At 55.0% G+C, this 57,671-nt stretch carries 49 protein-coding genes (1 of these 49 running past the window's edge); 22 read left to right on the forward strand and 27 right to left on the reverse strand.

Annotated features, from left to right (window positions below; all coding sequences use genetic code 11):
• The first annotated feature begins 198 nt into the window (after positions 1-198).
• Together BLT77_RS13920 and BLT77_RS13925 are read left to right on the forward strand one after the other, a co-directional pair.
• The gene (locus BLT77_RS13920; protein ID WP_090366408.1) at positions 199-690 is read left to right on the forward strand and encodes a VC2046/SO_2500 family protein; all 492 of its coding nucleotides are present in this window, start codon (positions 199-201) and stop codon (positions 688-690) included.
• Between the two features lie 91 nt (positions 691-781).
• Complete coding sequence (locus BLT77_RS13925) at positions 782-1,066, forward strand: DUF406 family protein (RefSeq protein WP_090366410.1); 285 nt, start codon at positions 782-784, stop codon at positions 1,064-1,066.
• A 72-nt stretch (positions 1,067-1,138) separates the two neighbouring features.
• Here BLT77_RS13925 and BLT77_RS13930 read toward each other — a convergent pair whose 3' ends face one another.
• Together BLT77_RS13930 and BLT77_RS13935 are read right to left on the reverse strand one after the other, a co-directional pair.
• Positions 1,139-1,597, reverse strand: a complete 459-nt coding sequence (locus BLT77_RS13930) for a YchJ family protein (protein ID WP_090366413.1) — start codon at positions 1,595-1,597, stop codon at positions 1,139-1,141.
• Positions 1,594-2,151: a YybH family protein gene (locus BLT77_RS13935; protein ID WP_090366416.1), complete on the reverse strand. Its 558-nt coding sequence runs from the start codon at positions 2,149-2,151 to the stop codon at positions 1,594-1,596. The genes BLT77_RS13930 and BLT77_RS13935 overlap by 4 nt, the downstream gene beginning before the upstream one ends.
• 199 nt (positions 2,152-2,350) lie before the next feature.
• Here BLT77_RS13935 and smrA point away from each other — a divergent pair, with 199 nt between their 5' ends.
• Positions 2,351-2,932 carry a DNA endonuclease SmrA gene (gene smrA, locus BLT77_RS13940; RefSeq protein ID WP_090366418.1) on the forward strand — a complete coding sequence of 194 codons (582 nt, stop codon included), beginning with the start codon at positions 2,351-2,353 and terminating at the stop codon, positions 2,930-2,932.
• A 33-nt stretch (positions 2,933-2,965) separates the two neighbouring features.
• On the opposite strand, the gene minE is transcribed toward smrA, so the two are convergent.
• From minE to minC, 3 genes are read right to left on the reverse strand one after another with little or no spacing between them, the layout of a single operon-like run.
• On the reverse strand, positions 2,966-3,223 hold the full coding sequence (gene minE / locus BLT77_RS13945) for a cell division topological specificity factor MinE (RefSeq protein ID WP_028112365.1): 258 nt from the start codon (positions 3,221-3,223) through the stop codon (positions 2,966-2,968).
• Positions 3,223-4,035, reverse strand: coding sequence for a septum site-determining protein MinD (gene minD / locus BLT77_RS13950; RefSeq protein ID WP_090366421.1), 813 nt, complete (start codon positions 4,033-4,035; stop codon positions 3,223-3,225). Before minD ends, minE begins: the two co-directional genes overlap by 1 nt.
• A 23-nt stretch (positions 4,036-4,058) precedes the next feature.
• Entirely contained in the window at positions 4,059-4,712 is a 654-nt protein-coding gene (gene minC, locus BLT77_RS13955; protein ID WP_090366424.1) for a septum site-determining protein MinC, read from the reverse strand.
• 123 nt (positions 4,713-4,835) lie between these two features.
• Here minC and BLT77_RS13960 point away from each other — a divergent pair, with 123 nt between their 5' ends.
• The 4 genes from BLT77_RS13960 (at position 4,836) to BLT77_RS13975 (ending at position 9,390) form a co-directional block, all read left to right on the forward strand.
• The gene (locus BLT77_RS13960; RefSeq protein ID WP_028112368.1) at positions 4,836-5,123 is read left to right on the forward strand and encodes a YcgL domain-containing protein; all 288 of its coding nucleotides are present in this window, start codon (positions 4,836-4,838) and stop codon (positions 5,121-5,123) included.
• Positions 5,124-5,141: 18 nt separating this feature from the next.
• Positions 5,142-6,110 carry a lytic murein transglycosylase gene (locus tag BLT77_RS13965; RefSeq protein WP_090366427.1) on the forward strand — a complete coding sequence of 323 codons (969 nt, stop codon included), beginning with the start codon at positions 5,142-5,144 and terminating at the stop codon, positions 6,108-6,110.
• A 152-nt stretch (positions 6,111-6,262) separates the two neighbouring features.
• The gene (locus tag BLT77_RS13970; RefSeq protein ID WP_090366429.1) at positions 6,263-6,721 is read left to right on the forward strand and encodes a YcgN family cysteine cluster protein; all 459 of its coding nucleotides are present in this window, start codon (positions 6,263-6,265) and stop codon (positions 6,719-6,721) included.
• A 749-nt stretch (positions 6,722-7,470) separates the two neighbouring features.
• Complete coding sequence (locus BLT77_RS13975) at positions 7,471-9,390, forward strand: methyl-accepting chemotaxis protein (protein WP_090366432.1); 1,920 nt, start codon at positions 7,471-7,473, stop codon at positions 9,388-9,390.
• 66 nt (positions 9,391-9,456) lie between these two features.
• On the opposite strand, the gene dsbB is transcribed toward BLT77_RS13975, so the two are convergent.
• Complete coding sequence (gene dsbB, locus BLT77_RS13980) at positions 9,457-10,008, reverse strand: disulfide bond formation protein DsbB (RefSeq protein WP_090366434.1); 552 nt, start codon at positions 10,006-10,008, stop codon at positions 9,457-9,459.
• A gap of 89 nt (positions 10,009-10,097) precedes the next feature.
• Entirely contained in the window at positions 10,098-11,690 is a 1,593-nt protein-coding gene (gene nhaB, locus BLT77_RS13985; RefSeq protein WP_090366437.1) for a sodium/proton antiporter NhaB, read from the reverse strand.
• Positions 11,691-11,997: 307 nt separating this feature from the next.
• On the opposite strand from nhaB, the gene fadR reads away from it, so the two are divergent.
• Positions 11,998-12,708 (forward strand): fatty acid metabolism transcriptional regulator FadR, encoded by a 711-nt coding sequence (gene fadR, locus BLT77_RS13990; RefSeq protein WP_090366439.1) that lies wholly within the window; start codon positions 11,998-12,000, stop codon positions 12,706-12,708.
• 56 nt (positions 12,709-12,764) lie between these two features.
• Here fadR and BLT77_RS13995 read toward each other — a convergent pair whose 3' ends face one another.
• The 4 genes from BLT77_RS13995 to sodB form a co-directional block, all read right to left on the reverse strand.
• Complete coding sequence (locus BLT77_RS13995; protein ID WP_090366442.1) at positions 12,765-14,270, reverse strand: SpoVR family protein; 1,506 nt, start codon at positions 14,268-14,270, stop codon at positions 12,765-12,767.
• A 23-nt stretch (positions 14,271-14,293) separates the two neighbouring features.
• Positions 14,294-15,562: a YeaH/YhbH family protein gene (locus tag BLT77_RS14000; RefSeq protein ID WP_090366445.1), complete on the reverse strand. Its 1,269-nt coding sequence runs from the start codon at positions 15,560-15,562 to the stop codon at positions 14,294-14,296.
• 18 nt (positions 15,563-15,580) lie between these two features.
• Positions 15,581-17,515 (reverse strand): PrkA family serine protein kinase, encoded by a 1,935-nt coding sequence (locus BLT77_RS14005; RefSeq protein WP_090366448.1) that lies wholly within the window; start codon positions 17,513-17,515, stop codon positions 15,581-15,583.
• A gap of 664 nt (positions 17,516-18,179) precedes the next feature.
• Complete coding sequence (sodB, locus tag BLT77_RS14010; protein ID WP_090366451.1) at positions 18,180-18,764, reverse strand: superoxide dismutase [Fe]; 585 nt, start codon at positions 18,762-18,764, stop codon at positions 18,180-18,182.
• Positions 18,765-18,953: 189 nt separating this feature from the next.
• Here sodB and BLT77_RS14015 point away from each other — a divergent pair, with 189 nt between their 5' ends.
• On the forward strand, positions 18,954-19,292 hold the full coding sequence (locus BLT77_RS14015; RefSeq protein ID WP_090366454.1) for a Grx4 family monothiol glutaredoxin: 339 nt from the start codon (positions 18,954-18,956) through the stop codon (positions 19,290-19,292).
• A 59-nt stretch (positions 19,293-19,351) separates the two neighbouring features.
• Here the strand turns inward: BLT77_RS14015 and BLT77_RS14020 are convergent, their stop codons facing one another.
• The 3 genes from BLT77_RS14020 to rnt all read right to left on the reverse strand — a co-directional run bounded on the left by BLT77_RS14020 (position 19,352) and on the right by rnt (position 23,022).
• Positions 19,352-20,677, reverse strand: a complete 1,326-nt coding sequence (locus BLT77_RS14020; RefSeq protein ID WP_090366456.1) for a Na+/H+ antiporter family protein — start codon at positions 20,675-20,677, stop codon at positions 19,352-19,354.
• A 503-nt stretch (positions 20,678-21,180) separates the two neighbouring features.
• Positions 21,181-22,107: a sensor domain-containing diguanylate cyclase gene (locus BLT77_RS14025; protein WP_176819317.1), complete on the reverse strand. Its 927-nt coding sequence runs from the start codon at positions 22,105-22,107 to the stop codon at positions 21,181-21,183.
• Between the two features lie 237 nt (positions 22,108-22,344).
• Complete coding sequence (rnt, locus tag BLT77_RS14030; protein ID WP_090366461.1) at positions 22,345-23,022, reverse strand: ribonuclease T; 678 nt, start codon at positions 23,020-23,022, stop codon at positions 22,345-22,347.
• A 144-nt stretch (positions 23,023-23,166) separates the two neighbouring features.
• On the opposite strand from rnt, the gene BLT77_RS14035 reads away from it, so the two are divergent.
• The gene (locus tag BLT77_RS14035; RefSeq protein WP_090366464.1) at positions 23,167-24,033 is read left to right on the forward strand and encodes a flagellar protein MotY; all 867 of its coding nucleotides are present in this window, start codon (positions 23,167-23,169) and stop codon (positions 24,031-24,033) included.
• 163 nt (positions 24,034-24,196) lie between these two features.
• On the opposite strand, the gene fadE is transcribed toward BLT77_RS14035, so the two are convergent.
• The gene (gene fadE / locus BLT77_RS14040) at positions 24,197-26,647 is read right to left on the reverse strand and encodes an acyl-CoA dehydrogenase FadE (RefSeq protein WP_090366467.1); all 2,451 of its coding nucleotides are present in this window, start codon (positions 26,645-26,647) and stop codon (positions 24,197-24,199) included.
• A 292-nt stretch (positions 26,648-26,939) separates the two neighbouring features.
• On the opposite strand from fadE, the gene BLT77_RS14045 reads away from it, so the two are divergent.
• On the forward strand, positions 26,940-27,725 hold the full coding sequence (locus BLT77_RS14045) for a class II glutamine amidotransferase (RefSeq protein WP_090366469.1): 786 nt from the start codon (positions 26,940-26,942) through the stop codon (positions 27,723-27,725).
• On the opposite strand, the gene BLT77_RS14050 is transcribed toward BLT77_RS14045, so the two are convergent.
• Together BLT77_RS14050 and BLT77_RS14055 are read right to left on the reverse strand one after the other, a co-directional pair.
• On the reverse strand, positions 27,685-28,410 hold the full coding sequence (locus tag BLT77_RS14050; protein WP_090366471.1) for a DUF3108 domain-containing protein: 726 nt from the start codon (positions 28,408-28,410) through the stop codon (positions 27,685-27,687). The genes BLT77_RS14045 and BLT77_RS14050 overlap by 41 nt on opposite strands.
• An 85-nt stretch (positions 28,411-28,495) precedes the next feature.
• Entirely contained in the window at positions 28,496-28,849 is a 354-nt protein-coding gene (locus BLT77_RS14055; protein ID WP_090366497.1) for an MGMT family protein, read from the reverse strand.
• Between the two features lie 174 nt (positions 28,850-29,023).
• Between BLT77_RS14055 and imuA the strand changes: the two genes are divergently transcribed.
• The 5 genes from imuA to BLT77_RS14080 all read left to right on the forward strand — a co-directional run bounded on the left by imuA (position 29,024) and on the right by BLT77_RS14080 (position 36,913).
• Positions 29,024-29,692, forward strand: a complete 669-nt coding sequence (gene imuA / locus BLT77_RS14060; RefSeq protein ID WP_143026641.1) for a translesion DNA synthesis-associated protein ImuA — start codon at positions 29,024-29,026, stop codon at positions 29,690-29,692.
• Complete coding sequence (locus BLT77_RS14065; RefSeq protein WP_090366504.1) at positions 29,692-31,092, forward strand: Y-family DNA polymerase; 1,401 nt, start codon at positions 29,692-29,694, stop codon at positions 31,090-31,092. The genes imuA and BLT77_RS14065 overlap by 1 nt, the downstream gene beginning before the upstream one ends.
• On the forward strand, positions 31,083-34,172 hold the full coding sequence (locus BLT77_RS14070; RefSeq protein WP_090366507.1) for an error-prone DNA polymerase: 3,090 nt from the start codon (positions 31,083-31,085) through the stop codon (positions 34,170-34,172). Before BLT77_RS14065 ends, BLT77_RS14070 begins: the two co-directional genes overlap by 10 nt.
• Before the next feature lie 144 nt (positions 34,173-34,316).
• Positions 34,317-34,526: a cold-shock protein gene (locus tag BLT77_RS14075; protein WP_028112390.1), complete on the forward strand. Its 210-nt coding sequence runs from the start codon at positions 34,317-34,319 to the stop codon at positions 34,524-34,526.
• Positions 34,527-34,729: 203 nt separating this feature from the next.
• The gene (locus BLT77_RS14080; protein WP_090366510.1) at positions 34,730-36,913 is read left to right on the forward strand and encodes a DUF6351 family protein; all 2,184 of its coding nucleotides are present in this window, start codon (positions 34,730-34,732) and stop codon (positions 36,911-36,913) included.
• Here the strand turns inward: BLT77_RS14080 and trhA are convergent.
• The 6 genes from trhA to BLT77_RS14110 all read right to left on the reverse strand — a co-directional run bounded on the left by trhA (position 36,910) and on the right by BLT77_RS14110 (position 43,713).
• Positions 36,910-37,560 carry a PAQR family membrane homeostasis protein TrhA gene (gene trhA, locus BLT77_RS14085; protein WP_245709956.1) on the reverse strand — a complete coding sequence of 217 codons (651 nt, stop codon included), beginning with the start codon at positions 37,558-37,560 and terminating at the stop codon, positions 36,910-36,912. The two genes, BLT77_RS14080 and trhA, sit on opposite strands and share 4 nt — an antisense overlap.
• A gap of 243 nt (positions 37,561-37,803) precedes the next feature.
• Positions 37,804-38,247: a protein-tyrosine phosphatase family protein gene (locus tag BLT77_RS14090; protein ID WP_090366515.1), complete on the reverse strand. Its 444-nt coding sequence runs from the start codon at positions 38,245-38,247 to the stop codon at positions 37,804-37,806.
• A 289-nt stretch (positions 38,248-38,536) separates the two neighbouring features.
• Positions 38,537-39,226 carry an aquaporin Z gene (gene aqpZ, locus BLT77_RS14095; RefSeq protein WP_090366517.1) on the reverse strand — a complete coding sequence of 230 codons (690 nt, stop codon included), beginning with the start codon at positions 39,224-39,226 and terminating at the stop codon, positions 38,537-38,539.
• A 176-nt stretch (positions 39,227-39,402) separates the two neighbouring features.
• Positions 39,403-40,299: a DUF808 domain-containing protein gene (locus tag BLT77_RS14100; RefSeq protein WP_090366654.1), complete on the reverse strand. Its 897-nt coding sequence runs from the start codon at positions 40,297-40,299 to the stop codon at positions 39,403-39,405.
• A 73-nt stretch (positions 40,300-40,372) separates the two neighbouring features.
• The gene (locus BLT77_RS14105; protein WP_342707547.1) at positions 40,373-41,995 is read right to left on the reverse strand and encodes a VRR-NUC domain-containing protein; all 1,623 of its coding nucleotides are present in this window, start codon (positions 41,993-41,995) and stop codon (positions 40,373-40,375) included.
• A gap of 95 nt (positions 41,996-42,090) precedes the next feature.
• Positions 42,091-43,713 (reverse strand): amidohydrolase, encoded by a 1,623-nt coding sequence (locus BLT77_RS14110; protein ID WP_090366523.1) that lies wholly within the window; start codon positions 43,711-43,713, stop codon positions 42,091-42,093.
• A 305-nt stretch (positions 43,714-44,018) separates the two neighbouring features.
• Between BLT77_RS14110 and BLT77_RS14115 the strand changes: the two genes are divergently transcribed.
• Positions 44,019-45,770, forward strand: coding sequence for a putative bifunctional diguanylate cyclase/phosphodiesterase (locus BLT77_RS14115; protein WP_176819318.1), 1,752 nt, complete (start codon positions 44,019-44,021; stop codon positions 45,768-45,770).
• A 27-nt stretch (positions 45,771-45,797) separates the two neighbouring features.
• Here the strand turns inward: BLT77_RS14115 and BLT77_RS14120 are convergent, their stop codons facing one another.
• The 4 genes from BLT77_RS14120 to cls form a co-directional block, all read right to left on the reverse strand.
• On the reverse strand, positions 45,798-46,694 hold the full coding sequence (locus tag BLT77_RS14120; protein WP_090366527.1) for a sulfite exporter TauE/SafE family protein: 897 nt from the start codon (positions 46,692-46,694) through the stop codon (positions 45,798-45,800).
• 99 nt (positions 46,695-46,793) lie between these two features.
• Positions 46,794-47,669: a LysR family transcriptional regulator gene (locus BLT77_RS14125; RefSeq protein ID WP_090366529.1), complete on the reverse strand. Its 876-nt coding sequence runs from the start codon at positions 47,667-47,669 to the stop codon at positions 46,794-46,796.
• Between the two features lie 409 nt (positions 47,670-48,078).
• The gene (gene gltS, locus BLT77_RS14130; RefSeq protein WP_090366531.1) at positions 48,079-49,302 is read right to left on the reverse strand and encodes a sodium/glutamate symporter; all 1,224 of its coding nucleotides are present in this window, start codon (positions 49,300-49,302) and stop codon (positions 48,079-48,081) included.
• A 92-nt stretch (positions 49,303-49,394) separates the two neighbouring features.
• Positions 49,395-50,858, reverse strand: a complete 1,464-nt coding sequence (gene cls / locus BLT77_RS14135; RefSeq protein WP_090366533.1) for a cardiolipin synthase — start codon at positions 50,856-50,858, stop codon at positions 49,395-49,397.
• Between the two features lie 547 nt (positions 50,859-51,405).
• Between cls and BLT77_RS14140 the strand changes: the two genes are divergently transcribed.
• The 5 genes from BLT77_RS14140 to BLT77_RS14160 form a co-directional block, all read left to right on the forward strand.
• Positions 51,406-52,083 carry a response regulator transcription factor gene (locus BLT77_RS14140; RefSeq protein ID WP_090366535.1) on the forward strand — a complete coding sequence of 226 codons (678 nt, stop codon included), beginning with the start codon at positions 51,406-51,408 and terminating at the stop codon, positions 52,081-52,083.
• Entirely contained in the window at positions 52,073-53,326 is a 1,254-nt protein-coding gene (locus BLT77_RS14145; protein WP_090366537.1) for a sensor histidine kinase, read from the forward strand. Before BLT77_RS14140 ends, BLT77_RS14145 begins: the two co-directional genes overlap by 11 nt.
• Positions 53,327-53,564: 238 nt before the next feature.
• Positions 53,565-55,031, forward strand: a complete 1,467-nt coding sequence (locus BLT77_RS14150) for a disulfide bond formation protein B (protein ID WP_090366540.1) — start codon at positions 53,565-53,567, stop codon at positions 55,029-55,031.
• Positions 55,032-55,164: 133 nt separating this feature from the next.
• A complete protein-coding gene (locus BLT77_RS14155; RefSeq protein ID WP_342707548.1) occupies positions 55,165-57,303 on the forward strand; it encodes a molybdopterin-containing oxidoreductase family protein in 2,139 nt (712 codons plus the stop codon).
• Positions 57,304-57,312: 9 nt separating this feature from the next.
• Positions 57,313-57,671, forward strand: the 5' portion of a protein-coding gene (locus BLT77_RS14160) for a 4Fe-4S dicluster domain-containing protein (RefSeq protein WP_090366544.1). It continues 187 nt past the right edge of the window; the window shows 359 of its 546 coding nt (coding positions 1-359); it begins with the start codon at positions 57,313-57,315; its stop codon lies beyond the right edge, outside the window.

The following is a 57,671-nucleotide window of genomic DNA, read 5'->3' on the forward strand; positions in this document are numbered from 1 at the left end:
TCTATCTAACACGGTGCTTGTGTGGCCAGGGAATCAGATAAGTCTGCTCACTGTTACCTTTTGGGGCCAATCTGGAGCCCCTCCACAAGTGCGGCGCTATAGTATCAGAGCATTGGCAGGTGTAAAGCCCTTGGTTCAACTTTTTCCTAAAGTTTTATGTTGTTAGGCCGATAAAGAGACTGAACTCAGGATTTTTGGATGTTTTCTATGCAGGTTGAGACCGTGCTGGTCAATGAATGGCAATTGGGGGATTCCCTCAGTCAGGCCATTCAAACAGAAAGGCGAAGCGACTTTGGCTTAATGTTAGCCATGTTGTCGCAAGACGTCTGCCTGCATGGCGAGTTTCAGCTGCCGAAACCGGCGTTGCCGGAACAACAGGATCTGCGCCAGCGATTTCAGTTGCCGGAAGAGGCCGTGCTGAAGCGGGAGTTTCTGGAGTCGGATGCCGGAGTGGAGATCGCATCGGCATTTCAAAACTCCGGTCTGAGCCAGTCCAGGTTGCAGCATTGTCTTGCTCCCGATGCCCTGACCTACCAGGGAAAACGTGATCACGGTCTACAGGTGGCCATCGACAACTGTGCGCCATCTGTCACTAAAGCCACCAAGGCCTATGCGGCCAAACAGCCCGCCCGCTGGCCACTGGATCAACTGCTGGCAGCTCAGCGACTTCAAGCCTCTGCAATTGCCTGAGGGGCGAGATGATTGTGATCTTGCTCACCCCCATTTAGGCTCAGCAGCGGCTATAATTTCAGTCGAATCCCTATCATTCTTGAGGTAATAGATGAGTGCAGAGAAACAAGACGTAGCGTGCGATGCATGTGGCGTGTATCTGGACATCGGTTCCATGATCGCTGAAGACGACAATGTATTGACTCTGCCTATTCAGGCAAAAGATGAAGCCGCTGCACTGGCGTTCTTTGGTGATTACCTGACTCGGGCTCAGGCGCGTTTCGGTGACAGTGTGACCAGTGAAACCGAGTGGGACGCAGACAAGGGCGAAATGAAAGGCCGACTGATTTTCAGTTGCGCCGCCGAGCGAATCATTTTTGAGATGGATCAGGCGTAACGGCCTGCTTCTCGCTCAACGAAAAAGGAGTGCCTAGGCACTCTTTTTTTTATGGTGGCTGAAATCAAGCATTCAGAGACAACATTTTTTGGCCTTTTTACCACTGCCGCAGGGGCAGGGATCATTGCGGCCCAGCTTTAAGGGGGGGCGAATATCGCCATCGCAGTAATGCCAGTGGTCGTCGAGCTTTTGAAAGCGGGAACGCTCCCACAGTGCCATAATCTCACTGCCCTGTCGGTACCAGGCTTTGAACTCCACTTCACCCTGCTCGGTGGTCGCCACAGGGGCGTCGACGATTTGCAGGGCGACAAAGTCGCTTTCGTGGCAACTGTCGGCCAGCTGTTTCACCGTCAGTGACCCGCGAAACTGCGGGTGGTGGGTGGCAAGCAGGTATTCGGCTTTCTCTTCGACAAAGGCACAGTAACGGGAACGCATTAGCTGTCCGGGGGAGGAGGCATGGTCATCGCCGCAATGAAGCGGCTGGCAGCAGAAACGATACGCCTGGCTGCTGCCACATTGACAGCGGCTCATTTGCTGTTGGCCTGTTGTGGCAAAGCAGAAGGTGAGTATTCTTTGTAATACAGCCCCTTTTGACGCTGGGCGCTGGTAAAGCGATCGACCCGGGTTCGGTTGGCGGAATCACTGATGATGCGCCACTGCTTATCCTGGTCCTGCTGGAAGCTCATAATGAACTTACCCACAAACTCGCTGGACGGTTGTTCGGTACTGTGATCCGGTGTGTATACCACCAGATAGTAGCCGGCGTCAGTGATGGTATCGCCACTGATCTGACGATTGACCACTCGGTAATGCACTTTCAGTTCGGCGCCGCGTTTTTCGATTTTTTTGAACCAGTGGGCTAGGCCATCGGCAATTTCCCCACGGCCATTAAGCAGCCCCTCCTCTTTGGAAGCGCTGATTAGGCAGGCGTTGTCACTGTAGTAACCAGTCAAGGTATCTGAGTCCAGGTTGTTGTACGCTGCGCTGATCTCATCATAGATACGGTTGATGGCCCCGTTGACGTCCTCTTGTGCGCTGACCGGGCCGGTCAGCAATAATGCCAATAACAGGGTAAAAACTCGCACTCAGGTGCTCCACATTTTCTACACAAATTCACTATCGCTGTCAGACTGAATTTCGTAAAGGTTGAAACCATTACAAAGTTTGACATAGCCCGGGGAAATTTCCCTTCTGAGCAAATGCTAGGCGGTTAACCACCGATGACCTGAAGCGTTAAAACGGATTCGGTATACTAACAAAGTCACGACAAAAGCGGAGGCTATTATGCAATCAAACGAGATGGATGAGTTTCTGAATGCGATGGCCGATGTGAAACCCATTGGGCAACAGGATAAACGTTGTGCTGTGAGTGGGAGCGGCAAGCCTTCAGAGGCCCAAATCGCCCGCCGCAAGGCGGCTGAGGCCTGTTTCGGTGGTGAGCAGGATGGGGTCAGTGATGCGGCGATGACGCTGGTGGATCCTGATGACCCGATTGGCTTTGCCCGCGATGGTGTCCAGCATGGGGTGTACAAGAATCTGCGTCTGGGAAAGTATCAGATCGATGCACGCCTGGATCTCCATGGACACAGTGTCGTCGAAGCGAAACAGACTTTGTTACAGTTTATTAAAGATTGTCAGCGCTGTGAGGTTCGTACGGCGCTGGTGTTGCACGGTAAGGGACGCCAATCGAGCCCGGTGAAAGGGATGCTGAAAAGCTGTGTTGCCCACTGGTTGCCACAGATCAGTGAGGTACTGGCGTTCCACTCGGCACTCAAAGTCCATGGCGGCACCGGCGCCGTTTATCTGCTGTTGAAGAAAGGCGAACGACAGAAAGCGGACAACCGCGAACGTCATCAGAAGCGTTAGAGAAATCAAAGCCGGCGGTTGCCGGCTTTGTGGTTACTGGTGGTCGGGGAGGGTGATATTGAGCTCCAGCACCGCCCATTGGTTGTCGGTTTTGTCCAGCTGTACCTTAACGTTATCAGCATCGACACTGACGTACTTAGCCAGTACCTGCAGAATGTCTCGCTCCAGATCCGGCAGGTAGTCCGGCCCCTGTCGCTGGGCCCGTTCATGGGCGACCACGATCTTGAGTCTGTCTTTGGCCAGGTTAGCGCTGGCCGGTTCCTGTTTGCGGAAGTAATCCAGAATCGACATCATTTCCCTCCAAACAGGCGTTTCAGCAGGCCTTTCTTTCCCACTTGGGTAAAGCGCATCGGCCGGACTTCGCCCAGCAGGCGGGCAACCGTATCCTGATAGGCCTGACCGGCATCGGATTGGTCGTCCATGATCACCGGGTTACCGGCGTTGGAGGCTTTTAATACCGCTTGAGATTCGGGAATGATTCCAAGCAGGGGAATGGCCAGAATCTCCTCAATATCGGCCACCGCCAACATCTCGCCGCTTTCCACCCGGGCCGGGTTGTAGCGGGTCAGCAGCAGGTGCTCCACCACCGGCTCCAGGTTCTGTTCGGCGCGCAGAGACTTGCTTTGCAGCATGCCAATGATGCGGTCTGAGTCTCGAACCGATGAGACTTCCGGGTTGGTGGTGATGATCGCCTCATCGGCAAAGTACAACGCCATCATGGCGCCATTTTCAATGCCGGCCGGACTGTCGCAGATAATAAACTCAAACTCCTGTTTGAGTTGCTCTAAAACTTTGGCCACGCCGTCCTGGGTCAGCACGTCCTTATTGCGGGTTTGCGAGGCTGGCAGAATGTGCAGCCGGTCGCATCGCTTGTCCTTAATCAGTGCCTGATTCAGATTGGCTTCACCTTGAATGACGTTGACAAAGTCATACACCACCCGGCGCTCGCAGCCCATGACCAGGTCCAGATTCCTCAGACCGATGTCAAAATCGATAATGACGGTTTTATGGCCCGCCTGGGCCAGTCCCATGCCAATGGCGGCGCAACTGGTGGTTTTACCAACGCCGCCTTTGCCGGAGGTGACAACAATGACCTTCGCCATTTCACTACATCCTCGTAATTGGGTTAGAAATTGATGGAGTCCAGCGTCAACTGGCCTTGCTGTTGGGTGGCCATCACGCCTTGCTGCCAATGGGCTTCATCTATCTGGTCGGTGAGCCAGAAGTAGCCGCCGATGGACAACAGCTCCGCCTGCTGATTGGCGCAGACGATGGAGGCATCGTGCTGGCCGTTGGCTCCGGCAATGGCACGGCCCCTCAGGGTTCCCAGGATCTGAATGCTGCCATCGGCAATCACCTCGGCGCCGTTGCTCACCGAACCGATGATCAGCAGGTCGCCGCCCTGGGCATAGATCTGCTGACCCGAGCGTACCGAGCGGCGAACCACCTTGGTGGCGGTACCGGTACCACCGCTTCCCCGGGACGGATTCAAAACGGCAATACCGTGGCATTTGGCCTGCACTTTATGGGCGTCGCGGGCGTTGCGAATGCCCAAGGGGGTAAGCCGGTGGTCCCGGATCAACTGCATCAGCTCGAGCAGGTCAATGCGTGGGTCAACGCGATCGAGGTCAGCCACCAATGCCATGTTTTCAAACAGAGACGGGGCGTGCTGAACGTGTTGCTTGAGTTGATGCGCGATGTCGGCCAGGGTGGTGCCGGACAGTTTTAATACAGGCAGGGTGAAACTTGAACTGGTGAAGTCGATGCCAGACTGCTGCATCTGTGGATTCCCCGTAAACCCCGGCACAGAGGCCGGTTGAACGCTATTTTTTAGTGGCGGTCATGGTATAGTGGCAAGCACCACGACGCAAGCAAGCCGCAGGCTTATTTTCTAAGTATTCAAATGATTTGTGCAATCTATAAAAGTAACCGTAAGGCAGAGACCTACCTCTACATCAATAAACGTGATGACTTTTCCGACGTGCCACAGGCATTGTTGGATACCTTTGGTCAGCCGCAGTTTGTGATGGTGGTGCCGCTGTCGAAGATCAAACAACTGGCTCAGGCGGATCTGGATAAGGTTAAGCAGGCGCTCAAGGATCAAGGCTTCTATCTGCAACTGCCTCCTCCGCAGGAGGATCTGCTCAAGACCCACAAGGCGTGGCTTGAAGAGAAACAGAATAACTCTTAACGAACTCTGGGGTACAGGATGAAACTTAAGTGTTTAACCATGGTAGCGCTGTTCGCGGCCTTGCAGGTTCAGGCAACAGAGAAGCCCGACTTCGAACAGTATGTAGAGCAACTTAAGCTGGAAGCGGCGCAAAAAGAGTTCAGCGCCGCTACCATCGAGGCGGCGTTTGACGGCATAAAGTTGCACAAACGGGCCATCAAGGCGGACAAGAATCAGCCAGAATTCAAAAAGACCCTGGATACCTATTTGCCTCAGGCCGTGCCGGACTGGAAAGTGGCTAAGGCCAAAAAGCTGTTACATGAAAATCGTGAATTGCTGCAACAAGTGGGCGACGCCTACGGCGTACAGCCACGATTTATTGTGGCGTTGTGGGGCATAGAAACCAATTTTGGCAACTACACCGGTAACTTCTCGGTGATTGGCGCTACCGCATCGCTGGCCTACGACGGCCGTCGGGAAACCTTCTTTAAAGAGCAGCTGTTTGCCGCTTTGACCATTCTGGAACAGGGGCACATTAGCGCCAGTGATATGAAGGGCTCCTGGGCTGGCGCCATGGGTCAATGCCAGTTTATGCCGACCTCATTTCTGGCTTATGCCCAGGACTTCGATGGTGATGGCAAGAAAGACATCTGGAACAATAAGGCCGATGTGTTCGCTTCGGCCGCCAACTACCTCAAGCAAGTCGGATGGAACGACGATTTGACCTGGGCCCGCCAGGTGTCGTTGACCGAGCCGGTGGCGGAGGTCGATAAAGGCCTGAAAGTAAAGAAAAGCCTGGCCCAGTGGCAGCAGATGGGCGTGCGCCGGTTCGATGGCAGCGACCTTCCCACCCGGGATATTAAGGCTTCTTTGGTTCAGCCTGACGACGCCCACGGGCGCAGCTACCTGGCCTACGCCAACTACGATGCCCTGATGCGTTGGAACCGAAGCCACTACTTCGTTGCCGCCGTGGGTCACCTTGCCGACCGTATTAAGTTCTCCGACTGACTCTTCTGATTCCGCCGCCGGTTCCGGCGGCGAACCACTGCCCGTACCGTCTGGCACCATTGTCTTTGTCTGCCTGTGGATGAAATTCTGCGCTGTTGCCGGTATAATCCCGCGCCTGACGTTCCAGTAGCAGTAGAAACAGAGGTAGTTTGGTGAGTGAACAACAGCCGTTTTGGCATAAGCCTTTACAGGATATGACCGAAAAAGAGTGGGAGTCGCTCTGCGATGGCTGCGGCAAATGCTGCCTGAATAAGCTGATCGATGATGATACCGAAGAGGTCCATTTTACCAATGTGGCCTGCAAGCTGCTTAACGACAAGACCTGCGATTGCCAGAAGTATGAACGCCGATTTGAATGGGTGCCCGACTGTTATAAGGTGACACCAGAAAACGTGGCCACCATTGAATGGCTGCCGCCGAGCTGCAGTTATCGGCGCCTGCAGGAGGGCAGGGGGCTGCCAAGCTGGCATCCGTTGCTGACCGGCAGTAAATCTGAGATGCACAAACAGGGGATGTCGGTACGCCGGAAGGTGCTAAGTGAACTGCATGTGGGTCCGGATCCGGATTTAATCGGCTACATCGTGCTGTGGCCGCTGGATGAGATAGATTAAGCAGGTATTAACAGTAGAAACGGCGTGCTCAGGCACGCCGTTTTTTTATGGGGGCAGATTTAGATTCTCAAGGAGTTACTGATGAGAACTACGGTATTCTTTCTCTTTTAAGTAGAGTAAATATTCATATTTAATCAATTAAATAGATCCAAATGATCATTCTGATCTATTTAATTGATCGTTCGTCACCGTAATTTTTCATCCTTGATATTTGTGGTGGTTTTGCGGTAGGGAAAATCCTGTCGAATAAGATTGTTGTGCAGCCATTAATATTTAACTTTTGCTGGGTGACTTTAATTATTGCTCTGTGCTATTAATGCAGCCGCTGTGCTAAGTCATGGCGATCTGTTTGCATGCTATGAGTTTCACCAGCAGCCTTTGCCATCGAAGTCTCAAGCCTAAGTTCTAGCTAAGCTTTTGATTTACTTCGGTGTGTTAGGTGTGTCGAGGGGCGGGACAGAAAGGGCGATCGATACGAAAGCGTCTGGAGACCGACTCGCTCACAAGTCTGGCGATGGAGTCTTTAGTATGAGAATAAACATTACAGCCTTAGTGTTTATAGGGCGTCAAAAAGAATATCAAAGACAAATTGCAGTCATTGCATAAATAGATATTCAATTACATGGTTCATTCATGAATCATGTTTTTGATGTTTGTTTGAAAATGTGTTTTTACAATAAGAGAGCATAGAGTGCTCCTTTTACCAATGGTCAGGTTCGGGTTCTTCTTTTTAGTTGGATGAGTTGTATATGAAAGGAATAGGTTTCAAGGCCAGTTTGATGTTGCTGTCACTGTCACTGCTGGTGATGGCGTTGCTGGTCACCAGTGTGATTTCGGCCCGTAACCTGCAGCAGGCGGTCAGCCATCAGGTGCGCACCGCGATGCAGGAGTCGGTAAACAGTGAGTCTGAGTCGATCAGTCGCTTTATCGAGCAGGGAGACCGGGCGGTGCAGGGGCTGGCGCAGATTTTTGACCAGGCGAAGGGGAAAACCGATGAATATTACCTTCGTACCTTGCAGGATGCTGAGAAGATCAGCGGCATTGATGGATTGATGATAGGAATGGAATCCGGCGCCGGTTATGCCAGTCAGGCGTTTCCGGGTTGGCCGGGAGGCATACTGGATCGGCTGGCCACCGATGTGACGGCTCGCAGTTGGTATCAGTTGGGGCGGCAGCGGGCCGACAGCCAGGTTACCGACGTCTATTTCATCAATGGTGCGTCAACGCCGTACCTTTCTATGGTTAAGCGAACCCGGGATGGGGTGGTGGCGGCCAGTCTGTCGATGTCGACACTGAGCAATATTGTTGAAGCGGTGGATATCGTTGACGGCACCATCGCCATTGTCACCGAAGCCAGCGGCAACATTATTGGTACTACCTCCCAGTTTGCTCCGCTACAGACCAATCTATCGGCGGTACCGGGTCTGGGGGAGCGGGCATCCCAAGTGCTGGCCAGTGAGCAACTGTTTTCGAATTACAGTTTAAATGGAATCGATAAGCTGGTGATCTCCAAGCGGATCGAGTTACCGGGGGGGAAGCAGTGGTTCTTCCTGATCGCCGTTGAGGAGGAGGTGGCGTTTGCGGCGGTATCCGACGCCAACCGAACTGCCATCATTACAGCCATTATCAGCATACTGGTATCGGCTCTTGTGCTGGTGGTGATGTTACAGCGCCAGTATCGTCCTATCATCGCCCTGAAAGAGCGGGTATTGGACTTGGCTGAAGGTGAGGGTGATTTGACCCAGCGAATGCAGGTCAACTCCCACGACGATCTCGGCCAGATAGCGCAGGGCATCAACACCATGGTCGGGTCACTGCAAACCATGATGCTGGAAGTTCGTCAAGCCAGTGGCCAGTTGGCCCATGGTGTGGAAGTGCTTAAGGCGCAAGCGGAAGAGAACGAATCTACCCTGGCCGGCCATATGTCGGAAACCGATCAGGTGGTGACGGCCATGGAGGAACTGAATACCACCGCGGAAACGGTGGCATCCAGCGCTGCCGAGGCGGCCCAGTTTACTGAGGAAGCCAATCGGGCCGGTGAAGAGTCCAAGTTGATCGTGACCCAGGCGCAAAGCAATGTCTCTGCCCTGGTGGGAGAGGTGGATGTTACCGCCGACAACATTCAGAACATGAGCGATGAAACTCAGAACATCAACGCCATTTTGACGGTGATTGGCGAGATTGCCGATCAGACTAACCTGCTGGCGCTCAATGCGGCCATTGAGGCTGCCCGGGCCGGTGAGCAAGGGCGGGGTTTTGCGGTGGTGGCCGATGAGGTACGAGCACTGGCGGGCCGGACTCAGCAGAGCACTGCAGAGATTGAATCCGCTCTGGCGGTGTTGTTGCAGGGATCCCAGACGGTGGTATCGGCCATGGCGGGGACCCGTAAAACCTGTGAAGAGACCGCCAATGGTGCCAAAGAGGTGTCCCATAGTCTGGAAACCATGAGTAACTTCGTTCGCGACATCAATGATCTCAGCTCTCAGATCGCGACGGCGGCGGAAGAGCAGAGTAGTGTGTCCCAGGAGATCAGCCGTAATATGGCTGCCATCAGGGAGATGGTACTGAGGCTGTCAGAGAGTGGTAATAAGACCCTGGATGAAACCAACAGTCTGGCCGCGATTAATACTCAGTTGATGGGCGTCGTTGGTCGATTTAAACTGGATTAGTCATTTTCGATAATGAATGAAAAAGACCACGCTTAGCGTGGTCTTTTTTTATTCTGCGTGCCTGAGTTAGTGGCAGCCGCCGCCACAGCATTCGCTGTTGGAAGCACTTTTTTTCAGACTGCTCAGCCAGAACAGCAGGCACAATAGCAGGTGTACACTGAAGACGGCAATCAGCCACTGGGCCATGGAAAAGCCGAGGAAGGACCAGGGGGAGTCACTGCAATCGCCGGTCGGCATAAACAACGATGGCAACCATTCATGCAGCGGCGCCCATGCGGGGAAGTTGGGAATGGCATCGCAGGTTGAACCAAACAGGGTTGGCGGTGCGGTCTGCTTGGCGTGAAGGGTCAGGTTCAGCGACAGGGCCCAGGCACTGGCGCCGGCCCAGCCGAGAAAGCCGAAGCGACGCATCCAGAGAGAGGTTGGCGCAATGGCGGTGATCAGCGAGACGGCCATCAACGCCAACACGGCGATGCGTACGTAGATGCAGTAAACACAGGGCTTAAGTTCAAGAATATGCTGGAAAAACAGGGCTATCAGCTCTAACAGCAACGCAGAGCCTGCCAGCAGCAACCAGCTGCGGCGTTGAGTGGTGAATTGTTGAGCCTGGGTCAGCATTGGTGGTCCTTACTACACATCAAAAAAACGCCTCCGATTGTGGAGGCGTTTATTTGATATCGCAACAACTATTTGAAAATAGTTATCGTTTAATGTCCTGAGACACCCATAGCGTTGGCTGCGGCTTCGGCGACGGTGTGATGGCCGATCCAGCCGATGTCGTAGAAGTAGGCAGTGAAGTGCTCCAGCAAACCAAACTCAATGGTCGCCAGGCCCACCACAGACATCACAATGGTGTAGGGCAGTGCCAGAATCACCATTCGTCCGTAAGACAGGCGAATCAGGGGCGCCAGTGCCGAGGTCAGCAGAAACAGGAAGGCTGCCTGGCCGTTCGGTGTTGCAACCGATGGCAGGTTGGTACCGGTGTTGATGGCAACCGCCAGCATGTCGAACTGGTCACGGGTAATCTTACCGTCCAGCAGTGCTGACTTCACTTCGTTGATGTACACGGTGCCGACGAACACGTTATCAGACACCATGGACAGCAAACCGTTGGCAATGAAGAACATCACCGCCTGAGTTTTGCCGCTGTAGGTCAGTACCCATTCGATAACCGGAGCAAACAGCCCCTGCTCGATGATTACGCCGACAATGGAGAAGAAAACCGCCAGCAGCGCGGTGAAAGGCAGAGCCTCTTCAAACGCTTTACCGATGGAGTGTTCGTCGATGATGCCATTGAACGAGGTGGTCAGGATGATGACCGACAGACCAATCAGGCCGACGGCCGCCAGGTGCAGCGCCAGGCCAACGATCAACCAGACACCTACCAGCGCTTGAATGATCATCTGGGCGCGTTCTTTGTTGGTGCGGCGGCTGTCTTCGTACTCGGCGTAATCTTCCAAAATTTTACGAACAGAATCCGGCAGTTGCTCGCCGTAACCGACAATTTTGAATCTCTCAACCAGGTAACAGGTCATCAGGCCGGCAATCAGTACCGGCATGGTAACCGGCATCATGCGCACGACAAACTCAGCAAACTGCCAGTTGGCCTGGGCGGCGATGATCAGGTTTTGAGGCTCACCCACCATGGTGCACACACCGCCAAGGGCAGTACCCACACCGGCGTGCATCATCAGGTTACGCAGGAAGCCACGGAACTGCTCCAGGTCGTCTTTGCAGAGGTTTTCCTCTTCATCGTTGTTGTGGTCGTGGCTCTGATTGAAGTCTTTGCCGGATGCCACTTTGTGGTAGATGGTGTAGAAACCCACCGCCACACTGATGATTACCGCAATTACTGTCAGTGCATCAAGGAAGGCAGACAGGAACGCGGAGAAGAAACAGAAAGCAAGTGACAGCAAGGCCTTGGAGCGAACTTTAGTCACCAGTTTGGTAAAGATAAACAGCAACAACTGTTTCATGAAGAAGATGCCGGCGACCATGAAGATCAACAGCAGAATCACTTCAAGGTTGGCTTCCAGTTCATGCAGAACCGTTGCCGGTGAAGCCATGCCTATGGCGACGGCTTCAATGGCCAGAAGGCCACCGGGTTGGAGCGGGTAGCACTTCAGTGCCATTGCAAGGGTAAAGATGAATTCAATGACCAGCACCCAGCCTGCAACAAACGGATCGATTGCGAACAGTATGGGGTTGATGATCAAAAACGCGATGATTGCTAGCTTATACCACTTAGGCGCCTGGCCTAGGAAGTTATGAAAAAAGGCTTGGCGTAAACTTAGTGCCATAGCTTTCCTCTCTTATTTGTATATTTTTCGATTTTGTCGCACTCAGACGGACGATCATACTCGTTATTGGAGATAAGGTTAACTGACATTTAATATCAAAATTGTTTATCGATTTCTGAGAATGCTAAGGTTCGACCAGTTTTTTACAGTTAATCTGGCTGCAGATCCAGCAAACAGGTCGTGAAAGCTGTGGACGAGGTCAATTTGGGTAAATATTTGGGGATTGGATCTCATTTTTGAATTCAGGCTTTATTTGCTAAGATGGTTGAATTAAAAATCGTTCAAAAGTCGTAAGGCACCAGTGACTATGATAATAAAAGCGCAGAGTCCAGCAGGTTTTGCCGAAGAATATATCGTAAAATCTATCTGGAACAACAAGTTCGCGCCGGGGACCATCCTCCCTGCTGAGCGTGAATTGTCCGAGTTAATTGGGGTAACCCGGACCACGCTGCGAGAGGTGTTGCAACGTCTGGCTCGTGATGGTTGGTTAACCATTCAGCACGGCAAGCCCACTCGAGTGAATAACTTCTGGGAAACCTCCGGACTGAATATTCTGGAAACCATCGCCCGTCTGGATCAGGACGGTGTACCGGATTTGATGGATCAACTGCTGTCGGCCCGGACCAACATCAGCGCCATCTACATTCGAGGGGCCATTCGCTACAACCCGGTGCGCGCCCAAGAGGTGCTGTCGCAGTTGGTGGATGTTGAAGACGAAGCCGGCGCTTTTGCCGACTACGATTACAACCTCAACCACTCGTTGGCGATGTCGTCTGACAACCCGATCTATGCTCTTATTCTGAATGGCTTCCGTAGCCTTTACAGTCGAGTTGGTCGTTACTACTTTAGCCATGAGCCGGCCCGGGTTCTGGCCAGAGAGTTCTATCAGGATCTGCTGACCTGTGCCGAAAATGGCGATGCCGATTCGGTGCCGGCACTGGTACGTAAGTACGGTATCGAGTCCGGTAAGCTGTGGTTGCACATTCGGGCAGACATGCCGAAAGACATTGCCGAATAGTGAGAGTCGATTAAAAAAGCCCGCAGAAGCGGGCTTTTTTTTTGGCCGGAACGACCTCAGTCGGTTTTGGTTTGGCAACGACCTATGATCTCGGTACTGCCGTTATCCCGCTCCTCCTCCAGGTACACGTCGAAGCCCCAGAGCCGGTGCAGGTGCTTCATCACCTCATCCTTGCTGTCTGCCAGGGGAGCCCGGCTTTGAGGCAGGTAGCGCAGAGTCAGGGAGCGGTCACCACGAATCTTGACATCCCACACCTGAATATTGGGCTCCAGGTTCGACAGGTTATACTGTGCCGATAGGTTTTGCCGCAGTTCGCGGTAGCCCTCATCATTATGAATGGCCCCCACTTCCAGATAGCTCTTGCGATCGTCATCCTGAACCGTAAACAGTTTAAACTGGCGCATTACTTTGGGTGACAGATACTGGGAGATGAAACTTTCATCCTTGAAGTTGTTCATGGCGAAGTGCAGGGTATCGAGCCAGTCGCTGCCGGCGATCTCCGGGAACCAGCGCTTGTCTTCTTCATCCGGGGATTCGCAGATGCGGCGAATGTCCTGAAACATGGCAAATCCCAGAGCATAGGGGTTGATGCCACTGTAGTAGGGGCTGTTGTACTCCGGTTGCATTATCACATTGGTGTGGCTGAGCAGAAACTCCATAATGAAGCGCTCGGTGACTAAGCCTTCGTCATACAGGTGATTCATGATGGTGTAGTGCCAGAACGTGGCCCAGCCTTCGTTCATCACCTGGGTCTGTTTTTGCGGATAGAAGTATTGTGCAATCTTTCGCACGATGCGAACCACTTCCCGTTGCCAGGGTTCCAGCAATGGTGCGTTCTTCTCGATGAAGTAGAGCAGGTTTTCCTGTGGCTCGGACGGAAAGCGGGACTCCTGCTGATCGGTCTGCTCCGTCGGTGAGGCGGGCAGGGTACGCCACAGGTCGTTGACCTGGGACTGCAGGTAGGCTTCGCGCTCTTTCTGGCGCTGACGCTCTTCGCGCAGCGAGATCTCCGCCGGCCGTTTGTAACGGTCGACACCGAAATTCATCAGGGCGTGGCAGGAGTCGAGGATCTCCTCTACCGCATCGATGCCGTGGTGCTCTTCGCAGTCGCTGATGTAGTTTTTGGCAAACACCAGATAATCGATGATGGAGTCGGCATCGGTCCAGGTTTGAAACAGGTAGTTGCCCTTGAAGAAGCTGTTATGACCGTAGCTGGCGTGTGCCATCACCAATGCCTGCATGGTGATGGTGTTCTCCTCCATCAGATAGGCGATGCAGGGGTTGGAGTTAATGACGATCTCATAGGCCAGCCCCATCTGCCCCCGCTTGTAGTTGCGTTCGGTATCGATGAATTTCTTACCGAAGGTCCAATGGGAGTAGCCGATGGGCATGCCGACGCTGGCATAGGCATCCATCATCTGCTCGGCAGAGATCACCTCAATCTGATTGGGGTAGGTGTCGAGCCGATACAGAGCGGCGATGCGCTCAATCTCCTGGTGATACTGGTCCAGAAGCTCAAAGGTCCAGTCTGGTCCGTCCGATAACACGGTCTTTTTGCTCATAGGCGATCCCCTTAATCCAGAACTCAGGCCGGCTGCTTTTTGAATAGCTCTTTGAAGACCGGGAAGATGTCTTCTACCGAGCGAATGTGTTGCAGGGCAAAGTGGGGGTGCGCACCGACCAGGGATTCATATTCCCGCCACAGGGTCTGGTGCGCCCTGTTGGTGATTTCGATGTAGGTAAAATAGCGGCATAGCGGCAGCAGGGCATCGTCGAGGATCTGCCGGCACAGCGGCGAGTCGTCGGCCCAGTTGTCACCATCCGAGGCCTGGGCGGCGTAGATGTTCCACTGATCGGCCGGGTAGCGCTCCTTCTGAATCTCCGCCATCAATTTCAGTGCGCTGGACACTATGGTGCCGCCTGTTTCCTGGCTGTAGAAGAATTCATGCTCATCCACCTCCTTGGCCTGGGTGTGGTGACGGATAAACACTACGTCCAGTTCTTTGTAGGTGCGGGTCAGAAACAGGTACAACAGAATGTAGAAGCGTTTGGCGATATCTTTGGTGGCCTGGTCCATCGAGCCGGACACATCCATCAGGCAGAACATTACTGCCTTGGAGGTGGGCACCGCGCGCTTGGTGTAGTTGTTGTACTTGAGATCGAAGGTGTCAATAAAGGGCACCTTGCCAATCTTCTGTTCCAGCAGTTCGATCTCCTCCTGCAGTGCACGAATCTCTTCGGTGCTGGACCCTGGTGTGTCGGTCAGTTGCTGCAATCTGGCTTGTGCCTGTTTCAGCGCCCGGCGTTTACCGGCGGTCATGGCGGTACGCCGTGCCAGCGATTCTCTGAGTGAGCGTACGATGTGAATGTTGGCCGGAATGCCTTCGGAGGTGATGCCGGCACGAACGGTTTTGAACTCCACCATCTTGTCGAAGTTGTTCTTCTTAAGGTTGGGCAGCGCCAGATCATCAAACAGGATGTCCAGATACTCATCCCGGGAGATTTCAAACACGAAATCGTCTGCCCCCTCGCCGCTGTTGGACGCCTGGCCCTGACCGGCACCGCCACCCCCGCCCTGGGGCGGACGTTCGATGCGATCGCCCCGTTGAAACTGATCGTTGCCGGGGTGAACCATGCGCCGGTCTCCCCCCTTGCCGATGTGGAACACCGGCTCGGAAATGTTTTTGGTGGGGATGCTGATGCGCTCCCCACTGTCGACATCGGTGACACTGCGGTTAGTGACGGCGTCGGATACGGCCTGCTTAATCTGCCGCTTATAGCGGCGCAGGAAGCGCTGCCGATTAACGGTGCTCTTTCCTTTATTGTTGAGGCGCTTATCGATGAAGTGCGTCATAGACTTCCTCCCGCCGCTCTAGGATGACTTGCGTACCCTCAGGTACCATTCGGACAGCAGCCGCACCTGTTTCCGGGTGTAGCCTTTCTCCATCATCCGGTCGACAAAATCGTCGTGTTTTTGCTGCTCATCGGCCGAGGTTTTGGTGTTGAATGAGATCACCGGTAGCAGATCTTCGGTGTTGGAGAACATCTTCTTCTCGATAACGGTGCGCAGCTTTTCGTAGCTGACCCAGGCCGGGTTCTTGCCTGAGTTGTTGGCTCGTGCGCGCAACACAAAGTTGACGATTTCGTTTCGGAAATCCTTCGGGTTGCTGATGCCTGCGGGTTTTTCAATCTTCTCCAGCTCGGCATTCAGGGCGCCGCGGTCAAACAACTGTCCGGTCTCCGGATCCCGGTACTCCTGATCCTGAATCCAGAAGTCGGCGTAGGTGACGTAGCGGTCAAAGATGTTCTGGCCATACTCGGAGTAGGACTCCAGATACGCGGTCTGTATCTCTTTGCCAATGAACTCGACGTATTTGGGAATCAGGTAGCCTTTCAGGTGCTCGAGGTACCTCTCGGCCTGATCCTGAGGGAACTGCTCCCGCTCGATCTGTTTTTCCAGTACATAAAACAGGTGCACCGGGTTGGCTGCCACTTCACTGTGGTCAAAGTTAAACACCCGGGAAAGAATCTTAAAGGCGAAGCGGGTCGACAGGCCGTTCATGCCCTCATCCACGCCAGCATAATCCTTGTACTCCTGATGGGACTTGGCCTTAGGGTCAGTGTCTTTCAGGGTTTCGCCATCGTAGACCCGCATCTTGGAGTAGATGGAGGAGTTTTCCGGGTCTTTAAGGCGGGACAACACGCTGAACTGAGACAGGATGTCCAGTACGCTCGGGGCACATTGAGCATCACTCAGGTCGGAATTATCCAGTAACTTTTCATAGATCTTTTTCTCTTCGGATACGCGTAGGCAGTAAGGCACCTTGACGATGTAGACCCGATCCAAGAAGGCTTCATTGTTCTTGTTGTTGCGGAAAGTCTGCCACTCCGATTCGTTGGAGTGCGCCAGGATGATGCCATTGAAAGGCAGTGCCGACAGGCCTTCGGTGCCGTTGTAGTTGCCTTCCTGGGTGGCAGTCAGAAGAGGGTGCAGCACCTTGATGGGCGCTTTAAACATCTCCACAAACTCCATCATCCCCTGGTTTGCCTTACACAGGGCGCCAGAGTAGGCGTAAGCATCGGCGTCGTCCTGGGCAAAGTGCTCCAGTTGCCGAATGTCGACTTTACCGACCAGAGACGAGATGTCTTGGTTATTTTCGTCCCCAGGCTCAGTTTTGGCGATGGCCAACTGATCCAGAATTGATGGGTAGACCTTGACCACTTTGAACTTACTGATGTCGCCGCCGAATTCGTGCAACCGTTTGGCTGCCCAGGGGGATATGATGGTACGCAGGTAACGTTTGTTGATGTTGTATTCGTCCTGCAGGATGCTGCCGTCCTCTTCGAGATCGAACAGACACAAAGGGGAGTCGTTAACCGGACTGCGCTGTCCGTTAGCGGCGAGGACGTAGATCGGAATCTTGGACATCAACTTCTTCAGTTTTTCGGCCAGTGAGGATTTACCACCCCCCACCGGGCCCAGCAGGTACAGAATCTGTTTGGACTCCTCCAGCCCCTGGGCGGCGTGTTTGAGGTAGGCAACGATCTGTTCGATGGCCTCCTCCATGCCGTAAAATTCAGAAAACGCCGGATAGCGCGGCACGACCCGGTTGGAAAAAATTCTCGATAACGCCGGATCCTGGGCGGTGTCGATCATCTGCGGCTCACCAATGGCCAGCAACAGCCGCTCTGACGCGCTGCTGTAGACGCTGGGGTCCTTTTTGCACAACTGGAGATAATCCTGAATGCTCATCTCTTCGTCGCGCGTCTGTTCGTAACGCTGTTGATAGTGCTGAAAAATAGTCATGTCTCTCCCCCTGAATCCAGATTAGCTGTCCCTGCGGAGTTGGATTTCATCCCGTTTCCCAGATTTAAGCGTAGACCCTATATTTCGAGAGTGAACAGCAAACCTTAGATTTTTAAGATGAAATATTTAATCGGTTTTCCCGTTGAATGTCCGGTGTCAACCAGCCTATACCTATAAGACCCTGGCTTTCGCACCGCGGTTTCATCTTTATACGCACACCAGCGTCGAGGGATTGGCTTTTTTTTATTCGACTGCAGCGTGATGACGGGGTAGGAGTAAGAAAAAAATGCCTGAATATTAGGCTCTTGTAGTTTTTATTGATTTACAATGTTGGTTTGTGTGAAATTCCAATTATTTCAAATAATTGCTTTGCTGGAGTCACACCGGTGGGGGCATAGGAAGTGCCGTGATGATCCAGCCGTTGTGGAACGCGCCTCGTTCGAGATGGTCTCTACTTGCGCCAAGTGGCGTGGCAACCATTCGCTGGAGCAGTGGCAGTGTGGCCAATCAGTATGATGCATGCCCGGTTGGGTATCGGGTGATCCTGACCTCTTCTTAAATCGGCTAGGCGAGTCGCAATGGACGTCGCTGGCGTCAACCATTAAGCCTCAGCAACGAAAAAAGGGAGCCATAAGGCTCCCTTTCGGTATCAGAGGTCTACGGCTTAGGCGCCGAAGTTCTGGTTCACAAAGTCCCAGTTTACCAGGGCCCAGAAGCCCTTCATGTAGTCTGGACGAACATTGCGGTAGTCGATGTAGTAGGCGTGTTCCCACAGGTCGACAGTCAACAGTGGTGTAACGCCATCTTCGGTCAAGGGCGTTGCCGCATTGCTGGTGTTGACGATGGCCAGGCTGCCGTCGGCGTTTTTCACCAACCAGGTCCAGCTGGAGCCGAAGTTATTGATGGCGGAATCGGTAAACTTGGCTTTGAACTCTTCGAAAGAGCCAAAGCTGGCGTTAATGGCGTCGGCGATGGCGCCGGTGGCCGCACCGCCAGCATTCGGAGCCAGACAGTGCCAGTAGAAGGTATGGTTCCAGATCTGGGCGGCGTTGTTGAACACCCCACCAGTGGAAGATTTTACAATATCTTCCAAAGACTTACCGGCAAACTCGGTACCTTCAATCAGGCCGTTCAGCTTGACCACATAGGTGTTGTGGTGCTTACCATGGTGAAAATCCAGGGTTTCGGCAGAAATGTGAGGTTCTAGCGCGTCCTTAGCATAAGGAAGGGCAGGTAGTTCGAATGCCATTTGCGTTCTCCATTTAGCTGTTTAGCTGTTGGTTTTTGTTCCGTATGCTAGCTATTGTACTCGCTTAACTTGTGACGTGCATCATGTTATCAATTGATTGAATTGGCCGGGGCCATCGAAAAAATACATTGGGGTTTCGTTGCACTTTTTATAGAATGAGGATCAAGATCACTACCAAACGTGGTAACCATGGAAACCCTAGACAAGATTAAATCCCAAATCGCCGAAAACCCAATCATCCTGTACATGAAAGGCTCTCCCAAGCTGCCGAGCTGTGGTTTTTCCGCTCAGGCTTCTCAGGTCCTGGTTAACTGCGGAGAGGCATTTGCCTATGTTGATATTCTGCAAAACCCTGACATTCGCACTGAACTGCCTAAGTTCGCCAACTGGCCAACCTTCCCTCAGCTATGGGTAGAGGGTGAGCTGATCGGTGGCTGTGACATCATCATGGAGATGGCTCAAAAAGGTGAACTTCAGTCTCTGGTCGCGGAAACTGCAGCAAAGTACAAGAAGGAAGACGCCGAGTAAGGTGTTTGACCGAATACTAAAAAGGGCGCCGAATGGCGCCCTTTTTACTGCGTGGGTGATTACAGCACCATGGCTGCAACCCAACCAGAGGCCAGCAACGGCAGGTTGTAGTGCAGGAAGGTAGGAACTACGGAGTCCCAAATATGGTCGTGCTGACCGTCGGCGTTGAGGCCGGCGGTTGGGCCCAGAGTGGAGTCTGAAGCCGGAGAGCCTGCATCTCCCAGGGCGGCGGCGGTGCCCACCAGGGCGATGGTGGCGGCCACCGAAAAGCCAAAGCCCATGGCCAGTGGCACATAGATGGCGGCGATGATCGGAATGGTGGAGAAGGAGGAGCCGATGCCCATGGTGATGAACAGCCCCACCAGCAGCATCAGGAAGGCGGCCATGGCTTTGTTGTTGCCAATGAGGTTGCGGACCGAGTCAACCAGTGCCGGTACCTCACCGGTGGCCTTAATCACCTCGGCAAAACCCGCGGCGGCAATCATAATAAAGCCTACGGTGGCCATCATGCGTACCCCTTGGGTGAATACGTCGTGGCTGCTGATCCCCTTGTCCATTCCGCCCAGGTTCAATACCACAAAGCCGGCCAGTGCGCCGAAGATCATTGAGTCGGTGTACAGCTGAATGCCCAGGGTCGAGGCGATGGCCAGCACTACGATGGCGATGCGTTGACCGCTGATGGGTTGGTGTTCGACATGAGCACTGCCGTCCAGCTCCTGATCGGCGTATTCACGCGGTTTGCGATAACTGAAGAATATGGCTGTTAATAGACCAAAGACCATGCCCAGTGCCGGAATGCTCATGGCACCCATCAAGTCGCTGGCCTGCATGTTGAGGCCGTTACTCACCAGGTTGGCCATCAGGATGTCTTTGAGGAAGATGCCACCAAAGCCTACCGGTAGCACCATGTAGGTGGTGACCAGGCCAAAGGTGATGACACAGGCAATCAGGCGTCGATCCAGTTTCAGCTTGTTGAAGACACCCAACAGCGGCGGGATCAGAATCGGAATAAAGGCGATATGGATAGGCACAGCGTTCTGCGAGGCTACCGCCATCAGCAGAATGGCTACCAGCAGAGAGTATTTGACGCCAGTGACGGCACCGGAGTCCGGATTACCGCCGAGGCGGCCGACGATGGCGCGGGACAGGCTGTCAGGGATGCCGGTATGGGACAAGGCGACCGCAAAGGCACCCAACAGGGCATAACCCAGAGCGATGGTGGCACCGCCGCCGAGGCCGGAGTTGAAGGCATCGATGGTCGAGGCCAGATCCATGTTACCCATGAGTCCGGCAACGAGAGCACTGACGGTCAGTGCGATGATCACGTTGACTCTGGCAAGGCTTAATGCCAATACCAGGAGTACCGCGATGACAACGGCATTCATTTTTATAATTACCTATTTTGTTGATTGCTAAATTTTGGGCGAGTGAACCATTTTCAGTGCCTGTGGGCAAGAGTCCAGACAAATGTTCTGGTCAACTGCGAATGTGTGATACACATCCGGAACGGCTGAGACGCAATTTGCTGGATGTCACTGCCAGGGTGTCTTGGCATACGTTAAGGTGACCGGGCGTATTAATCTCGGCATTTCCTTAACTCTATACCAGGGCAGGTTTAGCATACCTCACCGGCATGGAGAGTCACGCCGGTGTCTATTCGAGGGCCGTTGAGAATTTCAGGTTGAGCCAGGCTATTGTCAATCAACCGTCGACGGTGTTCTTTCACCCTCTTGGTTTGATTTTAGTGTGCCCGTCGGAGTTTGCTCGCCTGCCTCGATGAGTTCAAGCAGACGGGGTGTGGGGGATTGGTGTGTCCATCGACTCTTTGCTCGGTCATAACGCTCTGACGTAGCACTGCCATTGAAGATGGCAGCATTGGCGCCTGTTGTCATTTGAAGTTGAGCTTATTGCGGTACATGGCTTGATCGGCGTCGGCGATCAACTGCTCCGCCGGCAGCGGGTTGTCACTGAACCACAGGGCCCGGCCAATGCTGGCCACTACATCGATCTGCTCAATCTGCAGGTTTTGCTGCAAGGCAAACAGCAGCCGGGTGTGGATGGTATCGGCGTCGCTTTTGTGTTTCAGCGGGCACATCAGCACAAACTCATCGCCCCCCAGGCGGCCAACCACATCCATGTCACGGCAGAGTGATTTCAGCGCCGTGGCGACCTTAATCAGCACTTTATCCCCAAAACTGTGGCCAAAATTGTCGTTCAGTTTCTTAAAATTATTGATGTCGATGTAATACAGCGCCAGCGGGGTTTGGTGTCGCTTGGCCGCCGCCAGCAGGTTATCCAGTTGACAACAGAACTGGTGGCGATTGGCGACACCGGTGAGGGCGTCGTGGGTGGCGGCGTAGTAGAGCTCACGCTCGATCTCATCTTTTTCGATGGCCACCGACGCTACTGAGGAGACCAGTGTCATAAATTCAGTGTCGTACTCGGAGGCGGCTTTGGGTTGATCGTGATAAAACGCGAAGGTACCGAGCAGATTGCCGCGGCTGGATAGAATCGGCACCGACCAGCAGGCTTGAACCCGGGCCATCTGTGCCAGGGGCAGGAAGGTCTGCCAGTTGGGATCCTGTTCGACATTCTCGGTGAACACCGATTCTTTGTAGAAGGCGGCTTTGCCGCAACTGCCTACCGTGGGGCCAACGCGGACGCCGTCAATGGCCTGGTTGTACTCTTCCGGAAGGTTGGGGGCAGCAAGCGTATTCAGTGTCTGCTCGACGGGATCGTAGCTGAGGATAGAGACCCTGATCTGAGGCATGATGTTTTCAGCCAGTTCGATCAGGTTATACAGGGTCTTTTTCACTCCACAGCCTAAGGCGAGCTGACGGAGTGCTTCATTCAGGCCTCTGTGGGCTTCTAATAATAGTGTCGCACTCATTGATTAACTGCTGCTTTGACTTCCCTTACACGGTCATATTGTAACCGTATTTCATTCAAAAAGTTACAACTCTTGCTAACTTGAAGTCATGAGTGGTGCCATTGAGTGTGATCTTGATCGCGAATTTGGGATCCGGCGCCGTTCGGGTCGTCTTTATATTAGTTATTCTTGATTTGAATCAGTGCGTTCAGCCTGTTTGATATTTTCTTCAGGCACCTGCCATCCCCCCAAGGACTTCCACTTGTTCACGATGTGGCAAAACAGCTCTGCGGTGCGTTCGGTGTCGTACAAGGCCGAGTGGGCCTGTTTATTGTCGAACTCAACGCCGGCGGTGCGGCACGCTTTGGCCAGCACAGTCTGGCCTAACGCCAGGCCCGAGAGTGAGGCGGTATCAAAGGTGGCAAAGGGGTGGAAAGGCACGCGTTTGATGCCACAACGGCTAATGGCGGCATTCAGAAAACCGTTGTCGAAGGCGGCGTTATGGGCCACCACGATGGAGCGGTGGCAGCCGGCTTTTTTCTGGGCTTTGCGAACCGCTTTGAAAATCTCATGCAGGGCTTCTTTCTCGGAAACGGCACCACGCAGTGGATTGTGGGGATCGATGCCATTAAACTCCAGCGCCGCAGGCTCGAGATTTGCGCCTTCAAAGGGTTCGATGTTGAACTGCAGGCTCTGGGCCGGTTTCAGCCAGCCGTCGGCATCCATCTCCAGCATCACTGCCGCGATTTCGAGAACCGCATCGGTCTGAGCATTGAAGCCAGCGGTTTCAATATCAATGACCACTGGGAAATAGCCTCGGAAACGGTTTACAAGTAAGTTTTCTGGATTGGTTGTGGTCATGCCGCTAGCTTTGAATCATTTTGGGGGCGCAATTATCGCAAAGCTCAGCGATAATGCAAAAGCTTTAAGTGGTTACAGAATAGCCTAAAGCTTATTTTGGCTCGGCCGATACAGGGTGTAGACGAGACAGTTCAGGACATGTGGATGCAGTTAAAAAGAGGCGTTGCCATCATTTCAGCTTTGCTTTCTTGCTCCGCTTACGCGGGAGTGAGGAACTACGTTGCGTCCATTGAGCAATCTCACTGGAGCCTGGCAACTTCGACCCCTTTGCAGTGCACCTTGAAGCACACGATTCCCAACTTCGGTACCGCCGTTTTTAACAGTAAGGCTGGTCGCTCTACCGACCTGGGGTTTGTGTTGCAGATGAAACGTAAACCGGAGCGGGCAACCCGTGCCAGCCTGCGTTCGGTGGCTCCCTCCTGGCGGCCCGGCGTGCCCGCTCGAGACATCGTCTCGGTTACCTATCAGGCTCAGTACGATGCCGAGGTGCCCAAGCAGGCAGCCTGGGTGATGTTGACGGAGCTGGAGCAGGGGATGCAGCCGACGTTTTTTTATCAGGACTGGTACAACCCCTTTGATCAGGTGGCGGTGTCGCTGAACTCGGCTAATTTTCAAAACAGCTACTTTGAGTTTGTCTCCTGCATCGATAGCCTGCTGCCGTACAGCTTTGAGGACATCGCTTTCACGGTACTGAACTTCCGTGATAAAAATGGCAAACTCACCTCTGATTCCCGTCGTAAGCTGAGTCGTATCCGAGAGTTTTTGGCTTACGATCCAACCTTGGAGTTGGTGCTGATCGACGCCTATACCGACAGCTTCGGCTCCGAAGACACCAACATGGCCATCAGTAATGAGCAGGCCGATAAGTTGCGTCAGTTTTTTGTGGATGCCGGCATTGAGGACGATCGCATTGTCAGCCAGGGGCATGGGGAGAAGCGCCATATTGCGACTAACGTCAGCAGCCGCGGCCGGGCTCAGAACCGTCGGGTAGTGATTCGCATGGAGCGTTGATTGGGGTTCAGGCAAGAGAACAAAGGGCGACCTCAGGGTCGCCTTTTTTGTGCCCGGTCGGGATAACGAGCGCCGCGGGCGAGTAAGGCCGCTCCTGAGCCGGCCGAAGAGATAAAAAAACCCCGGCATCAGGCCGGGGTTAGGAGTCAGACAGCCGAGGGGGCTAGGCTGCCTGGACTGGACTGGCCGGTTCATGATCGACCTTCTGAGCCTTGAGCTCTTCAGAATCGAAGTCAGACACGTTGATGGTTTCCAGTCGACCCGTTTCGGCATCACGCAGCAACTGCGCTTCCTCTTCGGTCAGTACATTCAACTCCAGGCCCTTGTCGGCCACTTCATGCAGCTTCCAGAAGGGCAGGCGGCTGCCGGCGGCTTTGCAGACTTTGTCGAACAGCGGCTCGGCGGCCAGGATGTTGCGCAGGGTCTGCTCCTGACGGCCGATGGGGTTGTTCGGGTGCGCTTCCAGCCATTGACCAGCAATCAGGCGATCCCGGGCGGCACACGGCGTTTGCAGGATCTTGGCGATCTTATGGTCCAGCTTGTCAGACGGACGCTTTATCGGTTTGCCGAACGGGAACATGATGAACTTCAGCAGGCCGCCAAAGGCGGGGAAGTTGTCCAACAGTTCATCCAGGGACAGCTGCAGCTTGTGCAGGCTGTCTTCGACCGCCCACTGCATCAGCGGGATGTCGTCGGTTTGGCGACCATCATCTTCGAAGCGCTTCAGGGTGGCCGAGGCCAGATACAGCTGACTGAGTAGATCACCCAGGCGGGCAGAGACGCGCTCTTTACGCTTCAGATTACCGCCCAGCAGAGCCATGGCCAGATCCGACAGCAGGGCCAGGTTGGCACTGAAGCGGTTCATGTGCTGATAGTACCGCTTGGTTGCGTCGGAGTAAGGCGCGCTGGAGAAGCGACTGCCGGTCAGGCCCAGCCAGAAGCTGCGAACGAAGTTAGTGAACACAAAGCCGACGTGGCCCCAGACGGCGCCATCAAACTCATTGAGGCTGCGATTCGGATCTTTATCGAAAGCCGCTTCCATCTCTTTCAGTACATAGGGGTGGCAGCGAATGGCACCCTGGCCGTAGATCACCAGAGAGCGGGTCAGAATATTGGCCCCTTCCACGGTAATGGCAATGGGGGCGCCTTGGTAACCACGCCCCAGGTAGTTATCGGGACCCAGGCAGACCCCTTTACCACCGTGGATGTCCATGGCGTCGATGATGCATCTTTGCATGCGATCGGTCAGGTGCATCTTAACGATGGCGGAGATCACCGACGGCTTCTCGCCCAGACCCAAAGCGGTGGTGGTCATGGCGTTGACCGCATCCATCAAATAGGCGTTACCGCCGATGCGGGCCATTGGCTCTTCAATGCCTTCCATCTTACCGATGGGGGTCTTGAACTGACGACGGATACGGGAATAGGAACCGGTTGCCGCGGCAACGGTCTTGATGCCACCGGCGGAGTTGGAGGGCAGGGTGATGCCACGTCCGACCGACAGGCACTCCACCAGCATGCGCCAGCCTTTGCCAGCCATCTCGGTGCCACCGATGATGAAGTCCAGCGGCATAAACACGTCGTTGCCCAGGGTTGGACCATTCTGGAACATGGTGTTCAGCGGGAAGTGACGGCGGCCGATGATGACGCCGTCTATGTCGGTAGGTACCAGGGCACAGGTAATGCCAATCTCTTCTTCGTCACCGAGCAGGTGATCCGGGTCGCGCAGCTTAAATGCCAGTCCCAATACGGTGGCCACCGGCGCCAGGGTGATGTAGCGTTTGTTCCAGGTCACTTTCATGCCCAGAACCTCTTTGCCTTCCCACTCGCCTTTGCAGACCACACCGTAGTCCGGAATGGAGCCGGCATCGGAACCCGCTTCCGGGCTGGTCAGGGCGAAACAGGGCACTTCCTGACCAACGGCCAGGCGGGGCAGGTAGTAGTCTTTCTGCTCTTCGGTACCGTAATGCTGCAGCAGCTCACCGGGCCCCAGAGAGTTTGGTACACCTACGGTGGACGCCAGAACGGAATCGACGCCGGCCAGTTTTTGCAGAACCTGGGACTGGGCGTAGGGGCTGAATTCAAGACCGCCGTACTTCTTCTTAATGATCATTGCGAAGAACTTGTTGTCTTTCAGGTACTGCCATACCTCTTCCGGAAGATCCGCATCCTGGTGGGACACCTGGAAGGCGTTCACCATGCGAGAAACCTCCTCTACCGGGCCGTCGAGGAACGCCTGCTCCTCAGCGGTCAGGCGGGCCACCGGGATTTTGTGCATCTTTTTCCAGTCTGGAGCACCTGAGAACAGGTCCGCATCCCACCAAATGGTACCGGCTTCAATGGCATCCTTTTCCGTTTGCGACATCTCTGGCATTACTGAACGAAATGCTCTCAGGGCCGGCTGGGTCAGCAGGGATCGACGCAGCGAGGTGACGTTGAATGGAATGAACAGGATGGCAAAGATAATCCAAGCCAGGGTACCAACGATACCGAGCCCGGAACCGATAGCGAGGGCGGCTGCGGCCGCCAGGGTGAATAGGGTCAGCGAGGCACGTTTATAGATGAGCCCCCCTAAAACCACAATAGAGGCAATGCTCCAAACTAGGGTAGTCACGTTAATTCTCCTTGTGTCACCCGCCTGAGAAACCTTCAGGCGAGTTTGCTCTCTGTCACAGTATATGGCCTGGTCTGACCTCTGTCACATAAAAGTAAACGCTCGTTTAAATATCTTCAAGGTTTATTTATCCATAAATATTTCACTTTACTGTAAAACCGTGTTGGGGACTCTGTGCTAAGAGGCGTGGATTCTGGGGTGGCGACAGTTTGAGCGTTTGTAGCCGGTTTGGGTGCAGTGGCGTGAATTTGTGGTTATTCTTCTTCTATTAGAGAGTGATACGGACGATTCCATGTGTGAGCTGCTGGCCATGAGTGCCAACGTACCGACCGACATCGTGTTCAGCTTTACCGGATTGGTGGAGCGGGGCGGTGTGACCGGCCCCCATACCGATGGCTGGGGCATTACGTTTTATGATGGCCCGGGCAATCGCACCTTCCGGGATTGCCAGCCCAGTTGCCGGTCTGAGGTCGCCAGCCTGATCAAAGAATACCCCATCAAGAGCAAGGCGGTGATCAGCCACATTCGCCAGGCTAACCGTGGTCGGGTGTCGCTGGAGAATACCCACCCTTTTTGTCGTGAACTGTGGGGACGCTACTGGACCTTTGCCCATAACGGTCAGCTCAGTAACTACACCGACAAGTTGAAGCCCAAACGCTTCCATCCGGTGGGCAAGACCGACAGTGAGTTGGCGTTCTGCTACCTGATGGATCGACTGGCCCAGCGTTTTCCGGAGAAACCCAAGGACATGCGGCAGGCGTTTCGTTTTATGGCCAACGAGGCCACAGAGCTGGGAAAACTGGGGGTGTTCAACATGTTGCTGACCGATGGTCGCTACCTGTTGGCGGTATGCAGCAACAACTTGTGCTGGATTACCCGCAAGGCCCCATTTGGCGAGGCCAAGCTGATTGATACCGACATGGTGATCGATTTCACCAGTGAAACCAATGAAACCGACATCGTTTCGGTGATTGCCACCCGGCCACTGACCCACAATGAGCAGTGGCACACCATGGCGACCGGTGAATGGCAGCTGTTTAAGGACGGACTGCCGGTGGCGGCGTCGCGGCCTCGCTGAAGGTCAGCCGTTCCAGTCTCAGCTCGGCCTGAACATCGCCATCTTTATACTGGATCAGCTTGGCCAGTACATGATGGTGATCCAGCGCCAGCCACAGATAGGTCTGACGGCTGCTGCCTTCGCCCCGATCCCGGGCCACTTTGATGGTGTCCAGGGTGCCAAACGGCAGCCTCAGTGTCTCTTTCCCCACCACTTTATAGCGGTAGTCCCGCTCCTTGTTTTTGTAGACGATGGGATACAGCATGTCGGTGTCTCCCCGGGCGACGTCCAGCCGCAGTTGCAACTGGTAGCTGAGGGGGTCGAACCTGGGTTGGCTCCAGGGCAGTTGTTTGCGCTCATCCCGATACTGGGCATCGATGCGTTGTAGCTGCCAGTCAAAACTGATGCTGGCATGGAAATCCGGGCCGGTTCCTGAGCGCTTCATGCGGTACTTACTGGGCATCAGGGTGGTGCCATTGACTCTGAACTCGCTGATTTCGGTGCGGGTATCCGACAGAAACAGCCAACCCACTTTGCTTTGGTAGTCCAGGGAGTAGAGCCCGTCCTGCTGCTGTTGCAGTTGATAATAGCCGCTGCCCAGCTGGGAGTTGCCGCGCCAGACCTGATAATCCGCCCGGTAGGGCAACAGTGGGTTGGCGACGCCGCTGGCGGTCAGTAATAGCGCCATTAATGGCCAGATTCGCATCGGCCCTCCTTAGTGAAACGGAATAGACAGTGTTGAGTGTAGAGCAGTTATTTGGCCTCAATGAGTCAAGCATTCCGCCGTGTGGTTAAAACGGCAGTTGCCACAGCAACTCGGCCAGATCCGGTTGCCACTGATACTCCGACATTCTTACCCGGCCGTTACGAACCACAACGCCCTCTTCACGGAGCCGGTACTGCTGTTCCAGAAAGCCGGGGCTGCCCGGGGGCAGGGAAATTTTTCCGGCGGCATTGAGGACCCGGTGCCAGGGCAGGGTCAGGGTATCCGGTGCCAGTTTCAGGGCTCTGCCCGCCAATCTTGCCCGCCCGGGCAGCCCGGCCAGATCCGCCAACTGGCCATAGCTGACCACCTTACCCGTCGGCACCTGCCGGCAAACCTGCCAGATACGCTGCTCTTTACTCAGGGCTGGGGTGTTGTTCATGGTTGGGAGCTCGTGCTGATTGCCGGGGATGAACCAGCAGTGTACTGAATTTAGGATGGGTTTTCAGTGTTGCTTGTTCAGGGGCGGGGTTGGGGGAGCGCAATCGGGTCACGACGGTTGGATTTTAGCGTAAAATCGTTAATACTGTATGAATGTACAGTGGTGGCGATAATCATGCTAAAACCCGTTGATTCATTATTACAGCGAGACGATCTGTGGCTGGCCAGTCAGTGGCAGCAGCAGCAGGGGGGGATCGCGACCGGTTTTGAGGCGCTGGATCAGTGCCTGTGCCATGGAGGCTGGCCCGACAAGGGCGTTATCGAGGTACTGATGGCAGCGCCGGGTACCGGCGAGTCGCTGTTGTTGCAGCGTTTGTTGTGTCCGGGAGAGGATCAGTGGCTGTTGCTGGTGTGTCCTCCTTATCTGCCTTATGCCCCGGCCTGGATGCAGCAGGGGATCGAGTTGGCCAATGTGGTGTGCCTGACGGACCTGGATCGCAAAGAGCAGCTGTGGGCAGCGGAGCAGGGGCTGGCCAGCGGCAGTTGTCAGCGGGTATTGCTGTGGCTTGATACGTTGTCGGTCAGCGAATCCCGACGTTTGCAGCTGGCGGCCGAGCGAAGTGGCAGCGTGGCGGTGGTGTTTTTACCTCGGAAGATCGAGTGCGACAGCCATCCGGTCAGCCTGCGGGTGCACTGGACACCGGAGTCGGTCGGAGCGACGCTGCAGATCCTCAAGCAGCGCGGTGGCTGGCGTCAGCCCCAGCAGCGGCTCTGTGTGCAACCGCAAGGGTGGCATCTGCCGGAACGGCCGCCGGCAGCAACGCTGTTGCAAGGTCCCTGGTGATGCTGTGGCTGGGACTGCATTTTGTCGATCTGGCGCTGCACCATCAACTGCAGGTGCATTCGGAGCCGGTGGCGGCCGCCCTGATCGGTGGCCAGCCTCGACGGGTGTGCCAGTGTAACGAGATGGCGCAGGCTCTGGGGGTGGCCACCGATCAGAGTGTGGCCACGGCCACCGCACTGTGCCCCGAATTATGGCTGCTGGAGCCGCTGGCAGATGAGCAAGAGGTGTTACTGGAGCTGGCTCAGTGGGCTTACGGTTTCAGTGGCCGGGTGGTGCTGGTGGCGCCAGATTTACTGCTGCTCGAGGGCAGCAGCATGCTGCGCCTGTTCCAGGGGCTGGATGGTTGGCGCCAAGCGATCAACCGGGGGCTGGCGGCCCTGGGGCTGCCATGTCAGCAGGGGCTGGGGTTGACGCCGCTGGCGGCGACGGTGCTGGCCCGCCAGGGGCGGGACGGCAACAGCGGCGATCCTCACCGGCTCGATAGCCTGTTGCGGGCGTTGCCGGTGACGGCGCTGCAGCTACCGGGTGACTGTGCTGAGCGACTGATGCAGATGGGCATTGCTCAGACTGATCAGTTGCTGGCTCTGCCCCGGTCGGAGCTGGGTTCCCGTTTTGGTGCCGAGCTGCTGCTGCACCTGTCGCGATTGCAGGGAGAGTTGCCTGATCCCCGCCCTGAATATCAGCCGTCGCCTCAGTTTCTGCAGAAGCGGTTGCTGCTGGAAGAGGCGGAGCAGGCGCCGATGTTGCTGTTTCCTCTGCAAAGCATGGTGGCGGCACTGGCGGAATTTTTGCGCCAGCGGCAACTGGCGTGCAGTCAGTTTAGCCTGAGTTTGATTCACCGTCAGGGGCCGGCCACTCGAGTGGTGCTGCGTCCGGCGTTTGCCGAAAGTCAGCGCCAGGCCCTGTTTAAGCTGCTGCAGCTGAGGTTTGAACGCCTGACACTGTACCAGCCGGTGACGGAGTTGGTGCTGCAGAGTGAGCAGTTGAGCCCGCTGAGTCTGGCGTGCGAAGGGCTGAGCGAAAGCGGCCAGTCCTTGGTGGCCAGTCAGCAGCCGCGACGGGAGCTGATCTCGCAACTGACCGCCCGCCTGGGTGAGGAGCGGGTTCGGGGCATCGCCACCGTGGATGAGATTCGGCCGGAGCGGGCCTGGCGCTGGGCCGGTTTGGGGGAGGGCAGCGAGCCGGTGGCCTCGCGGCCGCGGCCGCCGTGGTTATTGCCCGAGCCTCAAGCGGTGAATCGGCAACAGCTTCAGTTGCACCAGGGGCCGGAGCGGTTGGAGTCCGGCTGGTGGGACGGGGAGCCGGTGTGCCGGGATTACTATCTTGCCCAGACGGGCGATCATCGTTGGTGCTGGGCATTTCGCCAGCACAACGGCTGGTTTATTCATGGATGGTTCTAGTGGTGGATTATGCTGAGCTGCACTGTCTGAGTAATTTCAGTTTTCTGCGCGGGGCCTCTCATCCACAGGAGCTGGTGGCGGAGGCGGCTTGCCAGGGCTACCGGGCCATCGCCTTGACCGATGAGTGTTCACTGGCGGGGATCGTCAAGGCCTGGGAGGCGGCCAAAATCCATGGGATTCGGCTGTTGGTGGGCAGTGAATTCCGGTTGCCACAGGCCACGGTGGTGGTGCTGGCCCAAAGCCGCCGAGGCTATGGCCAGCTGTCGGCACTGATCACCCGTAGCCGTCGCCGCAGCCCGAAAGGGCACTACCAGATCCATTGGGCCGATTTTGATGAGCGCCTGAGTGAGTGCCTGTTGTTGTTGCTGGTGGACGACGAGGCGCCGGAGTCGGCATTGGATCCCATTTGCCAGCAGCTGCAAGATGAATTTACCGATCGCTGCTGGCTGCTGCTGGAGCGCCACTTTTGCCCGCAGGATCACCGCCGGTTGCAACTGGTGGAGTCGTTGTCGTTGCGTTGGTCGTTACCGGTGGTCTGTGCCGGAGGGGTGCGTATGCACCGTGCTGAGCGACAGCAACTGCTGGATGTCCTCAGCTGTGTGCGCCATGGCTGTACCTTGTCGCAGGCGGGGTGGCGACTCAGTGGCAATGCCGAAGCGCACATCAAACCGTTGCCGGCTTTGGCCCGGCGGTTTCGTCCCCAATGGCTGGCGGCCACGGTGGCGATCGCCGAACGTTGTCAATTTGAGCTGGAGGAGCTGCGGTATCAGTACCCGGCGGAGGTGGTACCACAAGGGATGACGGCGTCGGCGTACCTGCGTCAGCAGGTGGCCGCCGGGGCTCAGCGGCGTTATCCGCAGGGGGTCCCGCCCCAGGTGCAGCAGCAGATTGAGACCGAGTTGGCGCTGATTGATGAGCTGAGCTATCACTATTTTTTCCTGACCATCTACGACATCGTTCGCTTTGCCAAAGCCCGGCGGATTCTGCACCAGGGGCGGGGATCGGCCGCCAACTCTGTGGTGTGTTACTGCCTGGGGATCACCGAGGTGGACCCGGTGCAGGTAAACCTGCTGTTTGAGCGATTTATCTCCCGTGAACGGAATGAGCCGCCGGACATCGATGTGGATTTCGAGCATCAGCGCCGGGAGGAGGTGATTCAATACATCTACGGGAAATATGGTCGGGAGCGGGCGGCGTTGGCGGCCACGGTGATCAGCTATCGCTTCAAGAGTGCCCTTAGGGATGTGGCCAAGGCACTGGGGCTGGATGACGGTTATCAGGATTATCTGATCAAGCAGGTGGATCGCCGGGACGGCAACAGCAGTTGGCAACAGCAAACCCGGGCACTGATGCAGGGCCGGGAGACTCCCGCCGGAGCCGCGGCTTTTCTGGTGCCTCTGGTGGAGACTTTGCTGGGGTTTCCTCGCCACCTGTCCCAGCATGTGGGCGGTTTCATTATCTCGTCGGGCCCGCTGTCTGAGCTGGTGCCGGTGGAGAATGCGGCCATGGCCGATCGCACCGTCATTCAGTGGGATAAAGATGATCTGGAAGCGCTGGGACTGCTGAAGGTGGACATACTGGCTCTGGGAATGCTCAGTGCCATTCGCCGCTGTTTTGATCTCATCGGTCAATGGCAGGGGCGGCCCTACGGCATGGATGATGTGGTACGCGAACAGCCCCAGGTGTATGACATGCTGTGTCGGGCCGACAGCATCGGCGTGTTCCAGATTGAATCGCGGGCGCAAACCAATATGTTGCCCAGGTTGCGCCCCCGCTGTTATTACGATCTGGTGGTGCAGATCGCCATTGTCCGGCCAGGGCCGATTCAGGGAGACATGGTTCACCCCTACCTGAGGCGGCGCCATGGGCAGGAGGCGGTATCCTACCCCAGCGAAGCGGTTCAGCAGGTACTGGAGCGTACCCTCGGAGTGCCGATTTTTCAGGAGCAGGTGATTAAGCTGGCGATGGTGGCCGCCGGATTTTCCGGCGGGGAGGCGGATCAGTTGCGGCGGGCCATGGCCAGTTGGAAGCGCCACGGTGAGCTGGATCGGTTTGAAAAAAAGTTGGTTGAGGGGATGGCAAGCCGGGGCTACAGCAATGAGTTTGCCCAGCAGGTGTTCAATCAGATTCGCGGCTTTGGTGAGTACGGTTTTCCTGAGTCCCACTCTGCCAGTTTTGCGTTGCTGGCGTACGTGTCGGCGTACCTGAAGTACCACTACCCGGTGGCGTTTTGCTGCGCCCTGCTCAACAGTCAGCCCATGGGGTTTTATACGCCGTCGCAATTGGTGCAGGATCTGCGTCGGCATGGCGGTGAAGTGTTGCCGGTGTCGGTAAATCACAGTGACTGGGATCACCGGCTGGAATCGGTTGCAGGGAAACCGGCGTTACGCCTGGGGTTGCGGTTGGTGAAAGGCCTGGGGGAGGAGGCCGGGCAGGCCGTGGTGGCACAGCGGCCGGAGTTGGGGTATCAGGACAGTCAGCAGTTGGTGGCACGGAGTCGGTTGGACAGAGGCAGCCTGGAGCGCCTGGCCAGTGCCGACGCCCTTAAGTGCATGAGTGGCCACCGCTATCAAGCCCGCTGGCAGCTGGCGGCGGTGACCGAACAGTTGCCGCTGTTCGGGGAGCAGCCGCTATCCTCTCGGGTAGCGTTGCCGCCGCCGGGAGCGGCTCAGGAGATGCTGGCGGACTTTCAGCAGTTGGGACTGACTCTGGGGCAACACCCGATGGCGATGCTGCGTCAGCGGGGTGATCTGACGGGGCAGCGAACGGCAGAGCAGCTGCAGCAGTGTCGTCATGGGCAACTGGTGACTTTGACTGGCGTGGTGGTTGGGCGTCAACGACCGGGTACCGCCAGCGGAGTGACGTTTATCACCCTCGAGGATGAGACAGGCAACGCCAATGTGGTGGTCTGGGCCGGTACCGCCCGGGTTCAGAGGCAGCCCTATTTGACTGCCCGGTTGTTGCAGGTGCGGGGTGTGGTGGAGAAGGCGGGCAGGGTGGTGCACCTGATGGCAGGCAAATTGACTGATAAGAGTGAGCTGATTGACAATTTCAAGGTGAAATCACGAAATTTTCGTTAAGAAATAGTGTTCATCATTCGATCACTGGCTGTAATTGATAAAAAAATCGCCAGATGGTTTGTAAACCCAAACATCCTGAGTATAATTGATATCGATAGCAGGTAATACGGATTGCCTGTGCGTTTGATTTAGAAAGAGTTAGATATGTCTGAACAAGTTACTGGTACAGTTAAGTGGTTTAACGACGAAAAAGGATTTGGCTTCATCTCCCGTGAAGATGGCAAGGATGTGTTCGTGCACTTCTCTGCTATCCAGGGTAATGGACGCCGTACTTTGGTTGAAGGTCAACAGGTTACTATGACCGTGACTCAGGGTCAGAAAGGCCCTCAAGCAGAGAACGTAAGCGTTATCTAACACTTACAAAAGATTCGAGGCCCTTGCCGTATGGCGAGGGCTTTTTTTTGTCCGTTTTTTGACTTCCGGTGCGTTTCCGACCCCCCCGACCAGATGGAGACCGGCGCCGATCTGGCAAATACTTACTGTCACGGCGTGCTGTTAAGTGGCCCCGATGGTGAGGCCAGGCGCACAGCATCGGGTCGCTGCACAAGGGGGCGGAGATGGTGAAGTGGTTGTTCTGGGCCGGAGTATTGCTGTTGTCAGGCTTACTGGTCACCGTGGGGTACTACCAGTACCGGGATTGGCATCACCCTTACCGTGCTATCCAGGTTCGACAGCTGCCGCCGCCGGAGAGCAGGCCGATGTTGAGTATCGAGACTCACCTGGCACTCACTCCGCGACCGCCAGAAACCTATGTCTTTCCCATTCCTCTGGGGCAGGTCGGCCCCGCGGAGCCTCTGTATGCGGGGGCCCGCCAATACCCGTTTTTCTGCATGACACTGGCTTCCGGATTGGGGCAGCCGCTTATCGATAACCAGAGAGGAGAGGGAGTGGCGGTGTATGATGAGCGGGGCAGCCAGCTGGGTGACACCATATTGGGCTACAGTCGCGATTGTGGCCTGCCCTCGGTGCTGAACTACTTTTACCTTGACCGGCACGGGGCTTTGCGGTCCTATCTGCCTGACAACCCGGTGCCACCGTCTCAAGTGGCGCAAACGGAGATTGGCGGTCGCTCTGTGGCCCAGATCTACCGGGTCGAGAGTGGCACCATCAACCGCTACATCTACCACATCGCCATGCTGGCGACGCCAGCCACGGCCAGAGAGCAGGCTCCTTGGTGGAACCGCAAACTGATCTATCAATTTCATGGTGGCAGTGGTATCGGTTTTCGACAGGGGCGGTTAAAGCCGTCGAAAATTGTTCGCAAGCGCTTACAGCAACTGCAGCAAGGCTACGCGGTGATCAGCTCTACCGGTAATAAAACCAGCTACACCTACGACATGGTTCGGGCCGAGGATACCGCCCGCAGGGTCAAGCACCAGTTTGTGTCACTGTACGGTCAGCCTCGTTACACCATCGGCATCGGTGGCTCCGGTGGCGGCCTGAGCCAATACCTGATGGCGCAAAATCGCAGCCAGGTCATCGATGGAGCCCTGGCGTTGTACGCCTATCCGGACATGGTGACTCAGGCTTTGTACGGTCTGGATTGCGATCTGTTCAACACCTATTACGCTTTTCGCAGCCCCAGACGACATCGGTGGCAGGACTTTGATAATCGCACCGAACTTGAGGGTCTCAATGCGGCGGCCGGTTTTAGTCAACGGGCGCCGTTTCTGGAGCCGTTGAATCAGCTGCTGCACGGGCGCTGGCCCAGTTGGCCTCAGGGTTCCAGTGAGTGCATCAACGGCTGGTTTGGCCTGTCGGCGCTGATTCATAACCCGAGGCAGGGCTACATTCGGCCGATGTTCAGTGATGCCATTAACCGACAGCAACACTGGAGTTATTGGGAAGATTTGGTGCAGATTTTCGGCCGGGATCAACATGGCTTTGCCCGCGCGGCCTGGGGTAACCGGGGAGTGCAGTATGGCTTACGGCCGTTGCGACAGGGGCGGATTTCGGTGCCGGAGTTCTTGCACCTGAATCGTCACATTGGCAGCTGGCAGGCTACCGAGGGGATGAGTCGTGAAGCCATCTGGATGCCATTGGGGATGCAGTTGCCGTTATGGTTGTCACTGTGGGGCAATCACAATATCACCGAAGGAGCTCCGGCCCCGCGCCGGCAACCGGATCCCCATGCGGTGGCTCGGGCTTATCGTACCGGTCAGGTGTTTGTGGGGGCCAACCCCATTCCGGTCATTGATCTGCGCCATTATCTGGAGGAGCGGCTGGATATGCATCATCTGTCGGCCTCCTTTGAAGCCCGTTCCCGTATTCTGGATTGGCACGGGCATACCGATAATCAGGTGATCTGGGTATCGGATTATCGCTACACGCCGCTGAAAGAAGCGTTTGAAGCCATGGAGTTGTGGTTGCAGGCCAGGTTGATGGGGCAGTCGCGACCGGCTCAGATAGAGGATCAGTGTTTCGATGCCAACGGGCGGGTGCTCCAGCGCGGCGCCGAGGTCTGGGACGGTCGATGGAATGGCCGCCAGCCGGGGGCGTGCAGCAAACGTTATCCTCACTTCAGCAATGCCCGGGTTCAGGCTGGTGGACCCTGGCGGGGCAGTGTGTTCCAGTGCCGGTTACTGCCTGTCGATGAAGCACTGGCTCAGGGGCAGTATGGTGAGGTGGCGGTGGCTCCCTATCTGGCTCAGCTCAGGCAGGTGTTTCCCGATGGCGTCTGCGACCTGACGGGGGTCGATGCCATGCGTCCGCCGGACTTGACTCCGGCGGCTGGATTCTAGGCGGAGGGGATGATGTAGGCGGCGATGGCGACGCAGTGGCAAACCGCTCCAGCCAGTACGCACAGGTGCCAGATGGCGTGGGTATAGGGGGTTTGTTTGGCTACATAGAACACCACACCACCGCTGTAGCACAGGCCGCCGATCCACAGCAGGTGGAAACCGGCGCTGGGCAGAACCTGATACAAAGGGTAGATCACTAACAAGCAGAGCCAGCCCATCACCAGATAGGTGGCCAATGCCAGTTTCTTGAAGCGATGAATAAAGAAGGTTTTAAAGATCACTCCGGCGATGGCCATGGACCAAATAGTGGCCAGAATCAGGTCGGCTTTCCAGCCTTCCAGGCTAATGGACATCATCGGTGTGTAGGTGCCGGCGATCAGCAGATAGATGGCACAATGATCCAGCCGCTTAAACACCTTCTTGGCGCTGGGGTTGGAGATGGAGTGGTACAGCGTCGAAAACAGAAACAGCAGAATCATACTGGCGCCGTAGATGCTTACGGCGGCAATCTCCCAGCCCGACAACACCGGGATACCCTTGGTGAGCATCAGGGTAAGGCCGACGATGGCGGCGGCAACCCCCAGTCCGTGGGTGATGGCGTTGGCGATCTCTTCCCCTTGAGAGTAGGGCATAGTGGCTGAGGCCATAGGGTTCCTTTGCGGTTGCTGCATAAAAAGTCCGACCAGTGTAGCAGGAGATTATTTAAGCGTACACATGTACGCCTAAAAAGTTTGGGGCGATGTTCAGTCCACCTTCAAACAACTGGGAAGGTCACCCAGGGCGTTAAGCGGCAGTGGGTCTGAATAGACCCATGATGAAGTGAATGAGCAGGATTTTCCAGTCGGGGTAAGTCTTAAGACGGGGGCAGCCTAGGCTGCCACGTTCGGCCGTTATTGAACCACTTTGGCAATCTGCAGCAGCGACAGCAACTGGGGTTCATCCAGCTCGATTGGAGGCTGGCCTTTGCTGGCCAGTTTCAGTGCCTGCTCAAAGTCGTGCTCTTTGCGGATCAGGTAGGCGGCGATGGCACTGACGGTGCGCTTTCGACCGTCATTGCAGTGAATGGCCACCGCACCGTCAAAGCGGTCGATGAACTGCTCCAGCTGCTGCAGCTGCTGAGGGCTGACGGTCTGACCGTCTTCGGTGGGTAGCCATAGGTAAGGCAGTTGCCAGTTGTGATACAGCTGATGATTGTCTTCGTTCTCCAACAGCGAAACCACGGCCTGGAATCGTGATTTTGCCAGAGTATCCAGTTCATGAGTCTGAGGCTTGCGCATGCCGGCAAGGCGACCCGGGATAATCCACCAGGGGGTCAGGGTGTCAGAATGTGTCATGGTGCTCTCCTGTAGTCGTCGGTGAGAGTAGTGTAGAAAGTTTGCGGTGCGTAGGTGAAAGGAAACCGGCGGATTTCGGCGTTTCGTTCAGACTCAATTAAGGCGGATGATTGTCGCTTTACTTGGGGTTAAGTGCGCCTAAGTTTGGCGAAAATGCTTCGATCACCGATAACGCAATGGATACGATTGGCAACCTGAGTGTAACTATTGCGGGGCAAATGATGCACAATTGCACCGTTTGGGCCCATCGCCTGCCATCGGCGGCAATGGGCCCTGAATGAGCCGGGATTCAGCTTGGATCAGAACCCAGGTAACGGTAGATGAAGGCACCCAGTACGGCACCGGCAATGGGCGCGAGCCAGAACAGCCACAGCTGAGACAGGGCCCAGTCGCCCACGTAGAGGGCCACACCGGTACTGCGGGCAGGGTTGACCGAGGTGTTGGTGACCGGGATGCTGATCAGGTGGATCAGAGTCAGGCACAGGCCGATGGCCACCGGCGCAAGTCCAGCCGGTGCCCGGGGATCGGTGGCGCCAAGAATGACCACCAGAAATACCATGGTCATCACCACTTCGGTGAGCAGCGCCGCACCCAGGCCGTAGCCGCCGGGAGAGTGATTGCCGTAGCCATTGGCGGCAAACCCGGCGCTGACATCAAACCCCGGGGCGCCGCTGGCGATCAAAAACAGCACTCCCCCAGCCACCAGGCCGCCCGCGACCTGGGCCAGAATGTAGGGCAGCAGGGCGCTGGCCTCAAAGCGGCCGCCGGCCCACAGGCCAATGGAGACCGCCGGGTTCAGATGACAGCCGGAGATGTGGCCCAGGGCAAATGCCATGGTCAGCACGGTTAAGCCAAATGCCAGTGCCACGCCCAGCAGGCCGATGCCCACGTCGGGAAAGCCCGCGGCTAATACGGCACTGCCGCAGCCGCCAAGAACCAGCCAGAAGGTACCGATGAATTCTGCACAATAGCGTTTCATGCCTTGCTCCATGTCTGCCACAGGGGGGGCCACGCCATAGACTGAGTAACTGTCTGGTTCACAGGCAGTTACTTGATAATCAGCGGGCGTTCACAGTGTAGACCAGAGTGGACAGGCCTGCCTTTTAGGCGCCGGGGCAGGGAGCGGGGCCGAAGTCAGGCTTCGGCCCACAGTGATCAATGACGGAGTCTGGCGATGAGGTGAGCGATGGCCACCAATACAAAGCCTGCAATCATGCCGATGAGGCCGTTCAGTAGGGCGGGCACCAGCGCCGACGCGATATGGCCGATGGCTGGAATCAGGGCGGTTTCGGCGGCGGCCTCGGAGATCCATTCGCTGAACAGGTGTACGCCGTGACTCAAGATGCCACCGCCGACCAGGAACATGGCAATGGTGCCAATCAGCGACAGAGACTTCATCAGTTTCGGAGCGGCGGCCAGCAGCAGTCGGCCAAAAGACTGGGTCAGGGGAGTGGAACGCTGGCTCAGGTACAGTCCGGCATCGTCGATCTTCACTATGACCGCCACCAGTCCGTAGACACCAATGGTCATCAGGATTGCTATGGTCGACATGGTCGCCACCTGGGTCATAAAGGGGGCGGCGGCCACCACCCCCAGAGTCAGGACGATGATCTCGGCCGATAGAATAAAGTCGGTGCGGATGGCGCCTTTGATCTTGGTGTGTTCATACAACTGCTGATCGTCACCGCTGAGGTTCGGCGTCTGGTGGTGACTCTTTTTTGAGGTCATCTCCAGTACTTTTTCTGCTCCTTCAAAACAGAGGAACAGGCCGCCAAGCATCAGCAGTGGCGTAATCAGCCAGGGAATAAAGGCACTGATGGCCAGTGCGGCGGGCACCAGAAAGCACTTATTCAGAAATGAGCCCTTAGCCACCGCCCAGATCACCGGCAGTTCCCGGTCGGCTTTAACTCCGGAGACCTGTTCGGCATTCACGGCCAGATCGTCACCAAGCACGCCTGCAGTCTTACGGGCCGCCACTTTGCTCATAACGGCAACATCATCGAGCAGAGAGGCGATGTCATCCAGAAGGGTTAATAAACTGGCTCCGGCCATTTCGGTATCATCCAATACAAAATCAGTAAGTTAGCCACACAGGATAGGCCTGACACCAGCGGACTTCAACCGCCTAATCGTCGGAGGATGCGTCGATGGTCACATAACAGACAGCGGCTTGGATGTCGTGATCGTCAAAGAAGGTCAGCCAGCGAATCTGGTTGTCTCTCAAGCTGTCGCCCGGACCTTTGACTTCCAGCCACAGACAGCGGTTATTCCGGGTCAGAAACAGATCCGGGTGGCCACTGCGGTTGGCCTTGAGATCAAACAGTAATCGTCGAAAGCAGGCGGTCAGCTGGGCATGGCTTAAGCTGGATAACGCCGATTCGATCAGCGGCCGGCTGATCCCGTCCCAGTTGACCCAGTAGTTGGCGATGCCCTGTTTTTGGTCAAAGGTGTCCAGCAGCTGGGCAGGCTGCCAGCGAGACAGGATTCGGTCGATGGCGTCGCGCCGTGTTTGAGTGAACTGAGGGCTGAACATGTCTGTGGGACCAAGCTGATAAGGGTTGAGGAAGGCGCCTTGAACCGGTGCGAAGATCGCCGGCCAGAATGCCAGGCCAAACAACGCGTTGAGCAGAGCGTTTTCGCAGTAATGCGCCTGCCATCCCTGTGCTTGGTAGTGTTCGGCGACCAGCAACTCTATCGGTGCGTCTTTGCCATTCAGGGTCAATGTGCACTGCTGAATCTGGGGCGGAGCTAGCTGAGGATACTCAAAAGGCGCAATCCGGTTCAGTTTTTTCCCCAGACGGCGGGCAACGGTGAGCTCCTGTTCGTTCTCCGGTTGGTCGAGCATGGCCCGAACCAGCGGGCGGGCCCGGTGGGGCGCATCGGCGTTCAGATGCAGCCTGGCCTGGCGCTCGCGACTGGGCGCGAGCTGGCTGTGCTGATACAAAGCCAAAGCCTGTTGTGGCTGCTTATCGCGCTCATACTCACGGGCAATCTCCAGCAGCAGTCGCTGTCGTCGCCGTTCCCATCTGGGCCAGGGCAGGGGCAAAGGCAGCTCGTCGGCCAGTGCCAGAATCGCCAAGCGATCTTTCTGTTCTGAGGCAAGCTGACGGCGCTTATCGAGTTGACTCAGCTGTCGGGCGGCCTCCAACTGCGATCGCTGCTCGAAGGCGTTCAGGCTGGGATCCAGCGAGTAGTTTTCAAATACCTGAATGCCAAGATCACTGACCACAAACTGGGCCAAATCCTGACGGGCGTTGCCGAAATAGAGCAGCAGCAGGGTCTCGAGCAGCTCGGTCTGGCTGAGGACAATCAAGGCCAATTCGGGTAACGGGTGTGCCTGCAGTTCAAGCTGCGCCACCAACTCAGGTTTTCTCAGCTTTCCCAGCCCGGCGGGGACGTAACGGAGTATCTCGGCTTTGGTCACCCAGGGGGCCAGTTGTGACCAGCTGCCGGGTTGAAACGGCTGAATCATGCCTGCGTCCAGCAGGGCGGTTATGGCGCCGGCCAGATCGTCGATCTCGGGGTAACGGAGTTTATCGGTGCGAAACACCGGACCTTTTCTGGACAGCAGGCGTACGCACAGGCAGCGTCCCGAATGGGGCAGGGTGTCAAACTCCCGAATCCACCGCAGTTCGTCGTCGTTCAGTAGCGATCGGTAACGGCCCACGACATCGTTTACCATCCGGGTGAAATTGCTGAGGTAGTAGTCTTGAGGTAATTCGGGTCGTGGGGACGAACTCACGTGCACTGCTCATGTTGACCTGGGATGCCCTAACCATACCGAAGCGGGGGCCCGGTGCAACCGTTCAGTGCCGATCGCCGGGCCGCGTTTTCGCCGCGCTGTCAGAGGCCGGGTTTCTGGTAGACCGGTTGGCCGTCGATGTAGGTCGCCAGGACCTGAGTCTGCCAGATCTGCTCTACCGGTACGGTGAAGTAGTCGCGATCAATCAGGATAAAATCGGCCCTCTTGCCTGGCTCCAGCGAGCCCTGCTGTTGCTCTTGAAAGCTGGCGTAGGCGGCCCCCAGGGTAAAGCCATGCAGTGCCTCTTCGCGGCTCAGACTTTGCTTCGGGTACCAGCCCCCCTCGGGGTGACCTTGATGATTCTGGCGTGACACCGCCGAGTACAGCCCCCAGAAGGGGTTAGGTGATTCGATGGGAAAGTCGGATCCGGCAGCAAAAGGGATGCCCTGATTGATTACGGTTTTCCAGGCGTAGGCGCCATGGATTCGCAAAGGCCCAAGCCGGTCTTCGGCCATATTCATGTCGGAGGTGGCGTGGGTCGGCTGCATGGAGGCAACTATGCCGGCGGCTTTGATGCGGACAAAGTCGTTAGGCTCGACCACCTGCAAGTGCTCGATGCGGTTGCGCTGCTCTGGTTTACCATAGCTGATCATCGCTTCCAGCACCTCGCGGTTGCCTCGGTCGCCAATGGCATGGACGTTGGCCTGGAAGCCACGGTTAATGACTCCTTTGATGCGCCTTTTGAGTTCTTTTATGGGGTGAATCAACAGGCCCCTGTGCCCTTTCATATCGCTGTAGTCGTCCAGCAGGGCGGCACCGCGACTGCCCAGGGCACCATCGGCATAGAGCTTCACCGAGCGGGCGATAAGCCGATCGCCGTAGTAGGGGCCCGGCATGCGGCTGAGGGTATCCAGATCCGACACCATGGCGTAGATTCGAATTGGCAACTGTTGCTGCTGATCCCACGCCTGGTACATCTGTAATGTTCGATAGTCGACGCCGGCATCGTGGACTCCGGTGAGGCCCAGTGAGGCCAACTTGCGAGTGGCGGAGCGGAAGGCCGCTTCGGTTTCGTGGGGCTCGCGAGATGGAAGGCGCCCCTCCACCAGCCCCATGGCGTTGTCGATCAGAATGCCGGTCGGCGAGCCGTCGGCATTGCGCAGCAGTTGGCCGCCCTCCGGATCGGCGGTGGCCGGAGTGATACGGGCCAGGGTCAGTGCCCGGCTGTTACCCCAGCCGGCGTGCCCGTCTACCCGGCGTAGCCAGACCGGACGCTCCGGCACGACGGCATCCAGATCACTGGCGGTGGGAAAAGCGGTATCGGGCCACAGCTCCTGATTCCAGCCCCGGCCGCGAATCCAGGTCAGATGGGGGTGGGCGTCGGCGAACTGACGTAAACGTTCCAGCGCGGCCTGCTTGCTGGTGACGCCGCTGAGGTCAAGATCCGATTGCAGATAGCCCAGCCCCATAATATGGCCATGGGCGTCAGTCAGACCGGGCAGCAGAGTGTGGCCTTTGCCATCGATAAGCCGGTTCGGGGAAAGCCCTCTGAAGCCGTCTCGTGGCGCGGTCGCCACCACTTTTCCGTCGTCGATGTGCAGGGCTCCAAAGCGCTGTACTCCTTGATCGGTAAGGGTGTAGCCATTGACGTTGTTGATCACCAATGAGTCGGCAAGCGACCCGGTAGACAGAGCCAGACACAGGGCTCCCAGCAGAGCGCGCATTTCAATTCCTTTTGAATAGAGTGAGTTAGATTGATCCTCTTAGGGCGAGGACTACGGTATCAGCATGGGGCCTGACGAGGCAATGACCGATGTCATGGCATTGGGGAGGTAAGCGGTGGAGCGACATTCTACGGGCTGGATTCAAACGGCTATATTCGTAGCCGGAGACCCTTTTTAGTCTAACGTGAATTAGTTAAAGGCACTGACAAATAGAGATAATTCCCCATCTTGTTGTTACTTTAATGTTGCAGTGACCCATGTTACTGTGTGGGTACCTACCTGTTGGGGAGAGGGTAATATTGGCCATGAGCAGTGATCAGTCGGCCCCCGAAACCGCGGCAACATCGCCATTGACGGAACAGGGGTTGTTGGCTTATCTGGATGTGATTCGGCAGTTGTTTGCCGGCACATCAGACATGATGTGGGTGGTTCATAAGGGGCGGTTTTTCTGGTGTAACCCGGTGGCAGTTCGGCAACTCGGGTTTGATGATGCATCTGACTTGCTGGGTTTGAGCCCGGCGGAGATCTCCCCCGCCGTACAGCCCAACCGGTCCTCCTCCGAAGAGTTGGCCCAGTCGATGATCGACTCGGCAATCAAATATGGCTATCACCGGTTCGAGTGGGTTCATCAGACCCGCAGCGGTGAGCCGCTGATGTGTGAGATTACCCTAAATTCAGTACCGGTGGGTACGGGGGTGGCGCTGTTGGCCATTGGCCGCGACATCAGCCTGATCAAAGAGGTGGAAAACAAGCTTCGAGTTTCTGAATTTACCGACACCCTGACCGGCCTGCCAAACCGCGCTGCCCTGGTGCAGCACATTGGCCAGCAGTTGGCGATCCATACGCCGCAGCTGAGCCTGCTGTGTATCGGGGTGAACAATTTTAAGCGGGTCAACGAAGAGTTTGGGTTTCGTATTGGTGACAAAGTGCTAAAGGCACTGGCATCGGTGCTGACTGCGTCGCTCAGTGGCAGAGGTTATCTGGGACGATTTGATGGCGATACCTTTCTGGTGGTCCTGACCGATGACGATCCGCAACAGGCCCGGGCATGGGCCGAGCAGGCGCTGCGTCGGCTCGATACCCTCATCGAGGTGGATGGGGTCGAGGTGCGCACTCAGTCCAGCATTGGCATCAGCCATCTGTGCCCTGAGGTGTGCACCACCAAGGCCATATTGCACCGGGCCGAAATGGCGATGTTCCAGTCTAAGCGGCTCGGGACTCAACAGGTGCACAGTTACAGCGAGTCTCTGGCGGATGAGATGGCTCAGGAGAAGCAGCTACTCAAAGAGATCCGCCGGGCCATTGAGAAGCAGGAGTTCTTTCTGCTGTTTCAGCCGGTGTTTCATCTAGGTAGCGGCATGGTGACAGGCGCCGAGGCGCTGATCCGATGGCGCCACCCCGACCGTGGCGTGCTGACGCCCGATGCCTTTATTGCCCAGGCAGAAACCAGCGGCCTGATCGTCGAGATTGGCCAACAGGTGATTGAGATGGCTTGCCTGCAGATGGCACGCTGGCTGGAGCAGGGTTTGCCGTTGCAGCAGGTGAGCATCAATATCTCGGTGAAGCAGATTGAAACCGGTGAACTGGTGGAGAGTCTGCTGATGGCGCTGAATCAGTATGGGATTCCGCCGGAGTGCATGGAGATCGAGGTCACCGAAACCATGTTGCTGCAGCAGGGCAAGACCATCGCCTCGCAACTGTGGCGGTTGCGCCAGGCCGGAGTGGCCATCGCCATCGATGATTTTGGTACCGGTTACTCCTCCTTTGGTCGTTTAAAGACTCTGCCGGTGGACAGAGTAAAGATTGATCGCAGCTTCATTTGCGAGCTGGAAACCGACGAGCGTAATGGCGCCATTGTCCAGTCGATTATCGCCCTGGCGCATAATCTGGAGATGGTGGTAACCGCAGAAGGGATCGAGACCGATTTCCAGTATGAGTTTTTGCGCAGTCATCAATGTGAGTCAGGGCAGGGGTATCTGGTGAGCCCGCCGGTGGCGGCAGTGCGGTTTGAACACCTGGTGCGACAGCGCTGGCAGGCCTTGAAGGGCAGACATTAAAAAAGAGACCCGAGGGTCTCTTTTTGTTTATTGCGAGGCATGGGCTGCCGCCGGTGGTCGCGATTGCTGCCAGGAGCGGTACATCGATGCCGAGGTATAGAGCACCACAAATGCCACCAGCCATTTGAGCATCTCCACATCCATCGATTTCACCAGCGTGGCGGCCAGCACCACGGCCACGGGGCCGGCTATCGCGACGGCGAGCACCGCCTTGGCATCGAAGGCACCGTTGCGGATAAAAGTGCCGGCCGAGAAAAAGCTCAACACCGCACAGGATCCCATCATGATGGGGAACGCGGCGATGGGGTTCATTCCCAACAGGTACACCAGCGTCATGCAGGGTGCATAGAGGCCAACGCCAACACTCATCAGGGCACCGAAGATAAAGTTGCCTGCGAGTGCAATGGCCAGTTTGGTGCCCCCCAGGCCCATGGCATCGCCCCCAACCGGGAACCAGCCCAGCAGACCGGCGAAAATCAGCGCTGCCACGATCAGCAGGGCGATGCACATGATCAACCGCACTAGCTGTCGATCCAGCCCTGACACCCATTTGGCCCCAATGCAGGCTCCCAGAGCCGCAGCGGCCATCATGCCTATCAGGGTGACCGGATCGACGTCCACAGCACCGATGAACAGCAGTGCCTGAGCCACCGTGGGCAGTACGCACTGGCCGTTGAGGGTGCCGGGCAGCAGCCGATCATCGACCAGTTTAAACTGTTTGTAGAACGCCGTCTTGATGGCAAAACTGCCCACGCCCAGAGTGTCCAGGAAGTTTGCCAGCGCCCCGACGGCGCCGACTTTTGCCACCGACGTTGAGGGCACGAGTTGTCCGTCGCGACGCTGTTTGCTAAAGGCATGGAACAGCATCCAGCAGTAGATGAGGCCGCCTGCCACGAAGACGACCTGAAGCGCAAAGGCCAGCATAAGAATTTCCAAAGAACTGTCAGGCCGGCGATGCTAACAGTTGAGCAAGGCCCCGGCCAGACTGGGATAGCGGCTTTTACCCTATTTTTTGAGTTTCGTTCATTCGCTTAACATCGGCGTAATGGCTTCGATCAGAAATCGAATACGAGTTGGTAACGGCTGGTGTCGTCGCTGCACCAGATAGATAGATTCAGACACCGGCTGGGGCAGGGTGTGGACCGCGATCTCATCCGGCCGGGGAAAGGCGGCGACGGCGTAGCGGGGCAGGACGGTAAAGCCCAATCCCCGGCTGACCGGTTCGAGAATCATGCTGATGTGGTTGCAAAAGCCGCGTTTGGGGAGCTGGGACAGCTGCTGGTATTGCTCAAAATTGCTGCCCAGCAGCATGCCGGCATGGTGGGCGCCATCGGGGTGATCGATGTAGCCCAGTGCCATCAGGGTGGCCCAGTCAGGGGCGTCGATGTGGGCCGGGGTTACCAAAAACAGTGGTTCTTCGGCAAAGGGGCGGTAGGCCAGATCCGACTTGTCGCCGGGACGGGTGATCAGGCCAATATCGAGCTTGCGGGCCACCAGATCCCGTTCCACCCCTTCATTGGGGGCAAAGGTATAGTCGATGCTCAGCGACGGGTGTTGCTGTTGCAGAGCCAGCAGTTCGGGGTAGAGTTTCAACCCCAGGCTGCCTGGTGAGGCAAAACGCACCGGGCCGTTGAAGGGGTCATCCGTCGACAGTTGCTGCTCCAGACCGGACAGCTCCGCCAGCGTGCGCTGGGCTTGCTGATAGACGTCGCGGCCGGACTGGGTCAGATCAAAGCGTTTGCCTTCGCGAATCAGCAGCGGCTGACCAAAGTGCTGCTCCAGTTTTTTGATGTGTTGGCTGACCCCTGGCTGGGTCATGGCCAACTTGTCGGCGGTGTGGGTGAAATGGCCGGTTTCCACCAGGGTAACGTAGGTCTGCAGCCAGTTAAGGTTAAGCATAGGGCTCGGTTTCAGGTGTTTGTAATTGCATTGTATTATCAAAAGAGGAATTTTTCATAATTCCTAGCTTTGGTTGAGCATGGGTACTCTGTTGCCACTTTCTTAAGACAGAACCCGTAGTGCGTTATGACTCAGAGCTACCCTGGTACGTTTTCCCACATTGGTCTTTCGTTACCGAATCTCGATGCCGAGATAAATTTCTACACTGAATTTCGGCCCAGGCTCCCGACTTGCAAGGTCTGATTGAGAAGAGATTGGCCGCCGGAGGTAAGCATCGGATGCCGATTCATTACTCCTCCTCAGGCGTCTACTGAGGCCCGGAACCGCCGAGCTTAACTGTGAAAAAAACGCCCCGTTTGGGGCGTTTTTTTACCGAAGGGTGTGGCTGTTTGCCACTGCCGGAAATCGACTAGCCATAAACGAAATAGTTGATGACCAGAGCATTGATGATGTCGATAAAGAAGCCGCAGACCAAAGGCACAATAATAAAGGCCCGGTGAGCGGCGCCATATTGCTGGGTGACCGCCGTCATGTTGACAATGGCGGTGGCGGTTGAGCCAAGGGTGACACCGCCAAACCCTGAACAGATCACCGCGGCTTCGTAGTTTCGGCCCATCAGGCGGAACACGATAAATACCGTAAAGGCCACCGACAGGGTAACTTGCAGGCCGATCACTGCGCTCAGGTAAGCCAGGTTGCCCTGAAGCTCCCAGATTTTCAGACTCATCAGTGCCATGGTCAGGAACATTCCCAGGCAGATATCCTGAATCAGAGACAGTCCCTTGGTGGCATCCTCGACGTAGCCATGACGGACTGGGTTGTTGCTTCTGAAGAGCAGCGCACGCCCCAGGTTACCCAGCAAAATTCCCGCCATCAGGCAGGAGACGAACAGGGGCAGACGCACGCCCGCGCTCTCCAGGGCGGCGTTGAGCAGGTAGCCGATGATCAGCGAGATATTCAGCCACAACCAGGCACGCAGTACCCCGAAGTAGTCGACGGTAACCCGGTTGTCGCTGGCGTGGGCGGTACCGATGTCCAGCTCATCCTGGCTGCCGGTGGTCAGCTTATGACGACCGATGAGGTAGCTGGCAATGGGGCCACCGATGACACAGGCCGAGATCAACCCCAGGGTATTGGAGGCTACCCCCAGCTCCAGGGCGTTGGCGATGCCAAATTCCTCCACAAAGGTGGGGGCCCAGGCCATGGTGGTGCCAACGCCGCCGGTCAGTGACACCGAGCCCGAGAGCAGGCCCGCCAGAGGATTTAGCCCAAAAGCGCTGGCAACACTGACGCCAACCAGGTTTTGCAATATGATAAATCCTGCCGCCAGACCAATGAGAATCGCCAGAGGGCGGCCTCCCTGAAGCAGGGTTTTAAAGTCTGCTTTTAGGCCGATGCCGGCAAAGAAGTACAGCAGCAGTGCGTCCCGAACCTCCATCTCAAAGCTCACTTCAACCTGAAAGAGGGCAAACAGCAGCCCGGTAATGGCGGCACAGACAAAGCCGCCAACCACAGGCTCCGGAATGCTGTAACGCTGCAGGGTGGGCGAAGAGGCAATCACCGACTTGCCGATAAACAGTGCCACAATGGCAAGAGTAAAAGTGATAAATTGCGGTATTAGAACAGCTTGCATTGACCAGGCTCCGAAATGGCAGACCCTATGACTATAGTCTGTGCAGAACGGAACGGCCGTTTAACGGCACGCTTAAGTGGATGGAGCCCGAGTTACAGCAGTGGCGCAAAGGTATAGAAGAACTGCTCCACTAATTTTTTCCACATCGGGCGCAGTTGCCACTGGTGGGCGTCGATGCGGTTGGATTGTTTCAGGTAGCGATCCAGCAGTTGGCCCAGCTCTCGACAGAAGTCCGGATCGTCGATGGCAAGAGACACTTCGGAATTGAGAAGCAGGCTGCGAATGTCCAGGTTGACAGTGCCGATGATGCAGTGGTCATCGTCGATGAGCATTGATTTGGTGTGCAGCAGGCCACCACTAAAGCGATAGATCACCACTCCGGCATTGAGCAGTTCAGTGAAAAAGGCGCGGCTGGCCCATTCCACCATGAAGGAGTCGTTTTTGTCGGGAATGATCAGGTTGACCTCGACGCCACTCTGGGCTGCGGTGCGCAGGGCGTCCAGTAACTGCTCGCTGGGTACGAAATAGGGTGAGGTCAGAGTGATACTGTGCTTGGCGTGATAGATGCTCAGCAGCAGTACCTGCTGAATGATGGACTCGGGCAACCCCTGTCCTGAGGGAATCACCTGGACCGAATCTTCGGCATGACGATGTTCCCGGGAGCTCTCGGCTTGAGGCAGGGCGATCTCATCCAGCAGCCTTTCATCGGTTTCAAACTCCCAGTCCCAGCTCTGCAGAGCGGCCAGGGAGCACACCGATGGGCCGGTGAGTCGAACCATAATGTCAATCCATTCGCCGACGCCGGCACTCTGTTTGAAGTAGCGACTGTCCACCAGGTTCATTGAGCCGGTGTAGGCGATGCGCTGATCGATGACCACAATTTTGCGATGCTGGCGAAGATCCATACGCCTTAAGAACATCCGCAGAGGGTTGACGCCCAGGGCTTTGACGATGCTGACCCCCTGTTGTTCGAGTTTCTTTGGCCAGCGGCTATTGAAAAATTCGCGGCTGCCGGCTCCGTCCAGCAGCAGGCGTACTGTAACCCCGCGCTGACGGGCCTCGATCAGGGCATCGGCCACTTCATCGACCAGGCCGCCGGGGTGCCAGATATAGAACTCCATGTGAATGGTGTCACTGGCCTGATGAATGTCGTTGATGATGCGTTCAAGAATGGTCTGGCTGTTTTCAATCAGTTCCAAATCGTTGCCCAGCAGGGCAGGAATCCCTAGGCGACGCAGGCTCAGCTCGTGCAGGGGGCGGACGTGCTGGCCCAGGCGCCGATCGGACTGTGCCTGACGGTGCAGTCGTTCATTCCAGTATTTGAACGGCGCGGTCATCTCCTTGACCCGCTGCTTGCGCTTACGGCCAATGTTGAGCTCACCGAACAGCAGATACACCACCACCCCAAACAGAGGAATGATGTAGATCAGCAGCAACCAGGCCAGCGATACGCCAAAGGGGCGGCGCTTGAGCACAATGCGCAGCGACACACCGGCGATCACAATCCAGTAGGCGGCGACCAGAGTCAGGGGCAACAGTTGGTAAAATTGGCTCACATTGGTTCTAAAATGAGGGTAAGTGCTTCAAATATACACCCTAATTGCTCAGCTGGCAGCGGTTTCAGGTCAACTGACTCGCGATCAGCTGCTACTGGGCTGATAATCGAACTGCACCGACAACGGAGTGTGATCCGAGTTGGTGTAGTAGGGGGGATCATCATTGCTGTTTTACTGTGCGAACGCGCTATAACAGTAGCCAATGTTGGGTGAGGACAAACTGCCACTGCTTGGTGTTGTTAAGTTAAAACGTTGTCTGTTGTTATTCACTTGAAGCTATCTTTATCATTGTTTTCATTTTGTGACCAACATCTAAGTCTATTGATAAGTCATTATTGATTGAACGGCATTCTGTGATCTTTGTTGCGGCGGACTGGGTTAATTTCAAAGAACATTATCGATATTCATTCGAATCTGAGTGCATGGGTTGTTCTGTTGAGAGGACCTTAGTTGTCTTCTAGCTAACGTTTACCTTCTCTTTACTTAAAGTGAAGTACCGTTGCCACATGCAGTTGGGCTCGGACTTTTTTGATCTGGAGACAAAGTGATGGTTGAGATTTTACTGGTGGAAGATGACTTAGATCTTGCTTCCACAGTATCAGATTTTTTTGAGATCAAAGGGTTTTGTTGTGATCATGCAATACATGGTCAAATTGCCTTGAATCTTATCACAAGCCATCAATATCAAGTTATTGTCCTTGACATTAATCTCCCTAAAATTAATGGCTTTGATCTGTGTCGAAAGTTAAGGGAGCAGGGTGTTGATACTCCAATATTAATGCTGACTTCAAAATCAAGTTTGGAAGACAAGTTACAAGGTTTTGAATGTGGTGCAGATGATTATTTGGTAAAGCCGTTTGCTATGCAAGAATTGCTTGCACGGATAAATGCGTTAAGCCTTCGTAGAAGTGGTCAAGTTAAGCAGCGCACTTTTTCAGGAATAAAAATAGATGAGCAACAGCGCTGCACATCTATCGAAGGTAATCATCTTAAATTGTCGCCCACGGAGTTCAATATTCTTAAACTTCTGGTTTCTCATGCGCCTGAACCGGTGTCTAGGACATGCATTCAAGATAACATATGGAGTGAAGAGTTACCTGAAACTGACTGCCTTAAAGTTCATATATATAAGATTAGGAAAGAACTTGGTCGTTTCGGAAGAGCCGATGTTCTTAAAACTATCAAAGGATTTGGTTTTGCATTAAAGGCTAACAATGAAGATTAGTCGCAGTGTAAAATTATACTTCTGTTTTTCAATGGTGGCTCTGGGTTTGAGTTTAGCCATGCTGGCCTCTTCTTTTAGTGCTTATTATTACGTGTTAGGAATGGATGCAGAACTACGTAGTACAATGGTTTTGGCCTCTGATATTAAAGGTGTTAGTGATGGTGAACCTAAAGAGACCTTTGGATTTATTGTTGCGAGTCGCTGGGAAGACCTGCCATTAGAAATAAGGAATAAATTCGTTAGCGACCCCAAGGGTCAATATGAATTAAAGAAGTTTTTGCCCAAGACATCTTTGTTTAGTCACCCTGAGGCCGGTTACTATACTCTGCTTGCGATCAACGAAGAGGGTGAAAAGAGGTATGTTGCTAAAGTTTTTACCAATATACTTCCGAAGAGGCTATGCCCAGAAGACTATGACCAGTTTGGAGATATTTCTGCATTTGGCGTACTGATCTTCTGCTTCTTTTCATTATCATTGGCATTGTTTTTAAATAGTATCGCTAAGCCGGTGGAGCAGTTGATACATTGGGCGACAAATCTTCGTGATGGGAATTATGAGCTTCCAGAAAATGGATTTAAATTTAAGGAGCTTGATAACCTTTCCGAACTGATTAGAAACAACATCGTTGCAGTGCATCAGAGTGTACGGCGAGAAAAAGAGTTTCTAGACTATTCAAGTCATGAATTGCGTACGCCCTTGGCTACCATCAAGAGTAATATCGAATTGCTGGGGTTGTGGGAACAATTGGATGGGGCGAAAAGAAACAATGTCGTCAAGCGACTCGAGCGGGCTGCTAATACGATGTCTGGTTTGACCAATACATTGTTATGGCTTACTAAGGAAGATTATTCCAAATTGAATAAAGAACAAATTCAGTTGGACTTACTCCTGGATGAGGTTGTTAAGGAAAATTATTATCTTCTGAATGAAAGGGAAGTGACCGTCAAACTTGAGAACTCTCCATATGACATGGTGGCCTCCAAAGAGGCGTGTCGAATTGTCCTTGGCAATATTGTTCGAAATGCATTTCAGCATACCTATTCTGGTACTGTTCGATTGAAGCAAATCGAAGGCCAATTGGTATGCGAGAACATCAATTTAGACAAGCAGTTCGATAATGGTTCGGGGGTGGGTTTCGGGCTAGGGCTTAAACTTATCAAGAAAGTAACTGAAAATACCGGGTGGTTATTTAGTAACACTGAGTCAGAGTTTGGTAGATATGTAACGTTAAGTTTCAAATAGCCTATTAGGCTAATTATAAGTTCCCAGTCTTGTTTTGGCAGGAATATTAATTGAGGAAATCATGGAATTCACCATATTTTGCATCATCGCTTACACGGCTTATATTGTTTATAAGAAGCCACATAAGCAAAAGTTAGCAGACCGTCTTTTGTTTACTTGCTTGGGTCTCGGTCTATTTACGTGGGTCATGATGTCTTGGGGCTACTTAATGCCCGTTGGTAATTATTAAGAGTAAGTTATGAAAAAAGACCTGTTTAATAATTTGGCTGGTGCCGCATCTATAGGGATTATGGCATTCCCAGTAGGCATTGCGTGTTTTATATTCGGTTTTATTTTGCTGGATAACCCTTGTGCATTCTGCTGGCAGGAACGTACAGCCATGATTTTGATTGCACTTACAGCAATGTTTATTATCCGCTATGGCTTGCGGCCAAAGTACATTGCTGCTCTCATATGGTTAGGGATTTACGGTGCGTACATGTCCACGCTACACACCTCCTTCTATCTGGGATGGGATGTTGGACAAGGTCAGTCCCTTAAGATTCTTGGTGCCCACACTTATACTTGGGCTCTGTTTGTGTTTGTCGTTGTCTTGGTGGTGGTGGCACTACTGCTGGCAGCGGTTGGCAATAGTTTTCCTGCTAATCAAGTTCGTGATGAGAATTTATTTGGGGTGCCTAAGCTGGCCTTTATAGTTTTTTTTGTGGTAATTGGCGGCAATATCGTTCAGGCATTTACTCAAACCGGTCCGCTTCCTTTTGTCGGGCAAGATGCTCCAGGTAGAGTATCTTTTTTCCCAAGCTATATGAGTTGGGAAATGGATCATTGGCCTCGTCAATCTCCTGATGCCCGTGGTGGGTACGCGATTAAGGACGTTGACCTTAATGAGTTCAGTATTCAGAAGCCTGTATTCAGTGATGCTCCTTTAGCTAAAGTTGAAGCGTTGATTGATCTGCCCACCGAGATTAACAGTCGGGTGACCGCCATTGATTATCAGCAGGAAACAGATCGTTATGCGGTAACTACAGAAGACAGTTGGGTTTACGTTCTCAGCGGTGATCTTCGCCGAGTACTGACTAAGGCCCACGTCGATGGCATGTATCAAATTCATGTGTCAAAACTGGTCGGTATTAGCTTCATTTCCGATACCACCTTGGTGGCTATGGGAGACAATAAGGCATATGTAGTTCTTGAGTTGGATGAGAATCATACCTGGGCTTCGAACTATCGCCCTTTCAGGGACAGTGATAATGGCATCGGCGAGCTGTATCGTGGAGTATTTCTGACGGTAAGAGCTAAGTATGCTTATGCTTTATCTCTTGGCTTTGACCAAGGTAGTAATCGTTTGATTACAATAACGGTCCCTAACGAGAAATCCGCTCCAATAGTTTCTTCACAGTTTGATGTCTCGGATATGACGCTGTCGGCTGAAAATAACATGAAGACGGATTCAAAATATAACCAAGGCTTTTTAAGCGAATATCCATACATAACAGGGATTGATATTGGAGATGACAAAGGATATGTAATTAATTCCAGAGGCGGAGAGATCATATCCGTTAACCTTCGAAGCGGAGAGGCTACTGGAAAATTAAGGTTTATAACAATTAAAAATTTCCAAGGGTTGGTTAGAAAAGAAGACTCTTTCCAAACCGTTAATTTTAATAAAGGTGTCAATTCAGTATTCGAAATTAGAGAGGGATAATTCTAACTAGTACTTTCGTGTCCAGTTATTAAACGCTATATAAAAATATTCGGATGATAAAAATATGAAACTTAACAGAAGAAGCTTTCTTCAAAGTGTTGGTGCTGCTGGTGCCACAGCTTCGCTAAGTGGCTTGGTTCCAGGAGTTACCAATGCCAAAGTCAGGGGCGAAAACCGCGACATCATGGCCAAGCGCCAGGGTGATATCGTTTACCACAGTTGCCTGCGTAACTGTGCTGACCGCTGCCTGCTGAAATTTACCGTGCAAAATGGTCGTGCCACTTACGTGGAAGGTGCCGCCGAGCAGCGTAAGACCGGTACCTGTCCTTGCGTGAAGGGCATGACCTATATCCAATACACCTACTCGCCAGATCGAATCCTGCACCCCATGGAGCGTGTTGGGCCCAAGGGCAGTGGCAAATGGCGTCGCATTTCCTGGGATGATGCCTACGGCAAGATCGCAGGTCGATTCAAATCGATTATCGAAGAGCACGGCTCCCAGGCCATTATGCCTTACAGTTACTCAGGTAACTATGGTGCCATCGGCATGTACGGTGCAGCAGAGCGTTTCTTCAACAAGATCAACGCCCGCTTCCTGGATCGTTATGTTTGTGCCTACTCCGGTTCCTATGGGGTGATGTCCGCCCTGGGTACCTCCAACGGTCCGGATCCTGAGGATTCCGTTTACTCCGATCTGTACATCTCTCACGGTTGGAACGAAGCGGCGACCAACGTCCACTACCTGAAGTACATCAACGTCGCCCGCGACAAAGGTTGCAAGGTGATTGTGGTGAACCCCATCCGTACTCCTCTGGCGTCCCAAGCGGATCTGCACATCCAGCTGCGTCCCGGTACCGACGTGCACTTCTTCGCGGCGGTGATGAAGTACATGATCGACAACGATCTGCACGACAAAGCTTACATTGATGCCAATACCAAAGACTTCGATGCCCTGGTTAAGCAGCTTAAGACCGTCTCCATTGACGAGTGCCTGAGCATCAGCAATGTTGGTAACGACGACTTTATGGAGTTTGTTAAACTCTACACCGAGGCCAAGCTGGCCCACTGGCGCCTGGGTTACGGCATTGTGCGTAACTACACCGGTGGTCGTATCGCCCGTGCCGCTTGTCTGCTGCACGCCGTCGGCGGTCACTACGGCAAGATTGGTAACGGCCTTTCCTACGACAACATGCAGGCCTGGGGCTGTGGTGACCACGACAAGGTGCGTGCCAAGCACTTGCGTACCAACCACGATGTGGGTCATGTGAACATTACCGAACTGGCTAAAGCGCTGGATCCGGTGAACCCAACCGCCTACGACGCGCCCTGCGATCCCGTGAAGGCGATGCTGTTCTACAATGGCAACCCCGCGGCTATGGCCCCCGATGTCAATAAGGTGCTGGAGCACATGAAGCGTGAAGACCTGTTCGTAGTGGGCTTCGACTTCAACATGCACGATTCCATGGACGTATGTGACATCATCCTGCCTGCAGCCACCCAGTTCGAAACCTCCGACATCATCGGTTCCTACGGCTTCTTCGATCTGCAGGTGTGCGATCAGGTTATTGAGCCTCTGGGCGAGTCCAAGAGCAACTGGACCTTCTTCAGTGAGCTGGCCAAGGCGATGGGTTATACCGACCCTGAATTCGATGAAACCAACGACGACATGATCCGTCAGTTCATGAGCTCCGACAGCCCTCATCTGGTTAATGCGAACATCGATTACGATCGCATCATGAAAGAGAAGTTCATCAAGGTGTGGGAGCAGCGTCCCTTCCTGGCCGACGGCAAGTTCGGCACTGAGAGTGGCAAGATTGAGTTCAAATCCAAGTACATGGAGAAGAAACACTTCCACCCTGTATTGGATCTGGGACAGGTTGAAGACTGGATGATCCCAGAGGAGCGCAATCTGCCGTTCCGTATGGTCAGCCCGGCCCTGATTCAGCGAATGAACTGTGAGTTCTACAACGTGAAGTACATCCGTAACTTCCCGGCTTACACCGTCACCATCAACCCCAATGATGCGGCCGCCCGCGGCATCAAAGACAACGACAAGGTACGGGTGTTCAACCACAGGGGTGAGGTGTTCCTTACTGCCGTCGTTAGCGACCAGGTGGACACCGGCGTTGTGCTGACGGTGAAAAATAACCTGCGCCGCTTTAACCCCAACGGCAGTCAGACCTGCACCAACATGCTGACCACAGACCGCTTGGCGGATCTGGGGGGCTGTTCTGCGTACCACTCCACCAACGTGGATATTCAAAAGGCTTAAGGAATCATCATGGAAAACAAACACCAACTTGGCTTTGTCTTCAGACAGGAGAACTGTGTTGGCTGTGGTGGCTGCAGCGTGGCCTGTCAGATCCACAACGAACTGCCAGAGAATGTCCGTTTCCGCAAGGTGGACCGCTACGAGGTGAAGACCGGCAAGCGCACCAAGGATGTGTGGCTCAGCCACTCCTGCATGCACTGTGAGAACCCCGCCTGTTTGATGGTGTGTCCGGCCAAAGCGTACACCACTCGTCACGACGGTCTGGTGGTTCTGGACCGGGATCTGTGTACCGGCTGTGGTTTGTGCGAGCAGGCGTGCCCATACGATGCCGTGACCATGCTTGAAAGCGACGGCAAGGCGATCAAGTG

The organism is Ferrimonas sediminum (assembly GCF_900100175.1).
GTDB lineage: Bacteria > Pseudomonadota > Gammaproteobacteria > Enterobacterales > Shewanellaceae > Ferrimonas > Ferrimonas sediminum.

Excerpts from the sequence above, each read along its gene's own strand:
- BLT77_RS13920 (WP_090366408.1), top strand. The coding sequence starts at position 199 with ATGTTTTCTATGCAGGTTGAGACCGTGCTGGTCAATGAATGGCAATTG.
- BLT77_RS13925 (WP_090366410.1), top strand. The coding sequence starts at position 782 with ATGAGTGCAGAGAAACAAGACGTAGCGTGCGATGCATGTGGCGTGTAT.
- BLT77_RS13930 (WP_090366413.1), bottom strand. The coding sequence starts at position 1,597 with ATGAGCCGCTGTCAATGTGGCAGCAGCCAGGCGTATCGTTTCTGCTGC.
- smrA (WP_090366418.1), top strand. The coding sequence starts at position 2,351 with ATGCAATCAAACGAGATGGATGAGTTTCTGAATGCGATGGCCGATGTG.
- minE (WP_028112365.1), bottom strand. The coding sequence starts at position 3,223 with ATGTCGATTCTGGATTACTTCCGCAAACAGGAACCGGCCAGCGCTAAC.
- minD (WP_090366421.1), bottom strand. The coding sequence starts at position 4,035 with ATGGCGAAGGTCATTGTTGTCACCTCCGGCAAAGGCGGCGTTGGTAAA.
- minC (WP_090366424.1), bottom strand. The coding sequence starts at position 4,712 with ATGCAGCAGTCTGGCATCGACTTCACCAGTTCAAGTTTCACCCTGCCT.
- BLT77_RS13960 (WP_028112368.1), top strand. The coding sequence starts at position 4,836 with ATGATTTGTGCAATCTATAAAAGTAACCGTAAGGCAGAGACCTACCTC.
- BLT77_RS13965 (WP_090366427.1), top strand. The coding sequence starts at position 5,142 with ATGAAACTTAAGTGTTTAACCATGGTAGCGCTGTTCGCGGCCTTGCAG.
- BLT77_RS13975 (WP_090366432.1), top strand. The coding sequence starts at position 7,471 with ATGAAAGGAATAGGTTTCAAGGCCAGTTTGATGTTGCTGTCACTGTCA.
- dsbB (WP_090366434.1), bottom strand. The coding sequence starts at position 10,008 with ATGCTGACCCAGGCTCAACAATTCACCACTCAACGCCGCAGCTGGTTG.
- nhaB (WP_090366437.1), bottom strand. The coding sequence starts at position 11,690 with ATGGCACTAAGTTTACGCCAAGCCTTTTTTCATAACTTCCTAGGCCAG.
- fadR (WP_090366439.1), top strand. The coding sequence starts at position 11,998 with ATGATAATAAAAGCGCAGAGTCCAGCAGGTTTTGCCGAAGAATATATC.
- BLT77_RS13995 (WP_090366442.1), bottom strand. The coding sequence starts at position 14,270 with ATGAGCAAAAAGACCGTGTTATCGGACGGACCAGACTGGACCTTTGAG.
- BLT77_RS14000 (WP_090366445.1), bottom strand. The coding sequence starts at position 15,562 with ATGACGCACTTCATCGATAAGCGCCTCAACAATAAAGGAAAGAGCACC.
- BLT77_RS14005 (WP_090366448.1), bottom strand. The coding sequence starts at position 17,515 with ATGACTATTTTTCAGCACTATCAACAGCGTTACGAACAGACGCGCGAC.
- sodB (WP_090366451.1), bottom strand. The coding sequence starts at position 18,764 with ATGGCATTCGAACTACCTGCCCTTCCTTATGCTAAGGACGCGCTAGAA.
- BLT77_RS14015 (WP_090366454.1), top strand. The coding sequence starts at position 18,954 with ATGGAAACCCTAGACAAGATTAAATCCCAAATCGCCGAAAACCCAATC.
- BLT77_RS14020 (WP_090366456.1), bottom strand. The coding sequence starts at position 20,677 with ATGAATGCCGTTGTCATCGCGGTACTCCTGGTATTGGCATTAAGCCTT.
- rnt (WP_090366461.1), bottom strand. The coding sequence starts at position 23,022 with ATGACCACAACCAATCCAGAAAACTTACTTGTAAACCGTTTCCGAGGC.
- BLT77_RS14035 (WP_090366464.1), top strand. The coding sequence starts at position 23,167 with ATGCAGTTAAAAAGAGGCGTTGCCATCATTTCAGCTTTGCTTTCTTGC.
- BLT77_RS14045 (WP_090366469.1), top strand. The coding sequence starts at position 26,940 with ATGTGTGAGCTGCTGGCCATGAGTGCCAACGTACCGACCGACATCGTG.
- BLT77_RS14050 (WP_090366471.1), bottom strand. The coding sequence starts at position 28,410 with ATGCGAATCTGGCCATTAATGGCGCTATTACTGACCGCCAGCGGCGTC.
- BLT77_RS14055 (WP_090366497.1), bottom strand. The coding sequence starts at position 28,849 with ATGAACAACACCCCAGCCCTGAGTAAAGAGCAGCGTATCTGGCAGGTT.
- imuA (WP_143026641.1), top strand. The coding sequence starts at position 29,024 with ATGCTAAAACCCGTTGATTCATTATTACAGCGAGACGATCTGTGGCTG.
- BLT77_RS14065 (WP_090366504.1), top strand. The coding sequence starts at position 29,692 with ATGCTGTGGCTGGGACTGCATTTTGTCGATCTGGCGCTGCACCATCAA.
- BLT77_RS14070 (WP_090366507.1), top strand. The coding sequence starts at position 31,083 with ATGGTTCTAGTGGTGGATTATGCTGAGCTGCACTGTCTGAGTAATTTC.
- BLT77_RS14075 (WP_028112390.1), top strand. The coding sequence starts at position 34,317 with ATGTCTGAACAAGTTACTGGTACAGTTAAGTGGTTTAACGACGAAAAA.
- BLT77_RS14080 (WP_090366510.1), top strand. The coding sequence starts at position 34,730 with ATGGTGAAGTGGTTGTTCTGGGCCGGAGTATTGCTGTTGTCAGGCTTA.
- trhA (WP_245709956.1), bottom strand. The coding sequence starts at position 37,560 with ATGGCCTCAGCCACTATGCCCTACTCTCAAGGGGAAGAGATCGCCAAC.
- BLT77_RS14090 (WP_090366515.1), bottom strand. The coding sequence starts at position 38,247 with ATGACACATTCTGACACCCTGACCCCCTGGTGGATTATCCCGGGTCGC.
- aqpZ (WP_090366517.1), bottom strand. The coding sequence starts at position 39,226 with ATGAAACGCTATTGTGCAGAATTCATCGGTACCTTCTGGCTGGTTCTT.
- BLT77_RS14100 (WP_090366654.1), bottom strand. The coding sequence starts at position 40,299 with ATGGCCGGAGCCAGTTTATTAACCCTTCTGGATGACATCGCCTCTCTG.
- BLT77_RS14110 (WP_090366523.1), bottom strand. The coding sequence starts at position 43,713 with ATGCGCGCTCTGCTGGGAGCCCTGTGTCTGGCTCTGTCTACCGGGTCG.
- BLT77_RS14115 (WP_176819318.1), top strand. The coding sequence starts at position 44,019 with ATGAGCAGTGATCAGTCGGCCCCCGAAACCGCGGCAACATCGCCATTG.
- BLT77_RS14120 (WP_090366527.1), bottom strand. The coding sequence starts at position 46,694 with ATGCTGGCCTTTGCGCTTCAGGTCGTCTTCGTGGCAGGCGGCCTCATC.
- BLT77_RS14125 (WP_090366529.1), bottom strand. The coding sequence starts at position 47,669 with ATGCTTAACCTTAACTGGCTGCAGACCTACGTTACCCTGGTGGAAACC.
- gltS (WP_090366531.1), bottom strand. The coding sequence starts at position 49,302 with ATGCAAGCTGTTCTAATACCGCAATTTATCACTTTTACTCTTGCCATT.
- BLT77_RS14140 (WP_090366535.1), top strand. The coding sequence starts at position 51,406 with ATGGTTGAGATTTTACTGGTGGAAGATGACTTAGATCTTGCTTCCACA.
- BLT77_RS14145 (WP_090366537.1), top strand. The coding sequence starts at position 52,073 with ATGAAGATTAGTCGCAGTGTAAAATTATACTTCTGTTTTTCAATGGTG.
- BLT77_RS14150 (WP_090366540.1), top strand. The coding sequence starts at position 53,565 with ATGAAAAAAGACCTGTTTAATAATTTGGCTGGTGCCGCATCTATAGGG.